The organism is Rhizobium leguminosarum bv. viciae USDA 2370, assembly GCF_002008365.1.
GTDB classification, from domain to species: domain Bacteria; phylum Pseudomonadota; class Alphaproteobacteria; order Rhizobiales; family Rhizobiaceae; genus Rhizobium; species Rhizobium leguminosarum.
This window is the reverse complement of sequence record NZ_MRDL01000031.1, coordinates 1-57,671: the sequence shown is the minus strand read 5'-3', so window position 1 is coordinate 57,671 and position 57,671 is coordinate 1. Positions and strand designations below refer to the sequence as shown.

At 61.2% G+C, this 57,671-nt stretch carries 47 protein-coding genes and 3 pseudogenes (1 of these 50 running past the window's edge); 19 read left to right on the top strand and 31 right to left on the bottom strand.

All coding sequences use genetic code 11. The features are described from left to right. The 3 genes in view from BS629_RS13530 to BS629_RS13520 are tightly spaced (at most 47 nt apart) and all read right to left on the bottom strand, a layout consistent with a single transcriptional unit that may run on beyond the window. Nucleotides 1–977, bottom strand: partial view of a M24 family metallopeptidase gene (locus BS629_RS13530; protein ID WP_018246020.1) — the 5' portion only. Its footprint begins 304 nt before the window's first position; 977 of the gene's 1,281 nt are visible here — the first part of the coding sequence; it begins with the start codon at nt 975–977; its stop codon lies off the left edge, out of view. Between the two features lie 47 nt (nt 978–1,024). Then, nucleotides 1,025–2,116, bottom strand: coding sequence for an FAD-binding oxidoreductase (locus BS629_RS13525; protein WP_018246019.1), 1,092 nt, complete (start codon nt 2,114–2,116; stop codon nt 1,025–1,027). Beyond that, the gene (locus BS629_RS13520) at nt 2,106–3,359 is read right to left on the bottom strand and encodes an aromatic ring-hydroxylating oxygenase subunit alpha (RefSeq protein ID WP_018246018.1); all 1,254 of its coding nucleotides are present in this window, start codon (nt 3,357–3,359) and stop codon (nt 2,106–2,108) included. Before BS629_RS13520 ends, BS629_RS13525 begins: the two co-directional genes overlap by 11 nt. A gap of 111 nt (nt 3,360–3,470) precedes the next feature. Here BS629_RS13520 and BS629_RS13515 point away from each other — a divergent pair, with 111 nt between their 5' ends. Next, nucleotides 3,471–4,358: a LysR substrate-binding domain-containing protein gene (locus tag BS629_RS13515; protein WP_018246017.1), complete on the top strand. Its 888-nt coding sequence runs from the start codon at nt 3,471–3,473 to the stop codon at nt 4,356–4,358. A 15-nt stretch (nt 4,359–4,373) separates the two neighbouring features. Here the strand turns inward: BS629_RS13515 and BS629_RS13510 are convergent, their stop codons facing one another. Both BS629_RS13510 and BS629_RS13505 read right to left on the bottom strand, forming a co-directional pair. Continuing rightward, nucleotides 4,374–6,026, bottom strand: a complete 1,653-nt coding sequence (locus BS629_RS13510; RefSeq protein WP_018246016.1) for an acyltransferase — start codon at nt 6,024–6,026, stop codon at nt 4,374–4,376. A gap of 336 nt (nt 6,027–6,362) precedes the next feature. After that, nucleotides 6,363–8,360, bottom strand: a complete 1,998-nt coding sequence (locus BS629_RS13505) for a putative bifunctional diguanylate cyclase/phosphodiesterase (protein WP_018246015.1) — start codon at nt 8,358–8,360, stop codon at nt 6,363–6,365. Between the two features lie 180 nt (nt 8,361–8,540). Between BS629_RS13505 and BS629_RS13500 the strand changes: the two genes are divergently transcribed. Further along, nucleotides 8,541–9,578: a class I SAM-dependent methyltransferase gene (locus tag BS629_RS13500; protein WP_018246014.1), complete on the top strand. Its 1,038-nt coding sequence runs from the start codon at nt 8,541–8,543 to the stop codon at nt 9,576–9,578. A 294-nt stretch (nt 9,579–9,872) separates the two neighbouring features. Here BS629_RS13500 and BS629_RS13495 read toward each other — a convergent pair whose 3' ends face one another. From BS629_RS13495 to BS629_RS13485, 3 genes are read right to left on the bottom strand one after another with little or no spacing between them, the layout of a single operon-like run. Beyond that, the gene (locus BS629_RS13495; protein ID WP_018246013.1) at nt 9,873–10,343 is read right to left on the bottom strand and encodes a cyclophilin-like fold protein; all 471 of its coding nucleotides are present in this window, start codon (nt 10,341–10,343) and stop codon (nt 9,873–9,875) included. A 13-nt stretch (nt 10,344–10,356) separates the two neighbouring features. Further along, a complete protein-coding gene (locus BS629_RS13490; protein ID WP_018246012.1) occupies nt 10,357–11,103 on the bottom strand; it encodes an SDR family oxidoreductase in 747 nt (248 codons plus the stop codon). Between the two features lie 28 nt (nt 11,104–11,131). Further along, the gene (locus BS629_RS13485; RefSeq protein ID WP_018246011.1) at nt 11,132–12,319 is read right to left on the bottom strand and encodes an MFS transporter; all 1,188 of its coding nucleotides are present in this window, start codon (nt 12,317–12,319) and stop codon (nt 11,132–11,134) included. A gap of 94 nt (nt 12,320–12,413) precedes the next feature. Between BS629_RS13485 and BS629_RS13480 the strand changes: the two genes are divergently transcribed. After that, the gene (locus tag BS629_RS13480) at nt 12,414–13,310 is read left to right on the top strand and encodes a LysR family transcriptional regulator (protein ID WP_018246010.1); all 897 of its coding nucleotides are present in this window, start codon (nt 12,414–12,416) and stop codon (nt 13,308–13,310) included. After that, nucleotides 13,311–13,400, top strand: a pseudogene (locus BS629_RS40510) (winged helix-turn-helix transcriptional regulator); the annotation flags it as partial. Between the two features lie 163 nt (nt 13,401–13,563). On the opposite strand, the gene BS629_RS13475 reads toward BS629_RS40510, so the two are convergent. Beyond that, the gene (locus BS629_RS13475; protein WP_018246009.1) at nt 13,564–14,058 is read right to left on the bottom strand and encodes an Lrp/AsnC family transcriptional regulator; all 495 of its coding nucleotides are present in this window, start codon (nt 14,056–14,058) and stop codon (nt 13,564–13,566) included. A gap of 151 nt (nt 14,059–14,209) precedes the next feature. On the opposite strand from BS629_RS13475, the gene BS629_RS13470 reads away from it, so the two are divergent. Both BS629_RS13470 and putA read left to right on the top strand, forming a co-directional pair. After that, complete coding sequence (locus BS629_RS13470; protein ID WP_018246008.1) at nt 14,210–14,416, top strand: hypothetical protein; 207 nt, start codon at nt 14,210–14,212, stop codon at nt 14,414–14,416. Nucleotides 14,417–14,444: 28 nt separating this feature from the next. Further along, a complete protein-coding gene (putA, locus tag BS629_RS13465) occupies nt 14,445–18,152 on the top strand; it encodes a trifunctional transcriptional regulator/proline dehydrogenase/L-glutamate gamma-semialdehyde dehydrogenase (protein ID WP_018246007.1) in 3,708 nt (1,235 codons plus the stop codon). A gap of 151 nt (nt 18,153–18,303) precedes the next feature. On the opposite strand, the gene BS629_RS13460 is transcribed toward putA, so the two are convergent. The 4 genes from BS629_RS13460 to BS629_RS13445 all read right to left on the bottom strand — a co-directional run bounded on the left by BS629_RS13460 (nt 18,304) and on the right by BS629_RS13445 (nt 22,878). Further along, the gene (locus BS629_RS13460; protein WP_018246006.1) at nt 18,304–19,500 is read right to left on the bottom strand and encodes a mandelate racemase/muconate lactonizing enzyme family protein; all 1,197 of its coding nucleotides are present in this window, start codon (nt 19,498–19,500) and stop codon (nt 18,304–18,306) included. Between the two features lie 17 nt (nt 19,501–19,517). Beyond that, nucleotides 19,518–20,879 carry a mandelate racemase/muconate lactonizing enzyme family protein gene (locus BS629_RS13455; RefSeq protein WP_018246005.1) on the bottom strand — a complete coding sequence of 454 codons (1,362 nt, stop codon included), beginning with the start codon at nt 20,877–20,879 and terminating at the stop codon, nt 19,518–19,520. A gap of 68 nt (nt 20,880–20,947) precedes the next feature. Further along, entirely contained in the window at nt 20,948–22,114 is a 1,167-nt protein-coding gene (locus BS629_RS13450) for a mandelate racemase/muconate lactonizing enzyme family protein (RefSeq protein WP_077988274.1), read from the bottom strand. Between the two features lie 53 nt (nt 22,115–22,167). Next, nucleotides 22,168–22,878: a GntR family transcriptional regulator gene (locus BS629_RS13445; RefSeq protein ID WP_018246003.1), complete on the bottom strand. Its 711-nt coding sequence runs from the start codon at nt 22,876–22,878 to the stop codon at nt 22,168–22,170. A gap of 209 nt (nt 22,879–23,087) precedes the next feature. On the opposite strand from BS629_RS13445, the gene BS629_RS13440 reads away from it, so the two are divergent. From BS629_RS13440 to BS629_RS39715, 7 genes and pseudogenes are all read left to right on the top strand, one after another. Continuing rightward, nucleotides 23,088–24,566 (top strand): ABC transporter substrate-binding protein, encoded by a 1,479-nt coding sequence (locus tag BS629_RS13440; protein WP_018246002.1) that lies wholly within the window; start codon nt 23,088–23,090, stop codon nt 24,564–24,566. 75 nt (nt 24,567–24,641) lie between these two features. Beyond that, the gene (locus BS629_RS13435; RefSeq protein ID WP_018246001.1) at nt 24,642–25,601 is read left to right on the top strand and encodes a carbohydrate ABC transporter permease; all 960 of its coding nucleotides are present in this window, start codon (nt 24,642–24,644) and stop codon (nt 25,599–25,601) included. Continuing rightward, nucleotides 25,598–26,488 carry a carbohydrate ABC transporter permease gene (locus tag BS629_RS13430; RefSeq protein WP_018246000.1) on the top strand — a complete coding sequence of 297 codons (891 nt, stop codon included), beginning with the start codon at nt 25,598–25,600 and terminating at the stop codon, nt 26,486–26,488. The genes BS629_RS13435 and BS629_RS13430 overlap by 4 nt, the downstream gene beginning before the upstream one ends. A gap of 10 nt (nt 26,489–26,498) precedes the next feature. Further along, a complete protein-coding gene (locus BS629_RS13425) occupies nt 26,499–27,596 on the top strand; it encodes an ABC transporter ATP-binding protein (RefSeq protein ID WP_018245999.1) in 1,098 nt (365 codons plus the stop codon). Nucleotides 27,597–27,629: 33 nt separating this feature from the next. Beyond that, nucleotides 27,630–28,793, top strand: coding sequence for a mandelate racemase/muconate lactonizing enzyme family protein (locus BS629_RS13420; RefSeq protein WP_018245998.1), 1,164 nt, complete (start codon nt 27,630–27,632; stop codon nt 28,791–28,793). A 20-nt stretch (nt 28,794–28,813) separates the two neighbouring features. Continuing rightward, the gene (locus BS629_RS13415) at nt 28,814–29,563 is read left to right on the top strand and encodes a ribonuclease activity regulator RraA (protein ID WP_018245997.1); all 750 of its coding nucleotides are present in this window, start codon (nt 28,814–28,816) and stop codon (nt 29,561–29,563) included. Nucleotides 29,564–29,566: 3 nt separating this feature from the next. Next, a pseudogene (locus BS629_RS39715) lies at nt 29,567–29,715 on the top strand (sugar ABC transporter ATP-binding protein); the annotation flags it as partial. An 18-nt stretch (nt 29,716–29,733) separates the two neighbouring features. Here BS629_RS39715 and BS629_RS13410 read toward each other — a convergent pair. Continuing rightward, nucleotides 29,734–30,387 (bottom strand): TetR/AcrR family transcriptional regulator, encoded by a 654-nt coding sequence (locus BS629_RS13410; RefSeq protein WP_164903070.1) that lies wholly within the window; start codon nt 30,385–30,387, stop codon nt 29,734–29,736. Between the two features lie 67 nt (nt 30,388–30,454). On the opposite strand from BS629_RS13410, the gene BS629_RS13405 reads away from it, so the two are divergent. Then, a complete protein-coding gene (locus tag BS629_RS13405) occupies nt 30,455–31,993 on the top strand; it encodes an FAD-dependent monooxygenase (RefSeq protein ID WP_018245994.1) in 1,539 nt (512 codons plus the stop codon). 172 nt (nt 31,994–32,165) lie between these two features. Here the strand turns inward: BS629_RS13405 and BS629_RS13400 are convergent, their stop codons facing one another. Next, nucleotides 32,166–33,347 (bottom strand): aminotransferase class V-fold PLP-dependent enzyme, encoded by a 1,182-nt coding sequence (locus tag BS629_RS13400; RefSeq protein WP_077988273.1) that lies wholly within the window; start codon nt 33,345–33,347, stop codon nt 32,166–32,168. A 344-nt stretch (nt 33,348–33,691) separates the two neighbouring features. After that, entirely contained in the window at nt 33,692–35,017 is a 1,326-nt protein-coding gene (locus BS629_RS13395; RefSeq protein WP_018517818.1) for an NAD(P)/FAD-dependent oxidoreductase, read from the bottom strand. Between the two features lie 235 nt (nt 35,018–35,252). Between BS629_RS13395 and BS629_RS13390 the strand changes: the two genes are divergently transcribed. Next, entirely contained in the window at nt 35,253–35,729 is a 477-nt protein-coding gene (locus BS629_RS13390; RefSeq protein ID WP_018445089.1) for an Lrp/AsnC family transcriptional regulator, read from the top strand. Between the two features lie 370 nt (nt 35,730–36,099). On the opposite strand, the gene BS629_RS13385 is transcribed toward BS629_RS13390, so the two are convergent. The 11 genes from BS629_RS13385 to BS629_RS13335 all read right to left on the bottom strand — a co-directional run bounded on the left by BS629_RS13385 (nt 36,100) and on the right by BS629_RS13335 (nt 49,102). Further along, nucleotides 36,100–37,755, bottom strand: coding sequence for an ABC transporter ATP-binding protein (locus BS629_RS13385; protein WP_018245991.1), 1,656 nt, complete (start codon nt 37,753–37,755; stop codon nt 36,100–36,102). Continuing rightward, entirely contained in the window at nt 37,752–38,618 is an 867-nt protein-coding gene (locus tag BS629_RS13380; RefSeq protein WP_018245990.1) for an ABC transporter permease, read from the bottom strand. The genes BS629_RS13385 and BS629_RS13380 overlap by 4 nt, the downstream gene beginning before the upstream one ends. Next, a complete protein-coding gene (locus BS629_RS13375; protein ID WP_018245989.1) occupies nt 38,615–39,565 on the bottom strand; it encodes an ABC transporter permease in 951 nt (316 codons plus the stop codon). The genes BS629_RS13380 and BS629_RS13375 overlap by 4 nt, the downstream gene beginning before the upstream one ends. Before the next feature lie 91 nt (nt 39,566–39,656). Then, entirely contained in the window at nt 39,657–41,267 is a 1,611-nt protein-coding gene (locus tag BS629_RS13370; RefSeq protein WP_018245988.1) for an ABC transporter substrate-binding protein, read from the bottom strand. Nucleotides 41,268–41,332: 65 nt separating this feature from the next. Continuing rightward, nucleotides 41,333–42,046, bottom strand: coding sequence for an HAD-IA family hydrolase (locus BS629_RS13365; RefSeq protein ID WP_018245987.1), 714 nt, complete (start codon nt 42,044–42,046; stop codon nt 41,333–41,335). Nucleotides 42,047–42,267: 221 nt separating this feature from the next. Beyond that, nucleotides 42,268–43,644 carry an aspartate aminotransferase family protein gene (locus tag BS629_RS13360; protein WP_018245986.1) on the bottom strand — a complete coding sequence of 459 codons (1,377 nt, stop codon included), beginning with the start codon at nt 43,642–43,644 and terminating at the stop codon, nt 42,268–42,270. Nucleotides 43,645–43,657: 13 nt separating this feature from the next. After that, complete coding sequence (locus BS629_RS13355) at nt 43,658–44,494, bottom strand: GNAT family N-acetyltransferase (protein ID WP_018245985.1); 837 nt, start codon at nt 44,492–44,494, stop codon at nt 43,658–43,660. Between the two features lie 202 nt (nt 44,495–44,696). Next, complete coding sequence (gene otnK / locus BS629_RS13350; protein WP_018245984.1) at nt 44,697–45,977, bottom strand: 3-oxo-tetronate kinase; 1,281 nt, start codon at nt 45,975–45,977, stop codon at nt 44,697–44,699. Nucleotides 45,978–45,980: 3 nt separating this feature from the next. Next, complete coding sequence (gene otnI, locus BS629_RS13345) at nt 45,981–46,757, bottom strand: 2-oxo-tetronate isomerase (RefSeq protein ID WP_018245983.1); 777 nt, start codon at nt 46,755–46,757, stop codon at nt 45,981–45,983. A 14-nt stretch (nt 46,758–46,771) separates the two neighbouring features. Next, a complete protein-coding gene (gene ltnD, locus BS629_RS13340) occupies nt 46,772–47,716 on the bottom strand; it encodes an L-threonate dehydrogenase (RefSeq protein WP_018245982.1) in 945 nt (314 codons plus the stop codon). Nucleotides 47,717–47,785: 69 nt separating this feature from the next. After that, complete coding sequence (locus BS629_RS13335; RefSeq protein WP_020493442.1) at nt 47,786–49,102, bottom strand: MFS transporter; 1,317 nt, start codon at nt 49,100–49,102, stop codon at nt 47,786–47,788. 239 nt (nt 49,103–49,341) lie between these two features. Here BS629_RS13335 and BS629_RS13330 point away from each other — a divergent pair, with 239 nt between their 5' ends. The 4 genes from BS629_RS13330 (at nt 49,342) to BS629_RS13315 (ending at nt 53,161) form a co-directional block, all read left to right on the top strand. Then, complete coding sequence (locus tag BS629_RS13330; RefSeq protein ID WP_018245981.1) at nt 49,342–50,340, top strand: LacI family DNA-binding transcriptional regulator; 999 nt, start codon at nt 49,342–49,344, stop codon at nt 50,338–50,340. Nucleotides 50,341–50,356: 16 nt separating this feature from the next. Beyond that, on the top strand, nt 50,357–51,031 hold the full coding sequence (gene otnC, locus BS629_RS13325) for a 3-oxo-tetronate 4-phosphate decarboxylase (RefSeq protein ID WP_018245980.1): 675 nt from the start codon (nt 50,357–50,359) through the stop codon (nt 51,029–51,031). A gap of 173 nt (nt 51,032–51,204) precedes the next feature. Beyond that, nucleotides 51,205–51,873 carry a haloacid dehalogenase type II gene (locus BS629_RS13320; protein WP_026188726.1) on the top strand — a complete coding sequence of 223 codons (669 nt, stop codon included), beginning with the start codon at nt 51,205–51,207 and terminating at the stop codon, nt 51,871–51,873. 13 nt (nt 51,874–51,886) lie between these two features. Continuing rightward, the gene (locus BS629_RS13315) at nt 51,887–53,161 is read left to right on the top strand and encodes an NAD(P)/FAD-dependent oxidoreductase (RefSeq protein ID WP_018245978.1); all 1,275 of its coding nucleotides are present in this window, start codon (nt 51,887–51,889) and stop codon (nt 53,159–53,161) included. A 72-nt stretch (nt 53,162–53,233) separates the two neighbouring features. Here BS629_RS13315 and BS629_RS13310 read toward each other — a convergent pair whose 3' ends face one another. The 4 genes and pseudogenes from BS629_RS13310 to BS629_RS13295 form a co-directional block, all read right to left on the bottom strand. Further along, on the bottom strand, nt 53,234–54,691 hold the full coding sequence (locus BS629_RS13310) for an NAD-dependent succinate-semialdehyde dehydrogenase (RefSeq protein WP_018245977.1): 1,458 nt from the start codon (nt 54,689–54,691) through the stop codon (nt 53,234–53,236). Nucleotides 54,692–54,719: 28 nt separating this feature from the next. Next, on the bottom strand, nt 54,720–55,763 hold the full coding sequence (locus BS629_RS13305; RefSeq protein ID WP_018245976.1) for a tartrate dehydrogenase: 1,044 nt from the start codon (nt 55,761–55,763) through the stop codon (nt 54,720–54,722). 9 nt (nt 55,764–55,772) lie between these two features. After that, nucleotides 55,773–57,236 carry an aldehyde dehydrogenase family protein gene (locus tag BS629_RS13300; protein ID WP_018245975.1) on the bottom strand — a complete coding sequence of 488 codons (1,464 nt, stop codon included), beginning with the start codon at nt 57,234–57,236 and terminating at the stop codon, nt 55,773–55,775. Between the two features lie 129 nt (nt 57,237–57,365). Next, a pseudogene (locus tag BS629_RS13295) lies at nt 57,366–57,590 on the bottom strand (cupin domain-containing protein); the annotation flags it as partial. Between the last annotated feature and the right edge of the window lie 81 nt (nt 57,591–57,671).

Below are 57,671 nucleotides of genomic sequence, written 5' to 3'. Positions count from 1 at the left end.
ATGGCGAGATTGTGCTCGATCTGATCCCTGGCGGCGGCGTAGAGTTGCTTCTGCTTGGCGTTCATCGCGACGTGCCCTGCTGTCCACGAGCGCGAGAGGTCGGCGCAATAGCCGTAGGGTCCGATCATATCGGTGTCGAAGGATATCATCTCCCCGCGTTTGACCGCATAGTCCGAACATTCCTGATACCAGGGGTTCGTTCTCGGGCCTGCGGTCAGGAGCTTGGTCTCGAGCCACTCGCCGCCGCTGCGTGCGTTTTCGAAGTGAAGCTCGGCCCAGATCTCTCTTTCGGTGCGGCCGGGCTCGGATGCCTCGTACATCCGCGCCATGCCTGCTTCGCAGACACGGATCGTCCATCTCATCAGCTCGATTTCGTCAGCGCTTTTGATGGATCGCGCCCGCTCGGCCAGCTCCTGACCGTCTAAGAGCATGAAGCCGCGTTCCCGCAATTCGAACGCGCCGGCGGGTTCGAGCTTGTCCACCGCCACGCGCTTGTTGCCGCCGTTGCTCTTTATGAGGTCCGCGACTTCCTCCGCCCAGGCTTTCAGCCGGGGTTCCATAAGGTTCCCGGCCGTGAAGAATATCCATGACTTCGCCGGCCGGATCTCGTCGATGCCGGGAAGCCCGTCATTGACATGTTCGGCGCCTTCGAATTCGAAAAGTATGGCCGGACCATCGGCCAGGATCAGAGCGTAGCGCGAGGCGTTGTGCATCGTCCAGATGCTCATATTCGATGAATCGAAGGCATATCGGATGTTGACGGGATCGTAGAGGAGCAGGGCGCCGCAATCCCATTCGCGCATCTTCGTGCGCAGGCGCTCCAGACGATAGCGGCGAGCCCGATCGAGCGTCGTGGCCGGCAAAGGACTGATGAGAGGCCGATCCACTCCCTCGGGATTGAGATATTCCTGCTTTCGCTCATCCTTGAAGACCGTCGGGCCGGTCAGCTCGGCGGAATCGCTTTCCTCTCGCAACATCTCAGTGAGTCCCTGTTGTCGGTGGGTGACGCGACGTTACCGGGCGCTCAGCGCTCGATGACGAGATCGCTAAGCGGCTTGGAGCAGCAGGGCAGAAAGAGGCCGGCGTCGATTTCCCGCTGACGAATTCCGCCATTGTGGTTCATGTCGACCGTGCCTGACGTAAGCTTCGACTTGCAGGTGCCGCAGACGCCGTTCGCGCAGGACGACGGGATCCTGACGCCTGCCTTCTTCGCGCATGAGAGCACGCTCTGGTCGCCGGAGACGTCGATGCTGCGGGCCTGCTTCGAGAAGGTGACCTGAAAGACCTTGGCAGCGGCCTCCTGAACCGCAGGGATTTCGGGTTCGTCGATGACCGCGGCGTCGAAGCTTTCCTCCAGGTAGTTCGAGCCGGGCACGCCGAGTTCGGCGGCAATGCCGCGCGCGGCGGCCATGAACGGGGCGGGGCCGCAGCACATCACGGTTCGCTCGGCGATATCGGGAACCGCAAGCCGCATATAGTCTGCCGAGATACGGCCGGTCAGGCCGGGCCAGGATGGCTCGCCGGCAACGGTCTCCGGGAGGAAGTGGAGGCGAAGGCCTTTCAGCCTGCGGGCGATGCAGGCGAGTTCGTCGCGAAAGATCAGATCCTGCGGCGTCCGGCCGGCATGCATGAAGACGACGTCGGCGGGTTCGCAACTGTCGGCGATCTCACGCAGGATGGACATGACGGGCGTAATGCCGGAACCGCCGGACAGCAGCAGAAGCTTCGGTTTCGACGTCGCGGGCCTGACGAAATGGCCAAGCGGGCCGTTCGCCTTGACGGTTGCCCCGGGAACCAGGGTGTCATGAAGCCAGTTGGAGATCTTGCCGCCGGGAACGCGCTTCACCGTCACGGAGAAGGCGTTCGTCCGATGCGGCGAGGAGGAGATGCTGTAGCACCTGTTTTCAGCGTCTCCATTATGTTCCAGGTCGAACAGAAAATACTGCCCGGCCTTGAACGCGAACCGCTTACCCTCACGGGAGGCGAAGGTGAATGTCTTGACGTCGTGGGTCTCCTGCTGAACGTCGAGGCAGACCAGCGCGTCGTCTTCCTCTGGGTTCCACAGGTCGTGAAGGGCGGCTCTGGGCGCGGGCGCCTGCGGGCTTCTAGTATCCATGGGCGCGCATCCGGTCGATGTACCAGGCGGCGAACTTGTCGAGGTTCGTCTCGGAGAAGCGGGAGTAGGGGCCGGGCTGATATGCCGGGTCGAGAGCGCCGGCATGGGAGCGGGCGACGAGATCGGCGTCCTGGTCGGTCGTCGCGACCCAGACGTCCGTCAGCTTGTCGAGATCGTAATCCACGCCTTCGACGGCGTCCTTGTGGACCAGCCACTTGGTTCTAACCAGCGTCTTGCCCGCGGAGAGCGGAATGACGGTGGCCACCACGGCGTGGTCGCCCATGAAGTGGTTCCAGCTGTTGTGGCCCCAAAGATGTGTGTCACCGAGATCCTTGCGGGTCATCTGCCCGAGAAGCTTGGAGGATGCGGCAGTGGCGTCGTGGGTCTGGGATTCACCGGCGCCTGCGATGATCAGGCGCTGGGTGCGGAAATTGGTGGCGCAGTCGGCGAGTTGTTCGACGGCAGCCGAGGGGAAGCCGTCAGCCTCCCACGCCTTGGTCCGTTCTTCATACAGCCTGAAATGCTCTTCGGCCTGTTCACGATCCTCCGGGCTCAGAGTTTCGGGGTCGAAGCCGAAGTCGAGATCGACGAAGGAGACGCAGAGCTCCGGATGGTTTGCGGAGCAGTGGTAGCATTCGCGATTGTTCTCCATCGTCAGCTTCCAGTTGCCGTCCTCGATGACGTCAGTTTGGAAGGCAATCTTTGCGTTCCGGATGTCGTAGGGGGCGAGGCGCTCGGTCATGGCCTGCTCGAGGAGAGCGATGTCCTCGGGCGGATTGTCGGAAAGACAGACATAAATCAGTCCGCCGATCGACTTGAAGGTGACGGACTTGAGGCTCCGACACTCCTTGTCGAAGTCCTTGCCCATGTGAGGCGCGTAGCTGAGCTCACCCGTCAGTTCATATGTCCAGGTGTGATAGGGACAGACGAGTTTTGAGACGATCGTCTTGCCCGGATCGAGAAGGCGGGAGCCGCGATGGCGACAGACATTGTGCAGGACGCGGATTTCTCCGTCGTCGTCACGCAGAAGGATCAGGCTCGTCTTGCCGATATCGACCACCGTGGCGTCGCCGGGTTCGGGAACATCACAGTCCAGGCCGACACAGATCCAGTGCTTGTGGAAAAAGACCTCGAGGTCTGCTTCGAACACGTCTTCTCTGACGTAAAGGCCGGCCGGCAGCGAGTGACCGTCGGCGCGGGCGTCGAGAAGGGCTGAAATGGTAGATGGAAGCCTGTTTAGCATGAGAACCTCTTATGCGAGAGTTTCCCGAGATTGCCCTTGCAACGCTGACGTTTCAACGGCATAAAAAATCACGTTCGCATGAGTTTTTATCATGTGAAGAGGAGTTCTGCGATGCATTTCCGAAGACGGATCCCGTCGCTGACGGCACTGGTGACCCTGGAGGCGGTGCTCAGGAAGAAGAGCTTCACCACGGCTGCGACCGAATTGGGTGTCACCCAGGCGGCAGTCAGCAGGCAGATTGCGTTGCTGGAGGAGGAATTCGGCCAGCCCCTATTCGTGCGCAAGCATCGAGCCATCGAACCGACAACGGCATGCATCAACCTCGGAGCCACGCTGGCGAAGAGCTTTGCCGATATCGCCGAGAGCGTGGAAGCGATCCAGTCGCGCAGCCAGGACGTGTTGACGATAGGGGCGACCGTTGCATTCTCTTCCTTCTGGCTGCTGCCGCGGCTGGCCGAATTCCGCCGGGCGAACCCGGGCATTCTGGTGCGAGTGATATCCCAGGACAGCCCGATCGCTCTCGACGACGGAGAAGTCGATGTGGCAATTCGCTATGGTGTGCCCCCTTTCAGCGATGCTACCGTCATCGCCTCGCGCGGCGACGTCATCTGCCCCGTCTGCTCTCCCGATTACCTCAGGCGTCGAGGAGATGGCCCGCTAGGCTCCGTCGACGAATTCATCGAAACGGACGTTCTTGATCGTTCCTGGTATAGCTGGGCGCAGTGGTTTTCTCTGACCGGCGCCAAGCTCGAGGTAAAGCCGTCGCTTCGGTTCAACCATTATACCGAAACCATCGCCGCCGCGCGCGCAGGGCAAGGGATTGCCTTGGGATGGCGCATGCTGGTGGGCACTTTTCTGGAGGATGGAACCCTGGTGCGGATCGGCGGCGGTGAGCTTGCCGCGGAAGATCGTTACAACGTGATCGTGCCCGTCAAAGCCAAGCGAAACAACGCGCGGGACCTTGCCGCCGGCTGGCTGACGGCATCATTGCACGGTTGATCGAAACTGCCGTATTCACAAGCCCAATCCTACAGTGGCCGTTCGGTGGACGCCTTTGGGGACGAAGGCGAAGTGATCTGCCAGTCCCAGGAAATCGGCCGCCAGGTGAATGACGGAAAGCCACATTTCCGTCCCCTGCAAGCTCGGTTCACCACCGTCGGCAAACGGGAATCCCTCGCCATCCCGCCATCTGCCCAGAGCCCTTGATATGAGATTGCGGGCGATCGCCTCTCCGTCAGCCCGCCTGTAGTCGGTCTGCCGGGCAATCAGCAGCAGAGGATGAATCGTATCGAGCAGGTTGCACGCATTGTATTTCGCAGCAACGAAGCCCTTATGGTTGCGATAATTGAGGTGAACTGTTTCGAGCGAGGCATGCGGGTGGGGAAGTGCCGCGCCGAACTGGGCGTAGGTGCCACGCGTCAGGCGATAAAAGCCGTTCACAGGCTGGAGCCATCCTTCCCCCGCGGTCGGCTCGCCCCAGAGCCCTGAAACGCTGTTGGCATTCCGGCTCAGCCACTCGAAGAGCTGCTGCCGTGAATGCCCGATGCCAAAATACTTGGCATTGAAGTACATGGCGGTTCCGATCGCATCGACCACGCTGCCGGCGTGCCATGCCCGGGTTGGCCAGGGCAGGGCGCTCAGCCATTCGTCAAGCTCTCCGATGCCAAACTCGACGGCATGGACGGGTTGCCGTGGACTGGAGCCAAGCAGCTCAAGCGCATATCCGACCGAAAGGACGTTGTAGAGCGCCTTTGGATCATCCCTCAGCGCCTTGTCGTGCATGCGCGAATGCTCATCCGGGAACAGCCCGGTCTCTCGTTCCTGGAGGCCTTGGAGAAGCTCGACGGTTTCCGAGAGATTGAGGTCGGGCGGCAGGTGACCGAACCCGGCGGCGATCTCGATGGCATCGCATAAATGCCGGATCGCCGGCCTCCGGACGCCGTCCGCTTCCAGGGATTCATAGGCTCCCTGCGTTTTCCAGCGTGCAAGAATGTCCGGCCACTGGTCTTTCGCCTTCTGCCCCAGCCTGACCAATTGATCTTCGATGTCTCCAGTGCCGGATTTCCTGGGTGCCGAGCCTCGGCTCCGCAGTACCCGGGCGGGCACGCCACCGGCAATCGACATGGTGGGAATGTCTCCGGTAACCACCGCTCCGGCGGCGATCACGGCGCCATTTCCAATTGTTGCGCCATCGAGGATCACGCAATTGGCGCCGATCCAGACATCGTCACCGATCACTATGCCGATGCTGACGACACCCTGGCGGTGTATGGGAACTGCCGGATCGTCGAAGCCATGATTGAAGCCGACGATCGAGGCATGCGAAGCAATCCGCACGCCGTTGCCGCACGTCACCTTCCCGGAAACGCAGGCGTAGGGATTGATGGTGCAATCGTCGCCGAGGATCACATGGCCGCGGACGAGCGCGTGCCCGGCGATCCAGGATCGCTCGCCCATCGTCAGGCTTTCGGTGAAGATCGCGGCATTCTCGGCGATGTAGGACGTCTCGGCCAACTCCGCACCGCATGATCGCCTGAGTTCCGCCTTGCGGGCAAGGTGGGCTGGATGGCCGAGGTCGGACACAATGTGTTCCCAGGTAAGGTATTGAAGCCTGCGCGCTTCCCTCTGTTCGTTCACCGGGGCTTGCGGGCCATTGGCGTGATCCATCTGATCCTCATTCTCAGGTTCAACCGCCGAATATTCGTCTGATTCAGCGATCCGTTGCCTCGCTGCATCAGACGGCGTGATCCGTCTAAAAGCAAGACTTCTGACAATGGTGGCACAGCCCTCGTTGCGATGGCTCCAATTGCCTTAGTTGCCGTGTAGGTAATTGGTTCGGCCGAGGCGCCCGGGTTCATCGCCTGTACGGAAAGCGCACCGCCCGGCGAGAAGATAAGGGTATGCTTGCCACGCTCACCTCTGAATTCGCAATTGGCAGAGACGTCATGCACCACGCACCGATCATCGGCAACGTGCTGAGCCATCTGGAAACCGTGAGGCGAGTTATGCCGCGCTCAGAAGTTCAGCGCTAACCGGCATTCCCATATGAAAGCCCTGGACGCGGTCGATGCGAAGATCCTTGAGAAGGGAAAACTGTGCTGCAGTTTCGACGCCTTCCACCAGGATCGTATTCCCACGATTGCGGATGAGAGCAATCATGTCCTGAAGCATCATCAGACCGCGTGGGTTCGAGCAGTCGTGCAGGAAGGTTCTATCGACCTTGACCGTCTGAAACTCGATTGCCCTCAGCCAAGAGAGGCCCGCGAAACCGCAGCCGAAGTCGTCAAGCCATATCTCGACGCCGAGTGCCCGCAGATCGGCAATGCATTTCAGCACCTCCGACTGCATATCCATGTCCAGGCCCTCAGTGACTTCCAAGGCTAGTCGCGATCCGCAGACCCCGCACCGAGCAAGGATATCAGCGACACTGGCAGCAAAGCCGGGGGAACGCAGTTGTATTGGCGACACGTTGACGCTGACGGTAGCCATGCGATCGGTCATCAATATATCGCGGCATGCCGTCTCGATCGCCCACCTGCCCAGTTCGAGGATAGCGCCACTTCGTTCTGCCACCGGAATGAATGTCTTCGGCGAAACCGCGGTGCCGTCCGGCATCCTGAGGCGCATCAAAGCCTCGACAGCTCTTGCCTTCTCGTTCGTCACGTCGAAGATCGGTTGGTACACGAGCGAAACCAGTTTGCGATCAATGGCGGCCGCCAGCAGTGGGACGAGTTTACCAGCATAGTCGTCGGGGCGAGGCAACAACGGATCAAAACTACGAATGCAGTTTCGGCCACTTGCTTTGGCATTGTAGAGAGCAAGGTCGGCTTCACGCACTATTCGTTCAACTTTCTCTCCAACTTTCTCGCGGGTGAAGGCGGCGCCAATGCTGACGGTTACGATCGACATATCATCTGGTCGCTCGTCGTGAGCAATCGCAAGAGACTCGACTTCCACTCTGATCTTCTCGGCGAGAGTCATCGCGACCCTGGGGAGGGCATCCGGCATGACCACGATAAACTCCTCGCCACCATACCTGCCGATCATGCCGTCGGACGACTCTACAACTGCCTTCAGCGCATTGGCGATGACAGTCAGACATCGGTCTCCTTCCTGATGTCCGTAGCGATCATTGAAGCGTTTGAAAAAGTCGACGTCGATGAGGAACACGGAGAAGTCGCGTCGTTCGTCTTTCCAGGCGGCCCAGCATTCGTCGAGTCGCCGATCCAGCGCGCGTCTGTTGCTTATGCCTGTCAGGTAGTCAGTATGTGAAAGCTCGAGAAGTGACCTTCCCCGCTCGGACGCTTCCCAGTGCTGGTGGCGAGCCTCCGCCGCGTTCAACAACACGTTTCGACGCTCCACGTTCAATCGCCAATTGACGAAAGACGTGAAGATAAAGCACGAAATGTAGAACAACCCGAAGGCAAACTTGTAGGTTTGGCTTGACGGGAAAAATTCCTCGATCGTAACGAAAAATGCGCAAAGAACGAGGCTCGAGGTGATCACCGAAAGCCGAAACGGGAAACTGAAAAAGAGGTTGGCGCCCATCATGAAGATGGCGCCGAATATCATGTAGTATGACATGGCGGTGACGTCGCGGGTGGCGATCGCCGGGTAAAGCCAGCCCACATAGCCCGCAAGCAGTGCCGAGGCGCATGTGACGTCAAGCCAGACGGTTTGCGCTTTTGCCAGGCGCAGGGTCTCGAAAACCAGCAGAGCGATCGTTGCAACGACGAATCGCGCGGCGATCGTCACAGGCGCAACATCGGGGATCAGCCAACGGTCGGGAAGTGCGAAGGACACATAAACGGCAACCGCGATCCAAAGACCATGCCGTGAACTCCGCCCTCGGACAGCATCATTTTCAGTTTTCAAAGACTTGAGGGCCTCGGCGAATGAAAAGCTGGCGGTGGATTCGTCGCGCTGGACATTAGCGTAGGCCGCGGTCCTGCAAAAACGCTGGACTGACAGCCATCTAAAGTATGTCGAAAAGTAAGCCATACTTCGGCGCCCTCCAGAGTTGCGTTCGGCAACCTGCAACCGGTTTGTCTTGTTGCTTAGCTTTGTTAGAGGGGTAGCATCGGACCCGCAAGAGTAGAATTACCCTTATCCCGTGTAGATTCTAGTCGCATCCTATTTCGAGGTTGTTTATGCTTAACGCTATGTCAAAGGGGTCTCGAAATGGCACAAAGCCTGGTCTTGGACGGTGAAAGTCTTGTTGCGCCGGGTGAAATTCGTCGGGCGGCAAGAAGGGTTGCTGCCCCAGATCCCGGCCACCTTGTCGTTGCCAGAGCCGAGCTTGCCCTCAGCCTTGACGTGTCGATCCGTCAGTTCAAATCCGGCATCGAGCCTAATGCGATAATCGAGCGTCTTACCGACGCCTTGCATCAGATACGGCGGCGCTTTCATCCGGAGGTGTGGGACGTCATCGTTCCGATCGCGCAATCTCATCCCGTTGCTCACTATCTTCATCAAGATCCATTGACCCGCTGGTCGTTCGAAAAGCCGCGCGGCTATTCTGGCGACGCACGCCTTCTCGACTTCATCTACGGCAGACCTGAGATTGAGGACGCCGTCTTATCAGCGAGCAACCTGGGACGCTCGATCTACGCCTACACTCGAAATGCTTCGTCATCCGTCGCGGTAAGAGAGCGTCGAGACATTCTGGCTCGCCGCGTTGACGAAATCGCTTTGGCCCGGCCTGGTTCCACCGAAGTCCTCGCCATCGCGGCCGGGCATCTTCGTGAGGGGCCCTTGTCGCGTGCTCTCGGCGCCGGCGCGATCAAACGCTGGGTAGCCTTGGATCAAGACCCGATGAGCGTTGGAACCGTCACCCGCGATTTCGCCGGCACGTCCGTCGAAGCGGTGAACGGGTCGGTCAAATCCCTGCTCGGTGGAAGGCATGCGCTGGGAATGTTCGATTTCGTTTATGCCGCGGGTCTTTATGACTATTTGCCGGACGCGGTCGCCGTAAAACTCACCAAGAAGTGCGTCAGCATGCTTAAGCCTGGCGGCACATTCCTATTCGCCAACTTCTCCCCGGAGACGGAGGTCGATGGCTATATGGAGACATTCATGAACTGGGCGCTGCTGTTGCGGTCAGAACGAGAGATGGGCTTGATCGCCAGTGAAAGCGTGAGTGGGGCGGATGTGAAGGTGTCGGTTTGGTCCGGCTCAAACCGCAGCATTGTCTACTGTGAAATCCAAAGACCGCGGTAGGCCGCTTGTTGGCTTGAAGGGCTTGCCGACCTTCAGCGTCTACTCGGCCACCAAGGTCTCGCTCGCTCGTTCACCCGCTGCTGACGACCAATCTGCGGCGCCCCGGTTCCGCGTTCGCACGGGAGGAGATGGCGATGCCAAGCGGCGAACGGGGGACGCTTCGGTGGCAGTATTCCTGCCATTTCTCCAACGGTTGTCATCCGAAGCAGATATCGGTTTGACGTGCTGGCCGATCTCGGCTCAACGGACGCCCGAGAGGAACGCTATTTTAGATTTCTGCTCATGCAACCTTTGTCAGATGCGTTCCATGCGGACCGGATACTCGCCGCGCACCAGCAACGGCTCGAAGTCATTGTCGAAGCGGCCGAGCCTGATCAGCCCGTCCCAGCGGTAATCCGCGTAGAACAGGGCCAAGTTACCCCAGGGTTTGAAGTAGCAAAGGTCGCCCGGCTGCTCGTTTCCGAACGCACCGCTGCCTTCTTCGGTGAGCTTGCGCGGCAGATGGACGATCTTTTCGTTCCTGCCATAGTCCTCGATCTTAAGGTTCAGGGGCAGCATGGAAACGAGATCACGCGCCGTCGGATTGTCGGCGAGTGTCGCGGTCAGGGTTAGATTGTTGAAGCCTATCCTGATCCTGACGCCTGTCGCCTCGGGCTCCGCCGGGCCGCGCTCGTCCTGCCCTTGCGCCACGAGAGGCAGAGCGGCGGCCGCCAAGGTTCCGCCCAGCACCGCGCGACGGCTCATGAACTTGGATGTCATCGACATAGCGCGCCTCGCGTCAGACAGGTTGAGCCGTCGGCCGGAACAGGATTTCGTTGATGTCGACATCGTCCGGCTCGTTCACCGCGAAGGCGACCGTTCGGGCGAACGTGTCCGCGCTGATGGCGATCTTGCTGACGAACTCCTTTGTGCCCGCCTGGATGTCCTTTTCGCTGATGTGTTCGAGGAGTTCGGTGCTCACTGCGCCGGGTGAAATGATCGTGGTCCGGATGTTGTACGGCTTCACTTCCTTCCGCAGCCCTTCCGAGAGGGCGCGCACGGCGAATTTCGTCGCGCAATAGACGGTGGCGCTCGGATCGATCACATGACCGTAGACGGAGGATACGTTGATGATGTGCCCCGACTTCTGCGCCTTCATGTGCGGAAGCGCTGCTGCGATACCGTAGAGCACCCCTTTGATGTTTACGTCGATCATGCGATCCCACTCGTCAACTTTGAGCCGTTCGAGCGGCGCAAGTGGCATCAGGCCGGCATTGTTCAGCATCACGTCGATGCGACCGAACGCGTTGACGGCCGTGTCGACGAGCTTTTTGACTTGATGTTGGTCCGTGACGTCGGTTTGGACTGCCTTGGCCTTATAGCCTTTGGTGGACAGCTCCTCAGCCAGCGCAGCGATGCGGTTGCTACGCCGCGCGCCGAGGACGACGGACGCGCCGCGCTCCGCAAGGTGACGCGCGGTGGCTTCGCCAAGCCCGCTGCTTGCCCCGGTGATGACGACCACTTTGTTTTCAATTCCTTGGGACATGATGATCTCCTGTTTGGTTTCTGAAGGCTCAGGAACGGCGGCCGGCGAGCGCGGCCAGGACAGCCGAGCCGGCGAGAAGGCAGGCGGCCAGAAGGAAGGTGCTCCGCCATCCCGCGGCGTCAAACAGCATGCCGCCAGCAAAAGCGCCGCCTGCGATGGCGAGCTGGATCAGCGCCACCTGCAGTCCACCTGCCGCTTCCAATTCACCGGGAACGATGGCGGCCATCCAGGTGTTCCAGGCCACCGGAATCGGGGTCGAGAAGAATCCCCAGAAGACGAGCAGCAATGTCGTAATCGCTGCGAACGTCCCGAGAGCGATCAGCAGCAGGGCAAGGACAGCAAGAGCAGCCGGCAGACCTACGAGAACGAGTAGGAGGTGGCGCCGGGCGACGAAGCCGATCACGGAGGTTCCAGCTAGCCCGCCGACTCCGAGGCCGAGAAGCACCATGGACAGAACATTCAATTCCAGTCCCGTGACGCCTTCGAGGAACGGGCGAAGATAAATGGACAGTGCGTTCTGGCCAATGAAGGCCAAGCCGGTCGCCGCCATTCCAACTGCGAATGTGCGATTGCGCAGCAGCCCGAATATTCTGGCCACCGAGACGGTTGATGTCGCCGGCATCCTCGGCAGAACGACCAGTTGCCAGACGAGTGCGGCAATTCCGATCGGCACGGTAATGAAGAAGGTTCCGCGCCATCCGATGAACCCGCCAAGAAAACTGCCGAGTGGCGCGGCAAGGACGAGCGCGAACGCGGTGCCGCCTTGCAGAAGCGCAATGGCCTTGGGCAGATCACGGTCCGAAACCAAGCGTGCCAGAATAGCCGTCGACAGCGACCAGAAGCCGCCGATCGAAACGCCGACCAGGGACCGCCCGACGAGAAAGACAGGGAAGTTGGGTGCGAGAGCAACCGCCAAGCTCGATGCAACAAGAACCGCCGTATAGAGCAAGACGACAGACTTCCGGTCGATCCTCGCCAGGAAGGCATTGCCGAAAAGGCTGGTGAGAACCGCAAAGACACCCGACACGGTGATCGCCAATCCGGCTTGCCCCTCTGAAATAGAGAGGTCCCTGGCGATTGGGGTCAGAAGGCTCACAGGGAGAAATTCCAGACCCACCAAAAGGAAAGTGAGAAGCGAGAGACAGGTCACAGCAGACCACGAGGTCGCCCTGTCGTCCATCAGTGAGGTCTCATTCAATGTCAACTCGACGGTCATTCACGTTCTCCTGTCCGTTGCCAGATAGATAGCCGGACTGGTTTTGCGCGACTAGAAGCTATAATCTGAATGTCGTGATGAAGGAGATTCAACAATGCGGCGAGACGAGTTCACGGAAATGCGTGCGTTTCTGGAGGTGGCTCAGGAGCGGAGTTTCACGCGCGCTGCATCAAAATTGGGAGTTACGCGCTCGGCGTTGAGCCATACGATCAGCGCGCTCGAAGCCCGACTCGGCGTCCGGCTTCTCTCCCGCACGACGCGTGACGTGGCTCCCACGGCGGCCGGTGCGCGCCTCGTGGAAACTATCCAGCCGCATTTCGAGAGCATCGCCGCCGGGATCAGTGCCCTCGGCGCGTTGCGCGACAAGCCTTCGGGCACAGTCCGCCTCGTATGTCCCGATGATGCCGTGGAGCTGGTTTTCCGTTCGAGGCTGTCGGCATTTTTACGGGATTACCCCGATATCACCGTGGAACTCATGGTCGACAACGGTTTCACAAATATCGTGGAGCGCCAATTCGATGCCGGCGTGCGGCTCGGCGAGGCGATTGCGCGCGACATGGTGGCCGTTCGCATCGGGCCCGATATCTCTTATGCCGTGGTCGGATCACCGGAATATTTTGCGGCCCGCACTGCACCTTCGACCCCGCAAGACTTGACGGACCACAATTGCGTGAACCTGCGTCTTCCGACGTCAGGCGCTCTGTATGCCTGGGAGTTTGAAAAGGATGGCCGCGAGTTCAGCGTACGTGTGGAAGGCCAGCTCGTGATGAGCAACATAGGACCTGCGATCAATGCCGCTCTCGATGGGGCGGGGCTGTCTTATGTGCCGAGGGATCTCATCAGGCAATATTGTGACAGCGGTCAACTGCACGAAGTGCTGGCGGACTGGGCGCCAACGTTCCAAGGGTATCATCTCTATTACCCCAGCCGGCGCCATCCATCCCCTGCTTTCTCCGCCTTCGTCGAAGCCTTTCGCTACCGGCATCGGTAACCAACACTCGAGACGGCGTGGTGGAAAGAGTACGGCAAGAGCGTGCCGGTGAAATCGAGCCCACGCGGTCGAAAAGCGAGAGATGGCTGAATGGCTGTGGGTGGATTGCTACTTGCCGCAACCGCTTTAGCCATCGCTTCATGCGAATGGTCGGAATGATCGCATTGGCGCGACAGCCGATGGCAATGACTATATCGCAGTCCCTCCGGCGGCAACGCACCGGCAGCTCGTCATAGCTTCCTACGGATCACATTCACGAAAAACTCGAACCGGACTTGTCCCAGCCTTCCTTGACCGTCTCCATTGCGACGTTGGTCGAGGTGCTGGCAACGTGGGGCAGGGTCGAGATGCGCTCGCCGAGGACGCGGCGGTAGCGGCCAATATCTCGGGTGCGGATCTTCAGGAGATAGTCGAACCTGCCTGCAATCATATGGCACTCTTCGACTTCCCCGATCTTCTTGATGGCATCGTTGAAGCTTTTCAGCGCATGCTCGCGGGTATCGGAGAGTTTCACCTCGACGAAAGCAATGTGGTCGAGCTGCATTTTCGACGGATTGAGGATGGCCTTGAAGCCTTCGATGTATCCTTCGCTGATCAGCCTTTTGAAGCGGATCTGGCATGGCGTCTTCGACAGTCCGACACGCGTAGCCAGATCGGTGATCGACAGCCTTCCGTCCTCGGCGAGTGCGGCGAGGATTTTTTTATCGAACTGGTCCAATTCACTAAAGATGTCAGTTTCTGTGGCCATTTGAACTCTCGATGACGTATTAATAAGTTCATACGGCCTAGAAACTGTAAAAATCAAGTGAGATCGCGATCTGGGGCTGTGATAGATTGGGCGCCGGGTGAAAGAGCGCTGTGATCGGTATCGGCGTCGACCTCAAAACGGGGGATCATACATGCATGACAACGAAGCGGATGATGACCAAAAACCCGACCTGCTCGTTCACTACCGGCCGGTGGCAATAAGGGCTGTGGCGGCGGCGCTCACCTTCAAGCGCGACAGACCAGATGCGCGCCCGCTGCGCGAGACGGAATATTCCGGCCCGGCCTTCACGGATGATGCGCTCTGGGACGACGAGCCCGCTGTTCCATTTATCCGCTAGACCAAACATCGATTGAATAGGGACTCCCATGTTGAACGCAGCGCCCCCCTCCACGCCCTCCCATGATCCCGTCGACGGCGCGCCGTTCTCCGGCTTTGCCCCACCGATCCGACCGCAATCCGAACTTCGCCGGGCCATCACGGCAGCCTATCGCCGGCCGGAAACCGAATGCCTGCCGCCGCTCGTTGCCGCAGCGCGTGTCTCCGAGGCAAAACGCTATGACATTCGCAGCACGGCCCGCAGCCTGATTGAGGCGTTGCGCGCCAAGCACAAGGGGACCGGTGTCGAAGGGCTGGTGCAGGAATACTCACTCTCCAGCCAGGAAGGCGTGGCGCTGATGTGCCTCGCCGAAGCGCTGTTGCGCATTCCCGATACCGAAACCCGGGACGCGCTGATCCGCGACAAGATCGCCGAGGGCAACTGGACCTCCCATATCGGTGGCGGAAAATCCATGTTCGTCAACGCCGCCACCTGGGGTCTCGTCGTCACCGGCAAGCTGACCTCGACGGTTAACGACCGAAGCCTGTCGGCAGCTCTGACACGGCTGATCGCGCGCGCCGGCGAGCCGGTCATCCGTCGCGGCGTCGATATGGCGATGCGCATGATGGGCGAGCAGTTCGTCACCGGCGAAACGATCGCAGAGGCGCTGAAGCGCGCCCGCCCGCTGGAAGCGCGTGGTTTCCGCTATTCCTACGACATGCTGGGCGAGGCCGCCACGACGGGCGCTGACGCCGAGCGCTATTACCGGGATTACGAAAAGGCGATTCATGCCATCGGCAAGGCGTCGGACGGGCGCGGCATCTATGACGGCCCGGGCATATCGATCAAGCTTTCGGCCCTGCATCCGCGTTACGTGAGGTCGCAGGCCGGCCGGGTGATGAGCGAGCTGCTGCCGAAGGTCAAGGCGCTGGCCGTTCTCGCCAGGACCTATGATATCGGCCTCAATATCGACGCGGAGGAGGCCGATCGGCTGGAGCTTTCACTCGATCTCCTCGAGGAGCTTTGCTTTGCCCCTGAGCTCACCGGATGGAACGGGCTGGGCTTCGTCGTGCAGGCCTATGGCAAGCGCTGCCCCTTCGTCCTCGACTACATCATCGATCTCGCACGCCGTTCCGGGCGCCGGGTCATGGTCCGTCTCGTCAAGGGCGCCTATTGGGATGCGGAGATCAAGCGCGCCCAGCTGGACGGCCTCGACGACTATCCGGTCTATACCCGCAAGATCTACACCGATGTCGCCTACATCGCCTGCGCGCGCAAGCTGCTCGACGCTCCGGATGCGGTCTTCCCGCAATTTGCCACCCATAATGCGCAGACTCTCGCCACGATCTATCGTCTGGCCGGCCCTGATTTCACCGTCGGCAAATACGAGTTCCAGTGCCTGCATGGCATGGGCGAACCTCTCTATGACGAGGTTGTCGGAAAGGAAAAACTCGACCGGCCATGCCGCATTTATGCGCCTGTGGGAACACATGAGACGCTGCTCGCCTATCTGGTTCGACGTCTTCTGGAAAATGGCGCCAATTCCTCCTTCGTGCACCGCATCTCCGATCCGAATGTCTCGGTCGAGGCCCTGATCGCCGATCCCGCCGAAATCGTCGCAGCCATGCCGGTCGTTGGCGCGCCCCACGCGCAGATCGCCTCGCCGAAGGCTCTTTACGGTAACGCCCGGGCCAATTCCGACGGCCTCGATCTCTCGAATGAGGCCACCCTTTCGGATTTGGCAGAGGCGCTCGCCACCACGGCTGCGACCCTATGGCACGCACTTCCCATCCTTGCCGACGGCTCTACAGATGGGGTGACGCGGGAGGTTCTCAATCCTGCCGATCACCGGGATGTTGTCGGCACGGTGACCGAAGTGAAGGTCGAGGAGGCAGCGCGCATCGTTCGCATGGCTGCGGAGCATGCGCCACAATGGGCCGCCGTGCCGCCGGCCGAGCGTGCCGCCTGTCTCGAGCGTGCGGCCGACATCATGCAGGCCCGCATCAAGACGCTGATGGGCATCGTCATGCGCGAAGCCGGCAAATCCGCGGCCAATGCCGTCGGCGAGGTGCGTGAGGCCATCGATTTCCTGCGCTACTACGCCGAACAGGCGCGCAAGACCCTCGGTCCCTCGCATGCGCCCCTCGGCCCGGTCGTCTGCATCAGCCCGTGGAATTTCCCGCTGGCGATTTTCACCGGGCAGGTCGCCGCAGCCTTGGTGGCCGGCAATCCCGTGCTTGCCAAACCGGCCGGCGTCACGCCGATCATCGCTTCGGAAAGCGTGAAGATCCTCCACGAGGCGGGCGTGCCTGTCGGTGCCTTGCAGTTCGTGCCCGGCAGCGGCCGCCTTGGCGCCGGCATGGTCGGGGCGGAGGAAACGGCAGGCGTCATGTTTACCGGGTCGACCGAAGTTGCCCGCATGATCCAGGCGCAGCTGGCGGAACGGCTGTCAGCAGGCGGCAGGCCGATTCCGCTGATCGCCGAAACGGGCGGTCAGAACGGCATGATCGTCGACTCCTCGGCACTGGCCGAGCAGGTGGTGGCCGACGTCATTGCCTCGGCTTTCGATAGCGCCGGTCAGCGCTGCTCGGCGCTCAGAGTTCTCTGCCTTCAGGACGATGTCGCCGACAGGACCCTCAACATGCTGAAGGGCGCCTTCCGCGAACTGACGATCGGCCGTACCGATCGGCTGAGCATCGACGTCGGCCCAGTCATCAATGACAGCGCAAAGACGGAGATCGACCAGCATATCGAGCATATGCGCGGCTTAGGCCGCAAGGTGGATCAGCTGCCGCTGCCCGAAAGTGCCGCGGCGGGGACCTTCGTTCCGCCGACGATTATCGAAATCAAGTCGCTGTCGGACCTGACGAGGGAGGTCTTCGGACCGGTCCTGCACGTCATCCGCTTCAAGCGAAACGGGCTCGACCGTCTGATCGACGACATCAACGCATCGGGTTATGGGCTCACATTCGGGCTTCACACCCGGCTTGATGAAACGATCGCGCATGTGACCAGCCGCATCAAGGCTGGCAACCTCTACGTCAACCGGAACATCATCGGCGCCGTCGTCGGCGTGCAGCCTTTCGGCGGTCGCGGCTTGTCGGGAACAGGTCCGAAGGCCGGCGGTCCGCTCTATATCGGCCGGTTGGTGCAACGCGCTCCGGTGCCGCCGCAGCAGGATTCCGTTCATACGGACCTCGCCCTTCGCGGCTACATTGTCTGGCTCGATAAGAAGGGCCTGCCGGGCGAGGGGGAGGCGGCGCGTGGATATGCGAGCCGTTCGGCGCTCGGGCTCGAACGCGAACTCACCGGTCCGGTCGGGGAGCTCAATCTCTACGCGCTCCATCCCCGCGGCCGTATACTCCTCGTGCCGCAGACGGAAAGCGGGCTTCATCGCCAGATCGCCGCAGCCCTGTCGACCGGTAACCATATCGTCGTGGACGCGGGTTCCCTATCGAAGTCAGTCCTGGCGGATCTTCCCGCGGCTGTCGCCAGCCGGATTTCCTGGACATCGGATTGGGAAAAGGACGGACCGTTCTCGGGTGCCCTCGTCGAAGGGGATCGCGACAGGGTTCTGGCCGTCAATCAGAAGATCGCTCACCTGCCCGGTCCGCTTCTGCTGGTCCAGGCCGCGACGGCCGAGGAATTGGCGAGCGATCCCGAAGCCTATTGCCTGAATTGGCTGCTGGAGGAGGTGTCGACGTCGATCAACACCGCGGCCGCCGGCGGCAATGCAAGCCTCATGGCCATCGGCTGAGTTGCAATACGAGGGCGCAGAAAATGCGCCCTCGAAACTCCAGACGGGAAAGTGGCTCTCTTCCCGGGATTCAATCTCGATACCTCGGCCTATAAGGGCGACGGGCGGCGATCTGGTCGCGACACGGTATTGTTGGCGTGAGGAGGGAGGTTCAGTCGAAGAAGCCCGCATCCTCTTCCCTGAGATATCTCCTGGCCGCTTCGGCGTCGATATCGAGGCCCAGCCCCGGCGCTTCCAGCAGGTCCACCATACTGTCCTTCACGATCTGCGGTGGCAAGCCGACGACCAGATCCTCCCACCAGGGGTCGCTGGCGCTCGGATATTCGAACGCGATGTAATTTGCGGGCAAGGTGGCGCAGACATTGATCAACGCGCCGAGGCCTAGCAGGCCGTTGGCGACCCCGTGCGGTGCCATCAGGATCGAGTGCATGTAGGCGTGCTCGGCGACCCATTTGAGTTCGGCAATACCGCCAATATCGGCTGGATCTGGGCCGATGACGCGCACCGCCTGCGTCTCGATCAGTTCCTTGAAATTGTGCCGCAGGTAGATCTGCTCACCAGTGTGGATTGGCGTGGAGGTGGAGGTTGTCAGTTCCCGATAGGCCTGCGGATTGACCCACGGCACATAGTCGCCAGTCAGCATGTCCTCGAGCCACATCAAATTGTACTTCTCGACCGCGCGAGCGAACTTGATCGCATCGGGCAGCATCCAGCCCGGACCGCAGTCGAGCGCCAGGCTGACTTTGTCGCCCAGCACTTCCTTCATCGCGATCACGCAGTCGAGCATGTGATTGAAACCGCGCTCGCTGATCACGCCCTGATCCATGGCACCGTGATAGCCGGCCTTCTGCGTCACGCCGTAGTGGAAGCCCTCAATGGTGTCCTTCATGTTGGAGTGGAACGAGATTCCTTGCTTGATCATGAAGAAGTTCTGCGGCTGCTCCATCATCCATTTGACGTCAGCGGCGTAATCCTCCGGCCGGTCGCCCGTGCGTTGCCGGCGGATCGAGCCGTTGTAGACGCGCACCTTGTCGCGCACCTTGCCGCCCAGCAGTTTATAGACGGGCACGCCCGCGGCCTTGCCGGCAATATCCCACAGCGCATGCTCGATAGCGCTTACCGCCGCGCCGTACGGCTTGAAAGAGCCGCGTTGACGGATCTTCAGCATGACTCTCTCGACGTCAGTCGGGTCCTCGCCGATCAGCGCCTCGCGGAAATGCAGTACCCAGGGCTTGAGGTAGGATTTGGTGAACTCGACTTCGCCCAAGCCATGGAGGCCTTCGTCGGTTACGATGCGGACGATCGGGTGTTTGCCGATAACGGCGCAGCGGAGATCGGTGATCTTCATCTTCGTTCCTTTTCGCCTCAGCTCCAGGTGCGATCCCAGGAATACTCATCGTCCCAGTGATCCGTGGGCTGCCAGATGCCGGTGACACCCGGCTGCAGATGCTGCGAGATCACCTCGTCGACGACGTCGTCAATCCCCAGGCCCGGCTTGTCCGGAACAGTGATAAAGCCGTCCTTCACGAGCGGCTTGGGAAGGCCGGTGACGATATCGTCCCACCAGTCGACATCGACAGAGTGGTATTCGAGCGCCATGAAGTTTTCAGTCGCGGTCGCCACATGTGCCGCGGCCATTGCGGCGATTGGACTTTCTGCCATGTGGATGGCCATGGCGACACCACGGTCCTGCGCCATATCTCCGATCTTCTTGGTCTCGAGGATGCCCCCGCTGGTGAGCAGGTCTGGGTGGATAACGGAGATGCCGCCGCTCTTGAGCAGAGGCTCGAAGCCTTCCTTGAGGTATATGTCCTCACCGGTGCAGATCGGCACCGTAGTGGCGTCCTGCAGTTGTCGGTACTGCTCAGTGTACTGCCATGGGATCACATCCTCGAGCCAGGCTGGCACGTATTTTTCAATTCGCCTGGCAAGGCGAATGCCGTTCTGCACTGAGATGTGGCCGATGTGGTCTATGGCGAGCGGAATATCCATGCCGATGACCTCACGAACCTCGGCAATGTATTGCTCAAGGAAGTCGAGGCCCTTGTCGGAAAAGTGCAGGCCGGTAAACGGGTGTGGGACGTTATGCAAATCGTACGCAGCGTTGCGGAGGCGCCGCTCTTCAATGGTCTTCAGCGGGCCGCGGCCGGGGTGGTTGCGGTACCCTTCAAGTGAGCCGGCAGGAGACACGACCGCACCGGGCACATCCGCGATCTGCATCAGCCCCAGATCCATCTTGAGGAAGGTGAACCCGAGCTCCATGCGTTGCTTGAGGCGCCTGCCGGTCTCGGTGCCGCTCGGCACGGTGGCGTCGGTGTCGCAGTAGACGCGCACTTTCTCCCGAAACCGGCCGCCGAGCATCTGGTAGATGGGGACGCCATAGGCCTTGCCGGCAAGATCCCACAACGCGATTTCGACGGCCGATACGCCGCCGCCTTGCCGGCCGTGCCCGCCGAACTGCTTGATCCGGCGAAACAGTCGGTCGATGTTGCAAGGGTTCTCGCCAAGCAACCGGCTCTTCAGCATCAGCGCGTAGGTGGCGCTGGCGCCGTCGCGCACCTCGCCAAGCCCGACGATGCCCTGGTTGGTGTAAATCTTGAGCAGCGCTGAAGTGAACGGCGCGCCGACAATTTCGGCTACCCGCATGTCGGTGATCCGAAGGTCGGATGGCTTGGAATGCGTGTTCACCCGATTGAGCGCCTCGTCGGCTCCATCTGCCTCTGGCATGATTTATCCTCGTTCTGGTCGGCGGGGCTCGTCGTCGCGCATGCTGAGGCGGCGCAGAGCGTTGCTAGCTAGTCCAGCTCTATCTCGTGGTTTTGAAGGTAGTCGCGGTTCATCTCAACGCCGAGACCAGCCTTCGGCGTAAGCTTGAGGCTGCCGTTCGAAACATCGAGTGGTCTGTCGATGAGGTGATCGTATTTGCCGAGATTCCACTCCGACGTTTCGAGTTTGTAGAAGTTAGGAACGGTCATCATCACCTGCGCTCCAGCAACCACGTTGATCGGCCCTGCGGCGTCATGCGGCGAGACCGGGATGTAGTAGGCTTCGCATAGGGCCGAAATCTTCTTGAGTTCGGTAATGCCGCCGGTCCAGGTGACATCAGGCATGATGTAGTCAGCGAGCTTGTTTTCGAGCACCGGCACGAAATCCCACTTCGTGTGGCCGCGCTCGCCCCACGAGATAGCGGCACTGACCTTCTCACGGACCTGCTTGAGGGCATTGAGGCTCTCGGGCGGACAAGGCTCCTCGAACCAGTCGATCTGACCGGCTTCCTCGAGGCTCCGGCAGAGGCGAATGGCGGTGGGAACGTCGAAGCGGCCATGCGCATCGATGAGGATGTCGACATTAGAGCCCGCCGTTTCGCGGATCAGAGCCGTGAGTTCGGCGGCTTCGCGCTCATCCTTGCGGGTCATGCTGCCATCGAGGTAGCCGTCCCGCTGCTCGCGGGACTGTCCATCGGCTGTGCGGCCCTGGTGGGGGAAAGGATCGAACTTGAGCGCAGTGTGGCCGGACTCGACGATGTCTCTAATTTCGCGGACCACAGCCTCCTTGCTGGTGAATTTGGCCTGGTTGGGATGGGTGTAGAGCGCGATTTCATCGCGTACCGGTCCGCCCAACAGCTCGTAAATCGGCTTACCAAGAACTTTGCCGCGGATGTCCCAAAGGGCTATGTCGATGGCGCTTACGCATTCGACTGCGGCGCCGCGACTGCCCATATAGGTGAAGCTGCGGAATATCTTGTGCCACAGATACTCAATACGCGCCGGGTCCTCGCCTGTTACAGCGGCACCGATCTGCCGCAGGATCGTGCAGAGTGCGCGATTGGCGAGCCTTGTCGTGGTGGTGATCTCGCCCCAGCCGCTCACCCCCTCGTCGGTCGTCACTTCGACGAACAGAAACTCTCCCCAATAGGAAGCATCGGATCTGATTGGCCACGGCCGAACGCTGGTGATTTTCATCTCAACTGCCTTTACTGACGTGGTCGGGATAACGATATTCCAGACTGCGTATTCTATCCTGCCCGAGCGGCGTTACGCGCACGCATGTGTTCGAGGATGTGCCGGCCGGAACCCTCGACATGGCGTGCAATGAGTTCGGCTGCCTCGTTCGCATTTCCCGCTTTTACATGTGCGATGAGCTCACGATGCTCGCTAAGGATCGCGGCACGCCGGGCGAGCGTGAAGTTGAAGCGCCGGCTCACGGCTCGAAGCACTTCGCGATGCTTCCACCAAAGCTCGGCGGCATGGCGGTTGTAGTGCTTTTGGTACATTACGGTGTGAAAGGCGGTGTCCAACTCGCTATGTCTCAACGTGTCGGCGAAGTCGTTTTCTTCAATCAGGCCTTGGATGCGTTCGAGTTCAGCAATGTCCTCGACGGTGGCCATATTCACGAACCATCGCGTCAGTGCCGGCTCGATCAAGACTCCGATCTCGTAGATGTCCCGAACAAAATCCTGATCTATGGGCCGCACGCGTGCTCCGCGGTTGGGAACGAGGGTGACAAAGCCTTCCCCGCGCAACAGTTGCAGAGCCTCGCGCACCGGGTTGGTTGAGGTGCCGTGGCGCCGGGCGAGATCGGTGACCACAAGCCGCTCGTTGGCAGCCAGCCGCCCTTCGATGATGTCTTCCCTGATCAGTTGATACAGCGAGGCGCCCTCGCTGGAGGCCCCGAGAGCGTCGATCCCTTCGGGGGGCTTTGCTTTAAAATCGCTTGTTTCGGCCAAGGCTGTCCCCAATCAATACACACATTGATCTCGTTATCACGCGAGATTGCTATAAACAATGTACGATTTGTCTAGTTGACAGGCAATTCGCGATCTGAAAATGTATAAAAATATCGAAGGGATACATTGGCTGAAAGCGTCCCGCGGCCGATGAGCAAAGACCGCTCGCCTCGATGCAGAGCGGCATGGGAGAACCTGGAGGATACCTTATGACGAGGATTTCACTCGGCGGTGCCGTCCTGCGCGGCACTGTCTCCACTGCTTTGATGGTATCGCTGATGTCCGCGTCGGCGCTGGGTGCGCCGGTCGACTTGAGCAAGTGGTCGCCGGAATATGTCCGCTCCATTGCCGGCACGCAGGATTTTGACACGGCGGGCGATTGCGCCAAGGTCACGCCGCTCGACTACAAGGGGCGACTGACTTTCTGGTATCAGGGCGTGTTCGAGGGCGACCCCGACCTCCTGCGCCAGTATTACAAGGAGTTCTTCGAGACCTTCCGCAAAACCTATCCAAACATCCAGCTTGAGGAACAAGCCCTCACCTATAACGACCTTCTGGACAAGTTCCGGACCGCGCTCTTGGGTAATGCAGCGCCCATGGCGGTCCGCCTGCAAATCCTGGGTGGCACCGAGTTCGCCTCAAAGGGCTATCTGCAGCCGCTCAAACCCGAGGATGTTGGGTATTCGACCGAGGACTTCTGGCCCGGCGCAATGAAGGCCGTGACCTGGGAGGATGTGACCTACGGCATTCCAACCAACAACGAGACGATGGCGTTCATCTGGAACGCCGACATCTTCAAGCGTGCAGGCCTGGATCCGGACAAGGCTCCGGCAACCTGGGACGACGTCGTCAAGTATTCCAAGCAGATCCACGACAAGCTCGGCATTGCCGGTTACGGCCTCGTGGCTCGCAAGAATGCCGGCAATACGCCGTATCGCTTCATGCCGCAGCTGTGGGCCTATGGCGGAGGCGTCTTCGACGAAGCTACCGCGAGCCCGACCTATAAGCAGGTCGAGCTCAATAGCCCGCAGAGCAAGGCGGCGCTGCAAGCCTCGTACGATATGTATGTTCGCGACAAGTCGGTTCCGGTTTCGGCGCTCACCAACCAGCAGGCCGACAACCAGCCCCTCTTCCTCGGTGGCCAGCTCGGCATGATGATCTCGCACCCGTCCGACTACAACGTTATGCTCGACCTGCAGAAAAAGGCGACGGCTACCGACAAGGACAAGGCGCAGACCGTCATCGACAACATGCGTTACGGCCTGATTCCGACTGGCCCCGACGGCAAGCGTGCTGTCGTGTTTGGCGGCTCGAACATTCACATCCTGAAGCCCGAATATGTCGAGGGCGGCAAGGTAGACGAGCCGGCCGCAAAGGCTATCATCTGCATGTGGACGAGCCCTGAATGGTCGCTGAAGATGGCCTATGCCGGCTCGAACCCGGGAAACCTTAACGGCTTCAAGACCAAATGGATGAAGGAGCGTCTGGAGAACATCAAGTTCCTTGATGTCACGACCTCGATGCTGCCATACGGCATCCCGTTCCCGGCGCTGCCGCAGTCCCCCGAGATCATGAATATCATCGTCCCGGACATGCTGCAGAATGCCCTGACCGGAGCCATGACCGTCGACCAAGCAGCGGACGACGCGGCCAAGAAGGTAAAAGACCTGATGGACGGCGGACTCTAGACCAAGCCTGACCACGATCTGACCGGCTGCGCCAAGAGTGCGGCCGGTTGTTCCGAAGAATAAGGGCACGCCACGGTGACGATCTTGATCGGCAAGGCAGAGGCTAGCCGGAGACTGCAACCCGATAGGTCCGGTGTGCTGCGAAAGATTTGGGAGCATCGCGCCGACTACGCGTACGTGCTCCCTGCGATCGCCGTGATGCTCATCGTCATAGCCTATCCGATTTACTACACGATCGAGCTGTCGTTCTTTAATACGCCGCCTGGCCTGCAGCTCCGGGACAAGATTTTCATCGGCCTCGGCAACTACACCGCCATCCTCACAAGTCCGGTGTTCTGGAAGGTCACCTCGAACACTCTGATCTGGACATTGGGATCCACTTTCATCTCATTTGTCCTGGGGTTTGCCTGCGCCCTGGCGCTTCATCGCGACTTTGTCGGCCGCGGCATCCTGCGGGCGATCCTGATCATTCCCTGGGTCATCAGCGCGGTCGCCGCGTCCTATATCTGGAAGTGGATCTACCATTCAGACTTTGGGATTATCGGCGCGGTGCTGGTCGGCCTCGGATTGGCCGACAGGCCGCCGAATTTCATCGACAGCGTCAGCACAGTGCTGCCCTCCCTGATCGTCGTCAATATCTGGCGGGAGTTTCCGTTTGCCATGATCATGATGATGGCTGGCCTGCAGACGGTTCCCGATCAGTTGCTGCGCGCCGCAAGAGTCGACGGAGCCAATGCATGGCAGCGGTTTTGGCACGTCACCTTCCCGCATTTGAGAAACGTCTCGACGGTGACGATCCTTCTGCTGGCAGTGGCCAACTTCAATTCATTCATCATCCCCTGGATCATGACCGGCGGCGGGCCGTCGAACGCATCGCATATCTGGATCACTCACATCTATGAGCTCGCCTTCGGCCGCCAGCGCTGGGGGGTGGCATCGGCCTATTCGGTGCTGCTGTTCCTGATCCTGATGTCGCTCGGCTACTTCTACGTCCGTGCTCTAAGCGGCAACGAGCGGAAGGATGGGACCGCATGAACACGATTGCCGAGACTGCTCCTCGAGGCCAGGCCCGTCGCCGTATGCGCATCGACGGATGGCGGTGGGGCGGACGCATCTTCCTCGCGTTCATGCTGCTTTACACCGCGTTGCCGATGGTCTGGATGCTGATCACCTCGATCAAGTCCGGCTTCGCGGCCATGCAATTCCCGCCGCAATGGTGGCCTGACCAACCCACCCTTGACAGCTACCAGAAGCTGCTCGATCCGCAAAACAGCGTCGGCCAGGACTTCCTTCGTTTCTTCTGGAACAGCCTTTTCGTCTCCACTGCCACGACCATCCTTTCGGTGATCGTGGCGGTTCCTGCGGCCTACGCGTTTTCGCGCTTCACCTTCCCGGGCCGGAACTTTCTGTTCTTCGCCGTCTTGCTTCGCAATATGTTTCCGGCTGTGATCTTTCTCGTGCCGCTCTTCATCCTGATGCGCGCGATCGGGCTGGTGAACACGCATGGATCGCTCATTCTCACCTACCTCACATTCGGCCTGCCGCTGGCAATCTGGCTCCTCAAGGGCTTCTACGACAACATCCCGGTGCAGCTCGAGCAGGCGGCGCGCATCGACGGAGCGACGCGGTTCCAGGCCTTTGTCCTGATCGTGATGCCGCTCTCGGCGCCAGGAATCATCGCCACGGCGATCTATTCCTTCATCGGCGCGTGGAACGAGTACATCTACGCCTACACGTTCCTCTCCAAGAACGACCAGTTGACACTGCCGGTCGGTATCCAGCGCTTCTTCTCGGAAAATACGACGGACTTTCCGGGCCTGATGGCGGCCAGCTTTATGATGAGCGTGCCCGTCGTGGTCCTGTTCCTCGTCCTGCAACGATACTTCGTACGCGCCCTGACAGAAGGCGCCGTTAAGCACTAGGGAGTTGCCGGTGGCCCACGTGGTCCTCAAAGATCTTGTCAAGACCTATGGCAGCTTCAAAGCTGTCAACGATGTTTCGCTGACGGTCAATGACGGCGAATTCGTTGCGCTCGTCGGCCCTTCAGGCTGCGGCAAAACAACCACGCTCAATCTTGTAGCGGGGCTGATCCCCATCACATCGGGCGACATCGTCATCGGGGACCGGGTGGTCAACGACCTCGACCCCAAGGACCGGGACATCGCAATGGTGTTCCAGAATTACGCGCTCTATCCGCAAAAATCGGTCTATAAAAACCTGGCGTTCCCGCTGCAGATGCGCAAACTGCCAAGGGACGAGATCGACAGGAAGGTCAAGGAAGCAGCGCGAGTGCTCGACATGACGCAACTGCTCGAGCGCAAGCCGCGCGAACTTTCGGGCGGGCAACAGCAGCGTGTGGCCTTGGGCCGCGCCCTCGTTCGAGATCCGGCGGTATTCCTGATGGACGAACCACTCTCCAACCTCGACGCGAAGCTGCGCGTGCAGATGCGGTCGGAGATCAAGCGCTTCCACCAGGACCTCAAGGCAACGATCATCTATGTGACGCACGACCAACTCGAAGCTGTGACCATGGCCGACAGGATGGCGGTGATGAACGGCGGCTACCTGCAGCAATACGATTCACCGGCGCAGGTCTTTGCCCATCCGGTGAACATGTTCGTCGCCAGCTTCATCGGCAGCCCGGCGATGAGCCTTGTTCCGCTGGAGGCATCAACGGCAAGCGGCAATACAGTGTTGACCAGCGCGGAGGGCTGGCGCCTCGAGCTCTCGCCACACAACGCCCAGAAGGTCGCGAGGGCAACCACCAAGAAAGTCGTGCTCGGCGCACGTCACTCGACGATCAAGCTGCATAAGAGTGCGGTGCCAGGAAGCATTCCTGCCAAGGCCTACACGGTGGAGCCGACCGGCGACGTCACCTTCGTACAGGCGTTCCTGTCTGGCGCCATCGTCAACGTCAGCGTGCCGCCGACCATTGCCGTTGCGCCCGACGAGCCGATTTGGCTCGAGTTTGACCAGGAGCGGATGCATCTGTTCGACGGCGAAACAGAAATGGCCCTCAAGGCCAACTGAGACAGAGCCGATGCGTCTGGAACGAGGGTGGGGATGACTACGAAGCTTAAAATCACCGCGATCAAGCCCTATCCAGTATGGGTAGGAACGCGCAACCAGATGCTCGTCAAGGTCGAGACCGACAACGGCATCTTCGGATGGGGCGAGAGCGGCTTGAGCGGTCGCGAGAAGGCCGTGGCCGGCGCGATCGAGCACTATCGCGAGTTTCTCATCGGCCGCGACCCGATGCAGATTGGTCGGATCTGGCAAGAAGTTTATCGCAGCCAATACTTCGAAGGCGGGCGCGTTCTGCAGGCGGCAATTTCCGCCATCGACATTGCCCTTCATGACATCAAGGGCAAGGCGCTGGGGGTGCCGGCCTACGATCTGTTGGGCGGCAAGCAGCGCGACCGCATTCCTACCTTCGCCTCGACCGGTGACGAGGCCGAGGGCGATGTTGCCATCGAACGAGCCCGCGAACTACGCGCACAGGGGTGGCAGACGATCCGCTTCTTTCCCATCGGGCAAAACAGCAAGGACATCTTTGAGCCGCGCGAATCGATCGGCGCTACAGCAAGCATGCTGAACAAGGCGCGCGAGGCGCTGGGCGACGACGTCGTCCTCGGCATCGACTATCATCATCGGCTTTCGGTGGCAGAGGCGGCGAGCTTCTGCAACAAGCTCGGCCGTGGCGTGCTTGATTTCCTCGAGGAGCCGATACGAGACGAGACACCGGAGGCCTACGAATCCCTGCGCACGATGACCGACATCCCGTTTGCCATCGGCGAGGAATTTGCCAGCAAGTGGCAGTTCCTGCCCTACATCGAGCGCGGCATCCATCAGTTCAACCGGCTCGATGTTTGCAATGTTGGCGGGCTCACTGAAGCGATGAAGGTAGCTGGCTGGAGCGAGGCGCACTATGTGGACCTGATGCCGCACAATCCCCTTGGCCCAATCTGCACGGCCGCGACCATCCATCTCGCCGCCGCGGTGCCGAATTTCGCCTGGCTCGAGACCAGGGTGCCCGAAACAAAGCTGGGCTTCGACAATTCCGACTTCTTCCCCGTGCAACCACGGCTCGACGGCCCCGACTATCCGGTCAGCGATCTGCCGGGGCTCGGCGTCGAGGTCAACGAAGAGGCGGTCAAGGCCGAGAGCTTTCGTTTCTGGGAAGCGCCTCACCTGAAGCGCCGCGACGGTTCTGTTACGAACTGGTAGTTCATCCACCGGAGTCTAAAATGACCCATACTCCCGACATTACGCGACCGCCCAAAGAGCTGATCGACGCACTGAAGGAAATCGGCGCCGCGACGGTTGCCGGCACGCTTGGCCACATGGGCTTCCGCAATCCGCACATGGTCGGTCCCGTGCCGCAGAACCGCGGGAAGTCGATTGTCGGGCCGGCGCTGACTCTCCAGTTCATGCCGCAGCGGCCGGACCTCTTCACCGAGGGAGAATATGCCGATCCGGAGACGCAGTTGCACAGGCACGTGCTCTATCACGCGCAGGAGGGCGATGTGGTCGTGGTCGACGCGCGCGGCGACATGAGCTCGGGTGTCTTTGGCGATATGATGTCGACGTATTTTAAAGGCAGAGGCGGCGCTGGCATCGTAATCGACGGGTGCATGCGCGATCGGCCCAATGTCGACAAGCTAGATCTCCCCCTATGGCTGCGTGGCTGGACTCCCAACTACCATGTGCAGACCAGCATCTATCCCAATGCCGTCAACGTTCCGATTGCCTGCGGCGGTGTCACGGTCATCCCCGGAGACATCATCGTCGCCGACGACGACGGGGTGGTGGTGCTTCCAGTCGCAATGGCCTCGAAGGTAATCGAAGAGTCGCAAAAGCATCACGATTGGGAGGAGTTCTCCCGAGTGAAGCTTATGGAGGGCGGGTCGTTACAGCGCTACTATCCGCTGCATGACGATGCCCGCGGAGAGTACGAAGAGTGGCGCAAAACAAACCGCTTGGAGAACCGAAGTTAGCCTAACCTCTTCGAGGGTGGCATCAGCGACGGCGGCTTCCGTATCGACGGCGGTGTTCGCTGCCGTTTCCGCCGCAATTGAGCCAAAGCGCGGCGCGCACTTGCGGCATCCGCCCGGAAGACCTCAACATTGCGGAGACGGGCATTCCGGCCCCACCAGAGGGTGATTGCTCAGGCATAAGGTGTGCCTGCCAGAGCAGCGTTCAGGCCGGTAGTTCCCTTATCTACAGCGGCGAGAAAGACGGCTTTTGCTTCCTCTGTATCTTGCCTCTGCCGAAAGGTCCGGTGAGCCTGGATAAAGCCCACGGTCCACGTCGCCAGGAGAATACCGGCCGCCAGATGGGCATCAGGATCATCAGGTTTTCGGCCGACGCCTTCGGATAGCGCCACCGCGACGACGTGGGCGATCTCGTCGCGAATTGCCCTCGCCCGAGCCTTGAGGGTGTCGCTGGCCTCGATCGTCTCGATGAAGCTTTGGCTCCTAGCAGTAAATCGGAGGTAAGGGCTCTCCTCCGCAACCAGATGATGAGCGAGCAGACGTAACGTCTCGATCGGAGAGACGCTGGGATGGCGCTGCCGCAGAGCTTCGCGCAGCATCTCGCGACCCTCCTCGTCGCGATCGAAGAACATGTCCTCCTTGCGGGGAAAGTGATTGAACACCGTCATCCGTCCGACATCGGCGGCTGCCGCGATCTCATCGACCGTCACATGATCGAAGCCCCGCTCCAGGAAGAGGCGCGTGGCGACGTTGGAGATGCCTTGTCGCGTGGCGAGGCGCTTACGGGATCGCCGGTCCGGTGGCATTGAGTCCGATGGCATTGACATGTTGTCTCTGATTGCGCATTTATTTATGTACTGAGTACATATTGATATCCAGTATATGGAATGTGAGATGGAAAAACAAGTTGATGTTGTTGTTGTGGGCGCAGGACCGGTCGGACTCCTGACCGCCATCGAGCTGACTTTGTCAGGCGTGCGCGTCCTCGTGCTGGAGCGTCTGGCGTCGGCCAGTATGGCCATGAAGGCAATGTCGCTCGGGCCGCTTGGAAGCGAGGCACTCCAGCGTCGTGGGATGGCTGCGGCCATCGCCGCCGCGGAAGCGCAGAGCCTCGCGGCGATGAAGCAGTTCGCCGAGCAGGCCGGGGCGGAGCTGCGTGGCCGGTCGTCCAAATTCAGCGGTCATTTCGCTGGCCTGCCTCTTATCCGAAAGGACGCGCAGAAAGAGCCGGAACGGCGTGCTCACGCAGTGGATCAACCTAGCCTCGAAGCCATGCTGGCCGATCGCGCCCGCGCTCTTGGGATCGAGGTGCGCCGCGCCTTTGACGTTACCGGCTTCGTGCAGCAGGCGGACGGCATTGACGTGGAGTTGAGAGCTCCGACAGGCGCAGGCCAAATCGGCTGCTCCTACCTCGTTGGATGCGACGGCGGGCGTAGCCTCATCCGCAAGATGGCCGGCTTTGAGTTCCCCGGCACAGCCCCAAGCCTGACGTTCTACCAGGCCGTCGCCGAGATCGATCATCCCGAACGCCTGCTGCCGATTGGCTGGAATCGCACATCGGGTGGCGTATTTTCCTACTGGCCCTTCCCCGGTCGACTGTTCATGCTCGACTTCAGCGGTCCGCCTGAAGATCGGCAAGCGCCGGTCACAGCTGAGGAGATCGAAGCCGTACTGCGCCGCATCAGCGGCACGGATGTCCGCGTGAAAGCGCTCGAAAGCGGCAGCCGATGGACTGACAACACCCGGCTTGCCGATAGCTACCGCCGCGGCAGGGTGCTGCTTGCCGGCGATGCGGCGCATGTCCATTCGCCGTTTGGTGGTCAGGGCTTGAGCCTCGGGCTGGTGGATGCTGCAAATCTCGGCTGGAAGCTCGCGGCGGTCATTCGCGGCGACATGCCGGAAAGCCTGCTCGATACCTACACGGCCGAGCGGCGACCCGTCGCCGAAGCCGTTCTAGCCAACACCCGTGCCCAGGTCGCCATCCTGCGGCCCGATCCACAGGCGGGTGCGATGCGGGACATCGTGGCGAACCTCATGCAATTCGACAACGTCAACCGGTTCATCGGCGAGATGATGAGCGGCCTTTCCACCCGCTACGATCTCGGCTCGGAGCTGGACGAGGTCGGGCGGCTGATCGGCGACAGGTCGATTAGCGACGGCGATGCCGCCGTCTCGCTCTATGATCTGATGCAGGATGGCATGGGCGTTCTTCTCGACGCCTCGCCTGAGCGGACGGCGTCCAGGCTCGTTGCAGCCAGCAAGCAGAGGATACGTTGCGTCGCCGTCGATCGGGGCCCCTCGATGCTGATCCGTCCCGACGCTTGCATTGCTTGGATCGGCGAAGAGAACAATACGGACGGATTGGAGGAAACGCTCGGTGGCTGGTTCACGCCAACGCGAGATGATGGGTCTATGCAGCGATCCGGACAGTGATCATTTCTGCCGCAGTTCGAGGTTCGAGTGGGGCTGGCCGAGCCGCATTTTCGGGCAAGATGGCGATCTCGCCGATCCCCGGCACGATATCCCTGGTCTCCTGAGGACGTTATCTTTGCTGGCTGAGAGGTGTCGATGCCGGCGCCTCTATCTTCAGGAACGGGCTTCCGGTTCAAGCCAACGCATTTCTGAGCGCGCTGACGAACATGTCAAGGTCACTCTTCAGCATATATATATGCGGCGAAACCCGCAGACCTTCGACATGCTCGACTTGGCGATATTTCGTGTGGATTTGGTATTTCTCTCGAAGAGTGTTCTCCAGTTTTTTCATGTCGGTGTTGTCGATTGAAAACAGGCATATTGCACCTAGGCTCTCAGTGTCGGTCCGCGTGTGAAGCCTGAAGCCGGGAATGTCGCGAGCCTGACCGACCCAGTGTCGAGTGAGTTCGCGCAGTCGGACGTGCATCCTGTCTGCGCCGATTTCCCGATGGAATTGGATCGCCGGTTTAATTCCGGCCTGAATTGCGGAATTATAGGTACCCAGATTCCAGTGATCGAACTTGTCTATGTTCATTGCGGGTTGGTCGAAGGGCGCCAGCAGAGGCCAAGTTCGGTCGATCTGGCGTCGGTTGACGATCAGCATTCCGTTGCCGACAGGTGCGCCGAGCCATTTGTGAAGGCTCGTGATAAAGAAATCGCAATCCAGTTGCCGAAAACTGACCGGGATTTGAGCGAACGTCTGGGCGCCATCGACTATCGTGATGATGTTGCGCTCCCGCGCGATCCGGCAGAGTCGCTCGATGGGAAGAACGCGTCCATTCCAGTGATACATATGCGTCAGTTGCAGGACGCAAGTCCGGGGCGTCATCGCTTCCACATAGGCATCAATGATATCCTCGTCGCTGTCCATGATATCGAAGGCGCAGTTCACGACCTCGATTCCGTCGCGGTGATGCCGTTGCAGCCATCCGGCACGGACGCTCGGATAGTCCCAGTTCGAGATCAACACCTGGTCGCCCTTGGTCAGCGGTATTCCAAAAATCGCCGCTGAAAGTCCTTCCGAGGAATTCCGGTTGAGCGCAATCTCGTCTGGCGTGCAATCTATCAACTCGGCCAAATCACGCTTGATACCGGGCAGCGCAGCATCGAGGTTGCTCCACATGTTATAGTCAGGATTGCGGCTGATGAAGCGATAGGCGTCAATCGTGGCCTCCTGTACCGCTATCGTTGGCGGGCTGACGGCAGCGTTGTTCAAATTCAGGAGCGGTTCCTGGGCAGGGTATTGGGCGCGGACGCGCTCCCACAATTCCTCGCCCTTGGTTTCGGCCTTCAGATCTGGAGCAAAGAGGTTCATGAAAGCTATTCCTTTTCGGGCAGTTCATTGACCCCTCGATGCTAGGCGGACCGAGCCGGCGTAATCCGCCTATCCTGCATCCCCACGCAGAACTTAATACCGAATGTCGATGATTGCCAAAACGATGCAACACCATGTCGTCACTCTGCGTGCCGCGCCAAAATTTAAGCAGCAATTCAAAGCATTACAGCGCCGACGCTAGAACGTCCGGAAATTCGTTCCCCTATCCGAGGGCCTTTACATGCCGGAAATTTCGCATTCTCGTCCGCTAGGGCGGCGTGTCTTACCTTGAGGACACCGGCTTGCGGCACGCCATGGTCGAATGCCTGCGAGCCATTCCACCTTCAGAAGTCGGCGACTTTGCCCCAGGCCGATCTCTGGAACCGCTCCGGGTGATAAGGCCGGGGATCGACGATCGGCGTGTCACCGGTGGCGATATCGGCGATCAGATGACCGGCGCCGGGACCGATTCCGAAGCCGTGGCCGCTGAAACCGGCGGCGAGAATGAAGCCTGGAACGGTGGTGATCTCACCGATTCCCGGCACCCCATCGGGGGTGCTATCCACATAACCGGCCCAGACGGCACTGACATTTGTGTTCCTCAGGGCAGGCAGGAGTTCAAGCGCGCGCGAATGGGTAAGCCGAATTGTTCTTTGGTCGACCTTCGGATCGAGGATGCGCATTCGTTCCATCGGAGTGGGTGCGTCCAATCGCCATCGCGCCAGGGTTTCGTGCCCAGACCTGAATCCCTCCAATCCGCCTAGCGCGAGGCTTCTCCAACGCCGGACGAACATTGGCAGAAATTGAGGCGCGTAACGGAATTGCTGCGGCGTCAAGTCGACACGCCCGCCACCACTGATCGCCAATGTGTAGCCGCCATCGCCGCGACGCGTAACGGAGACCGCAGATGTGTGCAGCGCGTCCGGCAGGCCGCTTGCTCCTGGGGACACGGAGAGGATCGAGGAGCGCACCGAGGCTTGCGGAAACCGAATGCCGAGCTGGCGGCAGAAGGAGGAGGCCCAGGCGCCGCCGGCAAGGATCGCGATTTTCGTGCGGATCGTGCCATGTTCCGTGACGACGCCCGAGAGCCTGCCGCCTTCGATGTCGATGCCGCGGGCCGCACAGGACTGATGCACCGTGCCGCCGAGTGTCAGAATCGCACGTGCAACGGCCGGCGCAGCACTCGCCGGATCGGCGATGCCGTCGGTCGGTGAAAACACCCCGCCCTTCCATGAGGCGCCGGTGGCACGCCCGCGTTCGGTCGCTTCGGCGCTGCTCAGCATGTGCGTCGTGACGCCGACCGAGCGGGCGAAATCGCGCCAGCGTGCCCAGCCGGACAGTTCATCGTCGCTATTGCTGAGATAGAAGAGACCGCAGCGACGGAAGCCCGTATCCTCACCGGTCTCAGTGGCGAAGCGCTCCCACAAATCGAGGCTCTTCGTCGACATCGGCAGTTCGCGGGCGTCGCGGTTCTGCTGGCGGCACCAGCCCCAGTTGCGGCTCGATTGTTCGGCGCCGATGAGGCCCTTCTCGACGAGGGCGACCTTCAATCCGCGCCGGGTGAGATAATAGGCCGCAAAAACGCCGACGATGCCGCCGCCGATTACCACCACATCGGCGGTGGAAGGAAGTTCCGGCGTGGTGGCGACGCGATTGAGCGGTGCGGGCATGGGACAGTCTCCGTTTCAGGCGTAGTCTAGCGGATCCAAAGCTACGGCTTTGCTGGAGATCGGTTGGTGACAGCAGAAGATTCCGTCTTGGCAGGATGCCAGCAGCGGTTTGTGCTTCGGCCTGTCCCGCAACGCGGTCGACACGTCTGACTTATGTGTTAAGGTCGATGTCGGGAATACGGCAGCATAATCTGCTGCGTCATTGGCGATCTCGAGCAAGTGAGGGCCGTGTGAGATGAAACTCGACCGGATCGACGTAAAAATTCTCTACGAACTGCAGAAGAATGGCCGCGTCACCAATGTGGAGCTCGCCGAACTGGTCAATCTGTCGCCTAGCCCCTGCTTGATGCGGGTGAAGAAGCTGCAGTCGGAAGGCTATATCGAAGGCTATTCGGCCCAGATCAACGTCAGCAAACTCGGGCAGACGCTGACGGTGTTTACCGAGATCACCCTGAAGAACCACCGGCAAATCGACTTCGCCCGCTTCCTGGCGGCGATCGAGAAGGTCGATCAGGTGATCGAATGTCATCTGGTTTCGGGCGGCTACGATTATCTGCTGAAATTCGTCACCGCCGGCATCGACGAATATCAGACGATCATGGAGCGGCTTACCGACCTGGACGTCGGTATCGATAAGTATTTCAGCTTCGTCGTCCTGAAATCGCCGATCGTCAAAGCCCACATGCCGCTTACCACCTTGTTTCCGCTTTAGCCGGCGAGAAGGACCGCGGCCGGGCCCCGCTCCTGATCCGCAAACTCCCCTTGGCCGAGCGTCCCAACGCAATCTCTCAGGGTTCCAGACCGACCTCACCCGTTGCATCTCTCCGATCTAATCGGTCCTGCGCAGATGCCGATTCTCTGTCGCAGGTTGTTCTCCCTATAATTAAAGCTTCATACTGGTTGGAAGGACTTGCGACAGAATTTCGGGCTTTCTTTCCGAAGCCATATTCGCTGCCACTTGCAGATCTTGTGCCGTGGAGCCCAGGCTTTTCAACATGACCTGCCCGGGTGCGCGCCGGGTCTGGCAAGCGTCTTGCTTGTGGTTTCGAGGAGGGCAGCGCGGTAACACCTGGAATCGGCGGTCAGTGCCGGCAATAGGCCCGCACCAGTTCCGGATCCTGCTGGAGCCCATCGAGCCAGGCCGGATCGAGCGTCGGCACCGACGAGAAGAGCAGCTGCGAATAGGGATGTTGCGGCGTCTTCACTGTCGAGGATGTGATTTCCTCGACCTTACGGCCTCCATACATCACGACGATCTCGTCGCAGATCGCCTCCACCACCGAGAGGTCGTGGCTGATGAAGATATAGGAGAGGCCGAGTTCGCGCTGCAATTCCTTGAGCAGGTCGATGACCGCTGCGGCGACCACCGTGTCGAGCGCCGAGGTGATCTCGTCGCAGAGGATCAGCTTCGGATCGGCGGCGAGCGCCCGGGCGAAGTTGACGCGCTGTTTCTGTCCGCCCGAGAGCTCTCCCGGCCGGTGATGACGCAGATTGCGAGGCAGGCGCACCATGTCGAGCAGTTGATCGATCCGGGCGTTCCGCATCTTTCGATCCATGCCGTGGTAAAAGACCAAGGGCCTGTCGAGGATCTCCTCAACCGATTTCGCCGGGTTGAGTGCGGTATCGGCATATTGGAAAACGATCTGCATCTCGCGCAACTGGTCGCGCGAGCGCTCGCGAGCGCTGCGACGCAGTTCCGTGCCGTCGAAGACGATCTTGCCGACCGCGGCCGGCAGGATGCCGGCGATGGTGCGGGCGAGCGTCGACTTGCCGCAACCGGATTCTCCGATGATGCCGAGATTACGGCCTTTTTCCACCTTCAGGCTCACGTGCTCGACCGCGCGAACGAGCGGCAGGCCGTCAGCCTGACGCTGTCCATAGCCGGCTACGAGATCTTCGATCCTCAGCAGTGGAGCCGTCGCGGGTTCGGCGGGGCCAGCTGCGCCGCGCGGTTTCGGTTCGAAGGCTGCAAGCAGCTCCCTGGTATAGGGGTGCTTCGCGTTGTTGAGGATCTCTTCGGTGGTGCCGGTTTCCTGGGTCTCTCCGCCTTTCAAGACCACGATGCGGTCGGCGATCTGCGCGACGACGGCAAGGTCGTGCGAGACATAAACGCCTGATATGCCGCCCTTCTTCATCACCGACTTGAAAGCACGCAGCACTTCGATCTGGGTCGTCACGTCGAGCGCCGTCGTCGGCTCGTCAAAGATGACGAGGGTCGGGTCGCCGATCAGCGCCATGGCGGCGGCCAGACGCTGCAGCTGGCCACCGGAAACCTGATGCGGATAACGGCTGCCGATCGTCTCGGGTTCCGGCAGCGACAGCGCCCGGAAGAGCTCGACTGCCCGGGCACGCGCATCGTCCGGCGACATCAGCTGATGAATACGCGTGACTTCGATCACCTGGTCCATGATCGATGTGGCGGGATTGAAGGCGGCGGCCGCCGATTGCGGGACATAGGCGACTTCGGTGCCGCGCACCTTGGCGCGCTGCTTCTCGCTGAGCCTGACCATGTCCTTGCCGCCGACCGAAACGCTGCCGCCGGAGATGCGACAGCCCGCGCGGGTATGGCCCATGAGGGTCAGGGCGATCGTTGTCTTGCCCGAGCCGCTCTCCCCGATCAGCGCGACGATCTCGCCCTCGGCAACATCGAGGCTGACACCCTTGATGATCTCGACGCGGCGACCGGAATCGGTGGTGGCCTCGACCTTCAGGTCACGGATTTCTATGAAATTGCTCATGACGTGCTCCGGTCGCGAATTTTCTGCGGCAGATTGTCTATCAGCAGGTTGACGCTGATCGTCAGGCTGGCGATGGCAAGCGAGGGAAACATCACCGCCGGCGCACCAAACGGCAGGCCGCCGATATTCTCGCGCACCAGCGCACCCCAATCGGCATAGGGCGGCTGGACGCCAAGGCCGAGGAAGGAAAGCCCGGAGAGCAGCAAAACGATGAAGACGAAGCGGATGCCGAGATCGGCAAGAACCGGCCCGACGATGTTGGGCAGGATTTCCGAGCGAATGAGATAGAGGGTGCTTTCGCCACGGATGCGCGCGACCGTGATAAAATCCATCGCATTGATGTTGACGGCGAGCGCCCGGGCGAAGCGGTAGGCGCCGGGGATGTAGATGACCGACAGCGTCATTATCAGAACAGGGACCGAGGAGCCGACGGCAGCGACAACCACCAGACCGAACAGCTTGCTCGGGATGGAGTTGAGAGCGTCGAGGAAGCGGCTGAGGATCGTGTCCAGCCAGCCGCCGGCGACCGCTGCGATCATGCCGAGCACGACGCCGCTGAAGCAGGCGATCGTCACCGCCGCTAGCGAGATGCCGACCGTATAGCGCGCGCCCATCAGAATTCGCGAGAGCATGTCGCGGCCGAGATAATCGGAGCCGAACCAGAGTTCCCGGCTCATCGGGCCGAAATAGTCGAGATCGACGATCTCGCCGACGGGGTAGGGGATTATCAACGGCGCAAAGATCGCGACGAGCGCCCACGCGAGGATGATGGTAAGGCCGATCGCGCCGACGATGTTGAAGCGATAGCCAAACCGGGTTCCGGACAGCCGGCCGGAAGCGGTTTCGGAACGGGTCATGGTCATCGGAGCCTCGGGTTGGAAAGGATGGCGATGATATCGGCGATGGTGATCAGCAGCAGGTAGCCAAGGCAGAAGATCATCGCGCAGCTCTGGATCAGCGGCAGGTCGCGGGTGGCGACGGCATCCAGCATCAGCTTGGCGATACCGGGGTAGTTGAAAATGGTCTCGACGATGATGACGCCTCCGAGCAGATAGGACAGCGAAAGCGCAACGGCATTGACGATCGGGCCGAGCGCATTGGGCAGTGCATGGCGAAACACAATGCGCGGCCGGGAGGCGCCTTTGAGCAATGCCATCTCGACATAGGGCGTGTTGAGCGTCTCGATAACAGCTGCGCGCGTCATGCGGATCATCTGGGCCGAGACGACGAAGGTGAGGGTGATCACCGGCATGGCATAGACGCGCAACAGGTCGGTCATACTATGGACCTCATTGGCGAAAGAAAGCGCCGGCAGCCATTTCAGGTAGACGGCGAAGATGAGCGCGGCGGAGGTCGCGACCATGAACTCCGGTACGGAGATGACGCCGATCGTGATCACCGTGACAATCCGATCGTAAAGGGTGCCGCGCAGCATCGCCGCAGTGATCCCGAGCGTGAGCGCGATCGGCACGGAGAAAAGCGCGGTGACGCCGGCAAGTTTCAGCGTGTTGACGAAGCGACCGGCAATGAGAGCGGCGATCGGCATTTCGTTGGCATAGGAGGTGCCGAGGTCGCCCTGCAGCAGCCCGACTAACCAGCGCAGGAAACGAAAGAGCGCTGGTTCGTCGAGATGCATGGCCTTGCGCAGGCCTTCGACAGCTTCCGGCGTGGCGGCTTGGCCGAGCAGGATCGTCGCCGTATCTCCGGGCAACAGCGTCGTCGCGAAGAAGACGGCAAAGGAGACGATCACCAGGGTGATCAAGGCGACGAACAATCTGCTCAGTACAAGGGATAAGACCTGGCTATTCACGGGCGTCTTCCCTTTGTGCGTTCGAGTTGAGTTCCACCAATGCAGATGGAAGAGCCGGGGCGCGGCTGCAGCCCCGGTCTCCTTTGCTTTATCAGGCTTCAAGCCAGACATATTCCGCGAAGGCGTATCCCATCTGGCCGCCGAGCGGGTTGGCTTCCAGGCCCTTGAGCTTGGCCGTCGTGGCATCGACGTTCGAGATATAGGCCGGAATGATAGTGCCGGCTTCCTGGGCGATCATGCTCTGCATCTCGTTGTAGATCGCTTTGCGCTTCTCTTGATCGAGAGACCCGCGCGCCTCGATCAGCATCTTGTCGAACTTCTCCGACTTGTACTGGCTTTCGTTCCACGGAGCGTCCGAGGTATAGAGCAGGGAGAAGAGGATATCAGGGGTCGGTCGCGGGTTGATATTGCCGAAGTGGATCGGCGCCTTGAGCCAGTAATTGTCCCAGTAACCATCAGATGGCACTCGCTGGACATCGAGCTTCATGCCGATTTCGGCGCCGGCGGCCTGGATGATCATGGCCATGTCGATCGACGAGCTCGCCGCATCGGAAGCGATGATCGGAATGGATTGGCCGAGGACGCCGGCCTTATCGAAGTGGAACTTCGCCTTCTCAGGATCGAAAGCCCGCGCTTTCAGGTTTGCGTCATGATAGAAGTTCGCAGGCGAAACGGGTTGATCGTTGCCGACCTCACCGAGACCGCGCAGCGCCGATTTGACGATCTGTTCGCGGTTGACGAGATACTTCATGCCCTCGATGAAGTCCCGCTTGTTGCCGGGCTCCATATCCAGTCGCATGTTGAGATTGGTATAGTTGCCGGACGTCGTCTTCGACAAGGTGAAGCCGTCGCCCTGGGCCTCGACGAGGCGCATGGAACGGGGATTTATCGCGGCCGCGAGATGGATGTCGCCCGCAAGCAGGGCGTTGACACGGGCATTGTCGTCGCTGATGGCGAAGTATTCGAAGGAATCGACGTTCGGGCCGGATTTCCAGTAATTCTTGTTCTTGATCCCGACCGAACGAACGCCCGGCTCGAAGACTTCCTTGACGAAAGCGCCGGTGCCGTTGGCCTTGGTGAAATCGGTCGTGCCGTCGGAAACGATCATGAAGTGATGCATCGACAGTATGGTCGGCAGGTCGGCGTTCGGGCTGGCGAGCGTGATCTCGACGGTCTGCTTGTCCACGGCCTTGAAGCCGGTCATCTGGGCGGCGATCTTGGCGACCTTCGAGCCGACGGACGGGTCGAGATGGCGCTTCAGCGAGAAAACCACGTCATCGGCGGTCAGCGGCTTGCCGTCATGGAAGGTAACGCCGTTCTTCAGCTTGACCGTCCAGGTCTTCGCATCCTTGGACTCGATCGCTTCGGCGAGCTCCATCTGCGGCGTGCCTGATTTGTCGAGGAAGGTGAGGCGGTTATAGAAGGAGCAGCACCGGACATAGTCGGTAGAGAGCGACGCCTTGGCGGGGTCCAGCGTATCGGCCGTGGAGGACGACCAGCCGGCCGCCTTGAGCGTGCCGCCGGAAACAGGCGTTGCGGCGAGCGCCTTGCCGGCGCGGCCAAGCACGAGCCCGCCGGCTGATATCGCCACGCCGCCCGCGAGCATCATATGCAGCAACTCGCGACGAGTGGCGCCACGACGGATGGCGGTTTCGACCATGGCATCGTCGGATCTGGTCCAGTTGGTGATTTTGTCGTTCATCTCATTCCCCTTTTTTCTTGTGTGGCGGGCTGCCCGTTACGGGCGGGCCCGATCTGCTTTCAAAGTCAGGCGCGCGCGGCGGCCGCGGCATCAGCAAGGCCGGCCATCGAGGTGAAATGGTAATCGGGTTTGGTGAACTCGGCCGGTTCGATCGTGCCGCCGTAACCCTTCTCAGCATGTCGCCGCTCGATCCAGCAATTGGTCAGCCCGAGTTTCCTGGAAATCCCGATATCGTGGTACTGGCTCTGGGCGACATGCAGGATGTCGTCCTTCGAATGTCCTTCCGAGGCGACGTAGTCGAACACCCTCTCGAAGAAGGCGGGATCGGGTTTCTCGGTCCCCGTATCATCCGCCGTGAAGGCGGCATAAAAGGGATTGCCGAGCTCTTTCTCGAAGAAATCGAATGCCCAGCGGCGGGCATTGGTCATCGCAACGAGGCGGTAATCCTTCGCAAGACTGGCCAGCGCTGCGGCGCTGTCTGCGAAACCCTTCCAGCCCTTCGCCGAATCCCGAAGCCGTTCGCCATATTTTTGATCGGCGGGCAAGCCGAGCTTCGGGGCGATCGCCAGGTAGACGCGCACGAGATCGTCGGGAAAGAGGTCGGCATCCTTGGAGTAGCGGGCTGCACGGTAGAGGCCAAGCGCCTGCTCGCCGTCGATTTCAGTTCCCGCCTCGGTCGCGATCTCGGCGAGGCAGGTCTTGAGGCCGCCTTCGAAGTCGATGAGCGTGCCGACAACATCGAAGGTCATATATTTGAATTCCGGAAGGCTCTTGCTCACGTGAATTCCCCAGTGTTCGGCTCCGGTGGGAGCGCGGTTCTCGAAGAAGAAAATTCTGTTCCGCCGGCGGGGTCATTGTCCCGCTCTTATATGGAAGGCCCGCATGTGCCGGGATCCAGGCCTTTCGTTGATTTCAGTGTGTCACCTGCACCGCACCGGATTCGCCGAATAGGCGCCATGAGGCGGCACAAAATACCGAATCTGACCGTTTCGCGGTATTCTCAGGCCCGCAGCGCCCGACGCACATCCGGGTCCTCCAGCGTCTCGTCCAGGGTGATGCGGGTGCGCTCGACGATCGCGTCTATCTCCGTTTCGGTGCAGCAGAGCGGTGGAGCATAGCCAAGCACGCCATTGCCGAAGGCGCGGATGACGAGGCCGTTCTCCCAGGCGCGATCGAAGATGCGGCGGGCGGGTTCGGCGGATGCAGGCAACGGCGTCTTGTTGACTTTGTCGACCACAAGCTCGACGGCGGCGAGCATGCCGCGGCCACGGACGTCGCCCACCAGCGGATGATCCCTCAGCGACTCCAGGCCCTGCATCAGCCGCGCGCCGGCCCTGACGCCGTTTTCGAGAAGGCCGTTTTCGTAGAGCCTCAGGACTTCGAGGCCGACCGCGGCGCTGACGGGATGGGCCGAATAGGTGTAACCATGGCCGACAGCGGCAGCACCCGCACCCTCGGCAATCGTTTCATAGACGTGATCGGCCATGAAGACGGCGCCCATGGGGACGTAGCCGGAGGTCAGGCCCTTGGCGGTCGTCATGAAATCGGGCACGACTTCATCCTCGCTGCAGGCAAACAGCGGGCCGGTGCGGCCAAAGCCGGTGATCACCTCGTCCGCGACGAATAGGATGTCATGCGCGCGGCAGAATTCGCGCATGGCCTTCATCCAGCCTGTCGGCGGCACCAGAACGCCGCCCGAGCCCTGGATCGGCTCGACGTAGAAAGCGGCGACTCGTTCCGGCCCGATCGCCTCCACCTTGCTTTTCAGCGCCGCAAGCGAGGCGTCGATGATCGCCTGCGGATTATCGCCCGCCGGGTTGCGATAGGCGTAGTGAGACGGAATTTTATGCTGCCAGTCGAAGGGAACGCCGAAGCCGGCATGGAAGGCGGGCAGCGCCGTCAAGCCCGCGCCGACCGTCGAGGAGCCATGATAGCCCTGTTCGACCGAGATGAATTGATCGCGCTCAGGCTTTCCACGGGCATTCCAGTAGTAGCGTATGAAGCGGATCGTGCTGTCCACCGCATCGGAGCCGCCAAGGGTGAAATAGACGTGGTTGAGATCGCCCGGCGCACGGTCGGCGAGTTCGCCGGCAAGCCGGATCGCGGGCTCCGAGCCGAGGCCGAAATAGGCCGTCGCATAGGGGAGTTCCCGCATCTGCCGGGCCGCCGCCTCGACGATGCTTTCGTGGCCGTAACCGGCATTGACGCACCAGAGGCCGGCGAAGCCGTCGATCAGTTGCTTGCCCGATGCGTCGGTGACCGTCGCGCCTTTGGCAGAGGCGAGCACGCGCACGCCAAGCTTTTCATGGCCGCGGTAGGAGGCGACCGGATGGATGAGGTGGGCGCGATCGAGTTCGATGAGGGAATTGCTGTACATGGAGATCTCCGGATCAGCCGAGTGCCTGGCTGGCGAGGGCAAAGGTGGTGGCGGTCGGATCGGCGGCGTCGTTGGCCAACGGCTTTCTCATCGTGATTCCGCCGCCGACATGGGCGAACCCCTGTTCGGCGAGCCATGGGGAAAGCCCGGTCTCGGCAGTTGTATCGACCCTGAGGAACCGTCCGGGCCGTCTGGCGATGAAATGTTCGATCAGTGTCTTGGCCTCGCCGAGATCGGCGGCCACCACCGGTCCGATCACTTCGCCGCGGCCGAAAGGACGCAGGCAAGCGAACCCGGAAATGCGGCCGTCGCGGCGAATGACGGCGAATTCGCCGATCCCGGCGATATAGGAGAGCAGCCCTTCACGGTCGGCGCCGAAGGCAAGTCGGTCGAGCCCCGCGATGGCAGCGAGATCGGCGTCGGTAGCCACTTCCGTTTCCATCGGCGCGGCCATTTCTCCGGCAAGGCCCTGGTGCTGCAGCACGGTTCCCGTCTCGCGGAAGCCAAGCTTTTGGTAGAGCGGCAGGCCTGCCGTCGTCGCCACCAGCCTCAGCGGTCGGTCTCCGGCGGTCAGCAATGCGGCGTCCATCAGTCTGCGGCCGAGGCCGCGACCGCGCATCGTCTCGTCGACAATGACCATGTTGATGGTCGCACAATCCCCCTTGTATGGCGTGACGAGCACGGTGCCGACGACCTTGCCGTCCTCGACCGCAACCATCGCTTCGCTCAAGGCGAGCGCCAACTGCCAGTCTTCCGTCCGATGCGGCCAGCCCGCCTGTCGGGAGAGCGCGACGGCGGCTTCCAGATGGTCCGGGCCGAACGGGACGATTTCGATCTGACTTGCTTGCATGGGGGCGTCCTTCATGTCGTGCCCGCCAGTCTGCCGGAGCGCCGGCGGGCAGATCGTCTGAAGGCCATGGTTCAGGCAGTATCTTATGGCTTTGCTATCATCGGCCGCCGCATCTTATGCTAGAATCAACCGATATGCGTCCTATCCAGATCCTGGCGGTGGGTCCTGGCGCTCGACAGTTCATAGACATGCGATGGGCATGTCAGTGCATCATCGCCAGCGCTGCCGTAAAGAAATCTTCGCCTCCGAAGTTCCCCGATTTCAATGCCAGAAGCATGTCGCCCTGCGCATTGCCGACTGTGCGCAGCACCGGCACGCCAGGCGCAATCTCCGGGCCGATCAGAAATGCCGGAATGGCGAGCCTGTCGACCGCCGCGCCTGAGGTTTCGCCGCCGGCGACCACAAGGCGCCGCACGCCTCTCTCCACCAGTTCGGCTGCTATGATCGACGTCGCGGTCTCGATCGCGTGGCCGGAGGCCTCTCGCCCGTATAGCGATTGCAGCCGGGACACGGTTTCAGGCGCAGCACTCGCGGCGATGACGATGGGGCCGGCGGAGATGCGGTCTCCGGCCCAGGAAATCGCCGCGGCGATCTCATCGGGACCGGCAAGCAGCCGTTCCGGGTCGAGCCGCAGGACGGGCATCGACCGTTCGGCGATGGCGAGCTGGTGGAGCGTCGCCTTGGAGCAACTGCCGGCAACGATCGCCGACAGCCCGCCCACAGGGCGAATGGCGTCCGCCGTCGTTGCACCGCCGGACGATATTCGACCAGAGCTGACCAGCGCGCGGGCAAGGCCGAGGCCGAGGCCGGACGCACCGCTGGACACCGGCGTTTTCAACGCGACCTCGCCGAGCGTTTCAAGATCGCGTTCGAAAATCGCATCGGCGATAACAGCAGTGACGCCTGCCGCGCGCAGAGCATCGAGCTTCGCCTTGACGGCGCCGGGTCCGGCCGCGATGGTCGTGAGATCGATCAGTCCGACGGCATTGCGCGATTGTCGGGTGAGAACCCGCACGAGATTGGCGTCATGCATTGGATTGAGGGGGTGATCCTTGAGCGGACTTTCGTTCAGCGGCTGTCCGCCGACGAAGAGATGGCCGAGATAGACGGTGCGTCCCGTTTCCGGAAAGGCGGGTGTCACCAGCACGGAGCCGCCGCCGGCCGCCTCGCTCAAGGCCTCGGTGACGGGACCGATATTGCCGGCATCGGTGGAATCGAAGGTCGAGCAGATCTTGTAAAGCACATGGCCGGCGCCCCGCTGGCGCAGCCATCGCTCGGCGCTTGCCGCCGCCGCCACGGCGTCCGAGGCCGGGACGGAGCGGATCTTCAGGGAAACGACCACAGCGTCGACATCCGGCAGGGCGAGCGACGGATCGGGGATGCCGACCGTCTGCACCGTGCGCAGACCGTTCTTCGTCAGCGTGTTGGCGAGGTCGGAAGCGCCGGTATAGTCGTCAGCGATTGATCCGAGCAAAATAGCCATCGTCTAGCTCCGTGCAAAAGGTTTGAACCAGCCAAGACCGTCCAATGTGCGGCCGCGCGGGATGTATTCGCAGCCGATGAAACCGTCGTAATCCAGGCGGTCGATTTCGCCGAACAGATAGGGATAGTTCAGTTCCTCCCCGTCCGGCTCGTTGCGTGACGGCACGCTGGCGATCTGGATATGGCCGGTGATCGGCAGCAGGCGTCGCAACGCCATAGTGACGTCGCCATGGATGATCTGGCGGTGATAGATGTCGAACTGGAGCTTCAGGTTCGGCAGGCCGCATTCGGCAATCAGCCGCTCGGCCGCGGCGAAGTCGTTGAGGAAATATCCGGGCATGTTGCGCCCGTTGATCGGCTCGAGCAGGAGATCGATGCCCTTTTCCGCAAGCCGCCCGGCAGCGTAGGTGACGGAGCGCCGATAAGAGGAGGCGGCGTCTTGGTCATGAGGGTCGGCGATGCCTGCCATCAGATGCAACCGCCTGACGCCGGTCGCCGCCGCATAGTCCAGGGCCCGCTCGACATCCGCTTTCAGCGCATCGAACCGTCCGGGAAGAGCCGCGATGCCACGCTCGCCTGCTGCCCAGTCGCCCGGCGGCAGGTTGAACAATGCCTGCTGCAGATTGTTGCGGGCAAGCCGTTCGGCAATCGCCTCCGGCGTGGCTTCGTAGGGAAAGAGGTATTCGACGGCGGCAAAGCCGGCTTCGGCTGCGGCGTCGAAGCGGTCGAGGAACGCCCATTCGTTGAACATCATCGTCAGGTTGGCGGCGAAAACCGGCATGTCTAGCGTTCCTTTTACAGGCTCTGCGGCTCTTTGGTGGAGCTGGGTAATTCAGCGCCGGAAAGCTCGGCATAGAGCCGCGCGAGCGAGGAATCGTCGTCACGGCCCATGCCCGCCCCGGAGGCGGCCAGATACATCTGCAAGGCGGCTGCCGCGAGCGGTACGGGATAACGCTCGGAGCGGGCCATGTCCTGGACGATACCGAGATCCTTGACGAAAATCTCGATGCTGCTGAGCGGCGTATAGTCTCCGGCCAACACATGCGGCACGCGGTTTTCGAACATCCAGGAATTGCCGGCCGAAGCGGTGATCACCTCATAGACCTTGTCGAGGTCGAGGCCCTGCTTGGCGGCAAAGGTTATGGCCTCACAGGCGGCGGCGATGTGCACGCCGGCGAGAAGCTGGTTGATCATCTTGAAGGCCGCGCCTTTTCCGGCCTCGTCGCCAAGCTCGTAGACCTTGCCGGCCATGGCGTCGAGACCCGGGCGTGCCGTGTCGAAGGCCTGGATGGAGCCGGACGCCATGATCGTCAGTTCACCACGCGCCGCCTTGGCCGCGCCGCCTGAAATCGGCGCGTCGAGATAATGCAGGCCGAGAGCCTCCGCCCGCTGTGCCAGATCGCGTGCGACCGCGGGATCCATGGTGGCCGACGAGATGAAGACGGCGCCGGGCTTCATCGCACGTGCGACACCTTCGGGCCCGAACAGCACCGCCTCGGTCTGCGCGCCGTTGACGACCACGGAGACGACGATGTCGGCGTCCTTTGCCGCAGCGGCAGGGGTTGACGCGCCACGTCCACCGTCGGCGATGAAGCGGTCCACCGCCGCCGGCGTGATGTCATATCCTACGACGTCGAGACCTGCGCGCTTCATCGACTGGGCCATTCCAAGCCCCATGGAACCAAGACCGATGACGGCTGCGACAACGGCCGAGCCCGAGTTTTCAGCAAGCGGTGGCATGAGGAGGTTCTCCAGTCTTGTGAGGAAAGGTCTGCGCCCCTCCGGGTGCTATCCCGGAGGGGCTGTGGTTTAGCGATTGACGGTTTTCGCAGGAACCGTCAACACGGCCAGCGAACCAACGACCAAGGCAGCCGCCAGCAGATACATGCCGGCGCTGTTGGTGCCCGTGAAGTCTTTGAGATAGCCTACCAGAAACGGCCCGAGAAACCCGGCGAGGTTGCCGACCGAATTGATCCAGGCAATGCCGGCCGCAGCGCCCGTGCCGGCGAGGAAAGCCGTCGGAAGCGACCAGAATAGCGGCGCGCAACTGATGGCGCCGGCAGCAGCCAGCGAGAGGCAGACAATCGAGACTGTCGTGCTCGTCGCCATCGTCGCCGCAACGAAACCACCGGCGGCGATGAGGGCCGGGACGACCAGGTGCCAGCGGCGTTCGCGCAGCCTGTCGGCGGAACGTCCGAGCGCCAGCATGGCAACGAATGTGCAGATATAGGGGATCGCGGAAATCAGGCCGATATTGAGGTTTCCGCTGACGCCCGAGGCCTTGACGATGGTCGGCATCCAGAAATTCAGGCCATATTGCCCGAGCACGAAGCAGAAATAGATCAGGCACATCAGCCAGACGCGACGGTCGGTCAGCGTTGCGCCGATGCTGTGTGGGCTTGCGGTCTTGGCCCGGTTCTCCGCCTCGATATTGGCCGTCAGCACGCCTTTTTCCTCATCGTTCAGCCATTTCGCGCCCTGGATCGTATCATCAAGGTAGAACAACGTCGCAACGCCGAAAAGAATGGCCGGAATGGCTTCGATCAGGAACATCCACTGCCAGCCGGAAAGTCCGTGCGTGCCGTGAAAACTGTCCATCAGGAGACCCGAAAGCGGATTGCCGAAAATGGCGGAGATCGGGATCGCCGACATGAAGGTGGTGATAATCCTGGCGCGGCGATGGGCCGGATACCACGCGGTCAGATAGAGAATGATGCCGGGGAAAAATCCGGCTTCGGCAACGCCCAGCAGGAAACGCAGGACATGGAAGACGGTTTCCGAAGAGGTGAACATGAAAGCGGCCGAAATGACGCCCCAGGTGAGCATGATGCGGGCGATCCACACCCGTGCGCCAACCTTGTTCATGATGATGTTGCTCGGCACTTCAAACAGAAAATAGCCGATGAAGAAAATGCCGGCGCCGATGCCATAGGCGGCTTCCGAGAGGCCGAGCTCGCTCGACATCTGCAGCTTGGCGAAGCCGACATTGACGCGGTCGAGATAGGCGACCACGTAGCACAGCATCAAAAAGGGTACGATGCGCCAGAATACCTTGCCATAGGCACGGTCTTCGAGCGTCTGAGCGGGATGTGCGCCAACGACTGGCGCTTGCGTCTGCAGCGTCATGATTTTCTCCTCCGATTGTTGCCGCGGTCTCCTGTCGATCCTCCCGCGGCACGCCGAGCCATTTGTGGCAGCGCTGCCATTTTCATTAATTCATTTTGGCAGCGCTGCCAACAGCAAATTGGTAGCGCTGCCAAAAAAACCTTGCTTCTTGGCGGGAGCGGTGAAAAATGGTGGCAACGCGGTGCTCATCGGGCGGGCAGGCCGGATAACCACCTCAACAGTCGGGTTCAAACGTAACGATGGAATTCAAACATCAACCGACGGTAACGCTTGCCGAGGTCGCGGAAGCGGCCGGTGTTGGCGAGAGCACGGTGTCGCGCGTGCTGCGCAACCACGGTTCGTTTTCCGGCAAGACGCGCGAGCGGGTGATGGCCGCGGTCGAGCGGCTGGGCTATGTGCCGAACCGGATCGCGGGAACGCTTGCCTCCACCGGTTCGCGTCTTGTCGCCTTCGTCATTCCCTCGCTGTCCAACATCGTCTTCCCCGATGTGCTGCGCGGTGCCAGCGCCGTTCTGGAGGAAAACCGGTATCAGGCGGTATTCTCCGTGACCGACTATGATCCGGGCAAGGAGGAAGCGCTCGCCGCCGCGATGCTTGCCTGGCGGCCGGCGGCGGTCATGCTGGCAGGGTACGAGCATACTGAGGGTACGGTGAAGATGCTGCGCGCCAGCGGGTGTCGGATCGTCGAACTGCTCGATCTGGACGGCGATGCTCTCGATATCGCCGTCGGCTTCTCGAACCGCGCGGCCGGACGGGAGAGCGCTGCCTTCCTGCTCAAGCGGGGTTATCGCCGGATCGGCTATGTCGGTCACGACCTGAACCGCGATACCCGTGCCGGCAAGCGGTTTTCCAGCTTTTGCGAAACGCTCGAAGCGCATGACGCCCCTCTCGTCGGCCGTGAAATTCTCGCAGGCGCTTCATCCGTGGAAAACGGCAGGTTGGGGCTGGAGCGGTTGCTTGCCCGCACGACCGATCTCGATGCGGTTTATTTCTCCAACGACGACATGGCGCTGGGCGGCTATTTTCACTGTCTGGCTCAAGGGATCGCGATCCCCTCGAAGCTTGCCATTTTCGGCTATAACGGCCTCGATATCGGCCGGGCAACACCGCAACCCTTGTCGACCATCCGAACGCCGCGCGTGGCGACGGGGCAGATAGCCGCGCAGCTGGTCGTCGCTAATGCGCCACCGCAGGCCGTCGATCTCGGCTTTGAACTGATCGAAGGGGCAACTGCGTAATATTGGAGGAACTGTCATGTCCGAAGCGCGCCTGCGTGAGGAAATCTGCCGATACGGCCGCTCGCTGTTCGAGCGTGGGCTGACGCCCGGTTCGTCGGGCAACATATCGTTGCGGCTGGAGGACGGTGGCTGGCTGGTCACGCCGACCAACGCCTCGCTCGGCTTTCTCGACCCGGCACGGATTTCCAGGCTCGATGCTGAAGGCCGGCTCCTGTCCGGCGACAAGCCGACCAAGGAGATCCCGCTGCACACCGCCCTCTACGATACGCGCGGCAGCGCCCGCGCCATCGTCCATCTTCACTCCACCCATGCGGTGGCACTGACCATGCTGCCGGAAATCGATCCGCGCGCCGCCCTGCCGCCGATGACGCCATATTATCTCATGCGCGCCGGCGAAACCGCGCTGGTGCCCTATTATCGTCCCGGCGATCCTGATGTGGCCGACGCCATCCGCGGGCTGGCGGGCAAGTATTCGTCGGTGCTTCTGGCCAATCACGGACCTGTTGTTGCCGGCGACAGCCTGGAGGCGGCGGTCTTTGCGACCGAGGAACTGGAGGAAACGGCGAAGCTCTATCTGCTGTTGCGCAACCTCAATCCCCGTTTTCTCAGTCCGGCGCAGGTGGCCGATCTCGTCAACACCTTCGGCCTCGACCTCCCGTCGCATCACGATCACGATCACGACGGCGATTGAAGGCGTCACTCCGCTGGCCGTTGACCGCGGGTGAAAGCGCGCAACCTTCCGCCAAACCCAGCTTTCGATACGATAGATTCTGCTTCCGATGCCGCCAATTCAGGCGAGCTGTGGGTGAAGCGGTGCCTATGATTGTGACACGTCCCCAGTTCCGATCGCTCAAGGATACGCAGATGACGACGTTCCGTCCGAAATACATCACCTTCGACTGCTACGGCACGCTGACCAACTTTCAGATGGCGGAAGCGGCGCGCGACCTCTACGGCGAAGAGCTCGACGAGCGGCGCATGGCGGAGTTCATCAAGAATTTCGCCGCCTATCGGCTCGACGAGATCCTGGGCGACTGGAAACCCTATGCCGAGGTGGTGCACAATTCGCTCGAGCGGACATGCAAGCGCAACGGCGTGACATTTCGCGATGAAGCCGCCCGGATGATCTATGAGCGGGTCCCAACCTGGGGGCCGCATTCGGATGTCCCGGCCGGTCTCGCCAAGGTCGCCAAGGAAATCCCTTTGGTCATCCTCTCCAACGCCATGAATTCGCAGATCATGTCGAACGTCGAAAAACTGGGCGCGCCCTTCCATGCGGTCTATACCGCCGAGCAGGCGCAGTCCTATAAGCCACGCTTCAAGGGCTTTGAATACATGCTCGATATGCTGGGCTGCGGGCCGGAAGACGTGCTGCATTGCTCGTCCTCCTTCCGCTACGACCTGATGTCGGCCCACGATCTCGGCATCAAGAACAAGGTTTGGGTCAATCGCGGCCATGAGCCTGCCAACCCCTATTACGGTTATGTCGAAATTCCTGACATCTCCGGCCTGCCTGGCGTCGTCGGGCTCTGACGGAGACACGCGGATGCAGTTCGAATCCTACTGGCACGACACGGCTCCAGCCTTTGCCGGCGGCGCACAAGGCCCCGTCGAAGGACATTACGACGTCGCCATCATCGGCGCCGGCTTTACCGGGCTTGCCGCGGCGCGCCAGCTTGCAAAGGCCGGCGTCAAGGTCGTGGTGCTGGAAGCCGAACGGGTCGGCTGGGGAGCGTCGGGGCGCAATGGCGGCCACCTCAACAACGGGCTCGCCCACAGTTTCCTGTCCGCCAAGTCCGCACTCGGCGTGGAGCGGGCCGTCGCCCTCTACAAGGCGTTCGACGATTCCATCGACACGATCGAGGCGATCATTGCCGAAGAGGGAATCGACTGCAATTTCCGCCGCGCCGGCAAGCTGAAGCTCGCTTCCAAGCCGCAGCATTTCGATGCCATTGCCCGCAATTTCGAGGCTGTTCACAGAGAAGTCGATCCGGACACGGCACTTCTGACCGCGAGTGACCTGAAAAGCGAGGTCTGCTCGCCCTTCCATGGCGCCATGCTCTCGAAGAAGAGTGCAATGATGCATATGGGCCGTTATGTCGCCGGGCTCGCCACGGCAGCCGCCCGCCACGGCGCCACCATCTTCGAAGGGGCGGCGGTGAGCGCACACCGGCAGGGCAATGGTCGCCACAGCCTGACGACCGCACGGGGCACCGTCACAGCAGACCACGTGCTGGTCGCGACAGGCGCCTATACGCCGTCGCTCTTTAACTATTTCCGCCGCCGGATCGTTTCCGTCGGCAGCTTCCTGATCGCCACCCGTCCGCTGACCGACGCCGAAATCGCCGCTACGATGCCCGGCAACCGCACCTGTGTCACGTCGATGAACATCGGCAACTATTTCCGGCTGTCGCCCGACAAGCGGCTGATCTTCGGCGGTCGCGCCCGGTTTTCCGCGACGTCGGATCAACGATCGGACGCAAGGAGCGGCGATATTCTGCGCGCCAGCCTTGCTGAAATCTTCCCGCAGCTTGCCGGCGTCGAAATCGACTATTGCTGGGGCGGGCTCGTCGATATGACCAAGGACCGCTATCCCCGCGCCGGCTATGTCGATGGTGTCTGGTATGCCATGGGCTATTCCGGCCACGGCGCCCAACTCTCCACCCATCTCGGCATGATCATGGCCGACGCCATCCTTGGCAAGGCCGACCGTAACCCGATCAAGGGGCTCGACTGGCCCGCCGTCCCCGGCCATTTCGGAAAACCTTGGTTCCTGCCGCTGGTGGGCTTGTACTACAAGACACTCGACCGGTTTCAGTAAAGCATCAGCGAGTACGAAAAAGGGCGCCGAGGATGAGTCCACGGCGCCCATTTTCTTTTGCTCTACCGCTGGTCAGTTGAGCCCCCCGATGTGGAAGCTCTTCATTTCCAGATATTCGTCGATGCCGCACTGCGCGCCTTCACGGCCGAGGCCGGACTGCTTGACGCCGCCGAAGGGAGCGACCTCGGTCGAAATGGCCCCTGTGTTCAGGCCGACCATGCCGAATTCGAGCGCTTCGGCGACACGCCAGGAGCGTTTCAGGCTTTCGGTATAGAAATAGGCGGCAAGGCCGAAGGGCGTGGCGTTGGCAATGCGGATCGCCTCTTCCTCGTTGTCGAAACGAAAAAGCGGGGCAACGGGGCCGAAGGTCTCTTCGCTGGCAAGCTGCATCTCGGTCGTCGCACCGCCGAGCACCATCGGCACCGCATATTGATCGCCTTCAGGCACGGAACCCGCGGTGGCGAGGATCCTTGCTCCCTTTTCCACCGCATCGTCGACATGACGCTTGATCTTCTCGATCGCCGCCTTGTTGATCATCGGCCCGATATCCGTACCGGCATCCGTGCCGGCCCCGACCTTCATGGCCGATACGCGTGCGGAAAGTTTGGCGGCGAAGGCCTCATAGACACCGGACTGGACGAGAAGGCGGTTGGCGCAAACGCAGGTCTGCCCGCCATTGCGGAATTTCGATGCGATTGCGCCTTCCACGGCAAGATCGAGATCGGCGTCGTCGAAGACGATGAAGGGCGCGTTGCCGCCGAGTTCGAGGCTGAGCCGCTTGACGCTGTCGGCCGCGCCGCGCATCAGCAGAGAGCCGACGCGGGTCGAGCCGGTGAAAGAGATCTTGCGGACGGTCTGGTTGGCCATCAGCTCGTCGCCGATCGCAGCCGGCATGCCGGTGACGATATTGATGACGCCCTTCGGGATGCCGGCGCGTTCCGCCAGCACGCCAAGTGCCAGCGCCGAATAGGGAGTCAGGTCCGATGGCTTGATGACGACGGTGCAGCCTGCGGCGAGTGCCGGCCCGACCTTGCGGGTAATCATCGCATTCGGAAAATTCCACGGCGTGATGATCGCCGACACGCCGACAGGCTCCTTCAGAACGACGATCCGCCGGTCCGTCGTCGGCGAGGGAATGGTCGTTCCACCGATGCGGCGCGCCTCCTCGGAAAACCATTTGATGAACGAGGCGCCATAGCGGATTTCGCCGCGCGCTTCCGTCAGTGGCTTGCCCTGCTCGCGGGTGAGGATCAGCGCCAGATCCTCGATATTGTCGAGCATCAGATCGTGCCAGGCTTCCAGCAATGCGCCACGCTCGGCATTGGTCTTTGCGCGCCATGGACCAAAGGCTTTCTCCGCCGCGGCGATTGCCTCCCTCGTATCGGCTCCGTCCATGTCGGGCACTGTGCCCAGCACATGCTGCGTCGCCGGGTCGATCACCTCGATCGTGCGCCCGGCTGCGGCCCCGCGCCATTCTCCATCGATCAGCCCTTGCTCACGAAACAGGCCGCTATCCCTTAATCTGTTCATTCTGTTCTCCATTGATCAGCCCCATTGATCAGCCAAGTGCCGAAAGCACCGATGCCGTGATCGCGTCCGTCTTGTCCTTGCCGGGAATTGCGCCGATGCCGCGTGCCGTCGTCGCCTCGATTGCGGCCATCACCCTTGCGGCGGCAGCCGCTTCTCCCAAATGCTCGAGCATCATCGCGCCCGACCAGATGGCGGCGATCGGATTGGCGATGCCGAGATGAGCGATATCGGGCGCGGAGCCGTGGACCGGTTCGAACATCGATGGCGCCGAGCGATCGGGATTGATATTGGCGGAGGCTGCAAAGCCGAGCCCCCCCTGGATGGCAGCGCCGAGGTCGGTCAGGATATCGCCGAACAGGTTGGAGGCGACCACGACGTCGAGACTATCAGGCGCCATGACCATGCGGGCGGCCATGGCGTCGATATGGTAGCTGGTCACCTCGACATCGGGATATTCCGCAGAAAGCTTCTGGGTGATCTCGTCCCAGAAGACCATCGAATATTTCTGGGCGTTGGACTTCGTCACCGAGGCAAGCTTGCCGCTGCGCGCACGCGCCTGCTCAAAGCCGAAACGCAGGATGCGCTCAACCCCCTTGCGGGTGAAAATCGAAGTCTCGACCGCTACCTCATTATCGGCGCCCTGGTGGACGCGGCCACCGGCGCCGGAATATTCGCCCTCGGTATTTTCACGAATGCAGAGGATGTCGAAGCCGTCAGACCGCAACGGCCCCTGCACACCCGGCAGCAGCCGGTGCGGGCGGATATTGGCATATTGCACGAAAGCCTTGCGGATCGGCAGCAGAAGTCCGTGCAGCGACACGGAATCCGGTACCTTGCGAGGCCAGCCGACGGCACCGAGCAGGATGGCATCGAAGGACCTGAGCGTTTCGATGCCATCGGCGGGCATCATGCTGCCGTTCTCCAGATAGTAGTCGCAGGACCAGGGATAGCTGGTTGCATCAAGAGAAAATCCGTTCGATTGAGCCGCCTTTACGAGCACGGCCCAGGCTGCTGCCGTCACGTCGCGGCCGATGCCGTCTCCGGGCAGAAGGGCGATCTTGTAGGTCTTCATCGCAGGTCCTCACAGGCTGATGAGCACACTCTTGCTCTTGCGGTTGGCGAGATAGGCATCGCGGCCGAGATCCTTGCCGATGCCCGACTGCTTATAGCCGCCGGTCGGCAGGATATGGTCGCGCGAGCGGCCGTAGCGGTTGACCCAGACGGTGCCGGCCTGAAGGCGGCGGGTCACGCGGATGGCACGCGAGAGGTCGCGGGTGAAGAGGCCGGCGGCGAGCCCATAGGCCGGATGGTCGGCGAGCCTCAGCGCTTCCTCCTCGTCATCGAAGGTCTGAATGGTCAGCACCGGTCCGAAGATTTCCTCGAGAACCGCCGGCGATGTTGCCGTCACGCCGGAAATCAGGGTCGGTGCGTAGAAATAGCCCTCGCGGTCGAGGCGGCGGCCACCGGTGAGGCATTCGGCGCCGTCGTCGATAGCGGCGCGGATGATGCCGTCCATGCGGGCGATCTGGCGTTCGGAGATGACGGGCGAATAATCGGTCGCCTCGTCCCAGGTGGGGCCGGGGCGGATGGCCGCCAGCCTGGCCACGAGCGCTGCCGCGAGTTCGTCCGCCACCGTCGCCTCGACGATGAGGCGGGATCCACATACGCAGGCCTGACCGGCGTTGGAGAGAATGCTGCCGGCGATTGCGCCGGCTGCAAGCTGGAGATCGGCATCGGCGAAGACCAGTTGCGGGCTTTTGCCGCCGAGTTCCAGCGTCATCGGCTTGACGCCGGTGCGGGCGATATTGGTCATGATCGCCGAGCCGGCCGCCGTCGAGCCGGTGAAGCTGACTTTGGAGATGCCCGGATGTCCGGTGATGGCATTTCCGGTGGTCGGGCCGTCGCCGAGCACGATGTTGACGAGACCGGCCGGCAGGCCGGCTCGCACCGAAAGTTCGGCGAGATAGAGCGTCGAAAACGGCGTCATTTCCGACGGCTTCAACACCACCGCATTGCCTGCCGCCAGCGCCGGACCGAGCTTCCAGCCGGCCATGGACAAGGGAAAATTCCAGGGTGTGATGGCGCCGACGACGCCATAGGGTTCCGTCATGATCATGCCGAAGTTCGCATCGTCGGTCGGGACGAGGTCGCCGCCTTCCTTGTCGGCGAACTCGGCAAAGAAGCGGATCTGTTCGGCGGTGACGGCGATGTCGCCGGCGACGAGATGACCGATGGGCCGCGTCGAGGAGAGCGCCTCGAGCCTGGCGAGGGTCTCCGCCTCGGCTTCGATCAGGTCCGCCCAGCGCTGCAGCGCCACGGTGCGCTCGCGCGGCCGCATGCCGCCCCAATTGCTCGTCTTCAATGCGGTCCTGGCGGTTTCGACGGCGTGATCGACAAGGGCTTCGTCGGCCAGCGGACAGCCGGCATAAGCCTTGCCGTCGGATGGGCGATGCATGTCGATGACCGCCTCGGCCGGAACCAGCCGCCCGCCAATGAAATGTCCGACGGGCAAGGATATCGTGTTCGGATCGAAGCTGAGTGTCATCGCATGTCCTCGGGATGGGCTGAGGCAAGCCTAACTGGGGAATGCGAGCAGCATGCATCGACCGGTGATGCCGCAGCGGCGAAAAATTGCGTTTTCGCCGATGCGGCAGTCAAATCTACGGCGTCGGCATCACGACACGGTGACGTAGATCTTGCGCACCGTCTCGATCGTCTTCCAGACGCCAACGAAGCCCGGCTTCATGACGAAGCTGTCGCCGGCCTTGTAGACCACCGGTTCGCCGCCTTCCGGCGTGAGTTCGATCAGACCGGAAAGGATGTGGCAGAACTCGAACGTCTCACCCTTGATCGAGCGCGTCTCGCCGGGTGTCGCCTCCCACACGCCGCTATGAACCGTTGACCTGCCACTGAACTTTCATCCAGCGGCGGTTAGAGCCTCGGCGGCTTTGAATACGCCAAATGGCGCGGTGTGAGCAAC

Bases quoted from the DNA above. Each gene is read 5' to 3' on its own strand.
- BS629_RS13525 (WP_018246019.1), bottom strand. From the start codon at position 2,116: ATGGATACTAGAAGCCCGCAGGCGCCCGCGCCCAGAGCCGCCCTTCAC.
- BS629_RS13520 (WP_018246018.1), bottom strand. From the start codon at position 3,359: ATGCTAAACAGGCTTCCATCTACCATTTCAGCCCTTCTCGACGCCCGC.
- BS629_RS13515 (WP_018246017.1), top strand. From the start codon at position 3,471: ATGCATTTCCGAAGACGGATCCCGTCGCTGACGGCACTGGTGACCCTG.
- BS629_RS13510 (WP_018246016.1), bottom strand. From the start codon at position 6,026: ATGGATCACGCCAATGGCCCGCAAGCCCCGGTGAACGAACAGAGGGAA.
- BS629_RS13505 (WP_018246015.1), bottom strand. From the start codon at position 8,360: ATGGCTTACTTTTCGACATACTTTAGATGGCTGTCAGTCCAGCGTTTT.
- BS629_RS13500 (WP_018246014.1), top strand. From the start codon at position 8,541: ATGGCACAAAGCCTGGTCTTGGACGGTGAAAGTCTTGTTGCGCCGGGT.
- BS629_RS13495 (WP_018246013.1), bottom strand. From the start codon at position 10,343: ATGTCGATGACATCCAAGTTCATGAGCCGTCGCGCGGTGCTGGGCGGA.
- BS629_RS13490 (WP_018246012.1), bottom strand. From the start codon at position 11,103: ATGTCCCAAGGAATTGAAAACAAAGTGGTCGTCATCACCGGGGCAAGC.
- BS629_RS13485 (WP_018246011.1), bottom strand. From the start codon at position 12,319: ATGACCGTCGAGTTGACATTGAATGAGACCTCACTGATGGACGACAGG.
- BS629_RS13480 (WP_018246010.1), top strand. From the start codon at position 12,414: ATGCGGCGAGACGAGTTCACGGAAATGCGTGCGTTTCTGGAGGTGGCT.
- BS629_RS13475 (WP_018246009.1), bottom strand. From the start codon at position 14,058: ATGGCCACAGAAACTGACATCTTTAGTGAATTGGACCAGTTCGATAAA.
- BS629_RS13470 (WP_018246008.1), top strand. From the start codon at position 14,210: ATGCATGACAACGAAGCGGATGATGACCAAAAACCCGACCTGCTCGTT.
- putA (WP_018246007.1), top strand. From the start codon at position 14,445: ATGTTGAACGCAGCGCCCCCCTCCACGCCCTCCCATGATCCCGTCGAC.
- BS629_RS13460 (WP_018246006.1), bottom strand. From the start codon at position 19,500: ATGAAGATCACCGATCTCCGCTGCGCCGTTATCGGCAAACACCCGATC.
- BS629_RS13455 (WP_018246005.1), bottom strand. From the start codon at position 20,879: ATGCCAGAGGCAGATGGAGCCGACGAGGCGCTCAATCGGGTGAACACG.
- BS629_RS13450 (WP_077988274.1), bottom strand. From the start codon at position 22,114: ATGAAAATCACCAGCGTTCGGCCGTGGCCAATCAGATCCGATGCTTCC.
- BS629_RS13440 (WP_018246002.1), top strand. From the start codon at position 23,088: ATGACGAGGATTTCACTCGGCGGTGCCGTCCTGCGCGGCACTGTCTCC.
- BS629_RS13430 (WP_018246000.1), top strand. From the start codon at position 25,598: ATGAACACGATTGCCGAGACTGCTCCTCGAGGCCAGGCCCGTCGCCGT.
- BS629_RS13420 (WP_018245998.1), top strand. From the start codon at position 27,630: ATGACTACGAAGCTTAAAATCACCGCGATCAAGCCCTATCCAGTATGG.
- BS629_RS13415 (WP_018245997.1), top strand. From the start codon at position 28,814: ATGACCCATACTCCCGACATTACGCGACCGCCCAAAGAGCTGATCGAC.
- BS629_RS13410 (WP_164903070.1), bottom strand. From the start codon at position 30,387: ATGTCAATGCCATCGGACTCAATGCCACCGGACCGGCGATCCCGTAAG.
- BS629_RS13405 (WP_018245994.1), top strand. From the start codon at position 30,455: ATGGAAAAACAAGTTGATGTTGTTGTTGTGGGCGCAGGACCGGTCGGA.
- BS629_RS13400 (WP_077988273.1), bottom strand. From the start codon at position 33,347: ATGAACCTCTTTGCTCCAGATCTGAAGGCCGAAACCAAGGGCGAGGAA.
- BS629_RS13395 (WP_018517818.1), bottom strand. From the start codon at position 35,017: ATGCCCGCACCGCTCAATCGCGTCGCCACCACGCCGGAACTTCCTTCC.
- BS629_RS13390 (WP_018445089.1), top strand. From the start codon at position 35,253: ATGAAACTCGACCGGATCGACGTAAAAATTCTCTACGAACTGCAGAAG.
- BS629_RS13385 (WP_018245991.1), bottom strand. From the start codon at position 37,755: ATGAGCAATTTCATAGAAATCCGTGACCTGAAGGTCGAGGCCACCACC.
- BS629_RS13380 (WP_018245990.1), bottom strand. From the start codon at position 38,618: ATGACCATGACCCGTTCCGAAACCGCTTCCGGCCGGCTGTCCGGAACC.
- BS629_RS13370 (WP_018245988.1), bottom strand. From the start codon at position 41,267: ATGAACGACAAAATCACCAACTGGACCAGATCCGACGATGCCATGGTC.
- BS629_RS13360 (WP_018245986.1), bottom strand. From the start codon at position 43,644: ATGTACAGCAATTCCCTCATCGAACTCGATCGCGCCCACCTCATCCAT.
- BS629_RS13355 (WP_018245985.1), bottom strand. From the start codon at position 44,494: ATGCAAGCAAGTCAGATCGAAATCGTCCCGTTCGGCCCGGACCATCTG.
- otnK (WP_018245984.1), bottom strand. From the start codon at position 45,977: ATGGCTATTTTGCTCGGATCAATCGCTGACGACTATACCGGCGCTTCC.
- otnI (WP_018245983.1), bottom strand. From the start codon at position 46,757: ATGCCGGTTTTCGCCGCCAACCTGACGATGATGTTCAACGAATGGGCG.
- ltnD (WP_018245982.1), bottom strand. From the start codon at position 47,716: ATGCCACCGCTTGCTGAAAACTCGGGCTCGGCCGTTGTCGCAGCCGTC.
- BS629_RS13335 (WP_020493442.1), bottom strand. From the start codon at position 49,102: ATGACGCTGCAGACGCAAGCGCCAGTCGTTGGCGCACATCCCGCTCAG.
- BS629_RS13330 (WP_018245981.1), top strand. From the start codon at position 49,342: ATGGAATTCAAACATCAACCGACGGTAACGCTTGCCGAGGTCGCGGAA.
- otnC (WP_018245980.1), top strand. From the start codon at position 50,357: ATGTCCGAAGCGCGCCTGCGTGAGGAAATCTGCCGATACGGCCGCTCG.
- BS629_RS13320 (WP_026188726.1), top strand. From the start codon at position 51,205: ATGACGACGTTCCGTCCGAAATACATCACCTTCGACTGCTACGGCACG.
- BS629_RS13315 (WP_018245978.1), top strand. From the start codon at position 51,887: ATGCAGTTCGAATCCTACTGGCACGACACGGCTCCAGCCTTTGCCGGC.
- BS629_RS13310 (WP_018245977.1), bottom strand. From the start codon at position 54,691: ATGAACAGATTAAGGGATAGCGGCCTGTTTCGTGAGCAAGGGCTGATC.
- BS629_RS13305 (WP_018245976.1), bottom strand. From the start codon at position 55,763: ATGAAGACCTACAAGATCGCCCTTCTGCCCGGAGACGGCATCGGCCGC.
- BS629_RS13300 (WP_018245975.1), bottom strand. From the start codon at position 57,236: ATGACACTCAGCTTCGATCCGAACACGATATCCTTGCCCGTCGGACAT.